59 protein-coding genes and 1 pseudogene (2 of these 60 cut by a window edge) are annotated in these 54,727 nt (G+C 73.6%); 31 read left to right on the top strand and 29 right to left on the bottom strand.

The window, feature by feature from the left end; all coding sequences use genetic code 11:
* A protein-coding gene (gene thrS / locus ACTWO6_RS04195; protein ID WP_446218312.1) for a threonine--tRNA ligase crosses the window boundary here: on the bottom strand, positions 1-822 show its 5' portion. 396 nt of this gene lie to the left of the window's left edge; only the first 822 of its 1,218 coding nucleotides appear in the window; its start codon is at positions 820-822; its stop codon lies off the left edge, out of view.
* Between the two features lie 532 nt (positions 823-1,354).
* Here thrS and ACTWO6_RS04190 point away from each other — a divergent pair.
* Positions 1,355-1,963, top strand: a complete 609-nt coding sequence (locus ACTWO6_RS04190) for a DedA family protein (RefSeq protein ID WP_446218311.1) — start codon at positions 1,355-1,357, stop codon at positions 1,961-1,963.
* Between the two features lie 105 nt (positions 1,964-2,068).
* Positions 2,069-2,566: pseudogene (locus ACTWO6_RS04185) on the top strand (DUF998 domain-containing protein); the annotation flags it as partial.
* Between the two features lie 108 nt (positions 2,567-2,674).
* Here ACTWO6_RS04185 and ACTWO6_RS04180 read toward each other — a convergent pair.
* On the bottom strand, positions 2,675-4,078 hold the full coding sequence (locus tag ACTWO6_RS04180; RefSeq protein ID WP_446218310.1) for an NAD(P)H-quinone dehydrogenase: 1,404 nt from the start codon (positions 4,076-4,078) through the stop codon (positions 2,675-2,677).
* A gap of 106 nt (positions 4,079-4,184) precedes the next feature.
* Here ACTWO6_RS04180 and ACTWO6_RS04175 point away from each other — a divergent pair, with 106 nt between their 5' ends.
* A complete protein-coding gene (locus ACTWO6_RS04175; protein ID WP_109942776.1) occupies positions 4,185-4,640 on the top strand; it encodes a gamma-glutamylcyclotransferase in 456 nt (151 codons plus the stop codon).
* Between the two features lie 106 nt (positions 4,641-4,746).
* On the opposite strand, the gene ACTWO6_RS04170 is transcribed toward ACTWO6_RS04175, so the two are convergent.
* From ACTWO6_RS04170 to ACTWO6_RS04155, 4 genes are all read right to left on the bottom strand, one after another.
* Complete coding sequence (locus tag ACTWO6_RS04170) at positions 4,747-5,706, bottom strand: N-acetyltransferase family protein (protein ID WP_446218309.1); 960 nt, start codon at positions 5,704-5,706, stop codon at positions 4,747-4,749.
* A gap of 102 nt (positions 5,707-5,808) precedes the next feature.
* Positions 5,809-6,561 carry an SCO6745 family protein gene (locus ACTWO6_RS04165; RefSeq protein WP_446218308.1) on the bottom strand — a complete coding sequence of 251 codons (753 nt, stop codon included), beginning with the start codon at positions 6,559-6,561 and terminating at the stop codon, positions 5,809-5,811.
* A 61-nt stretch (positions 6,562-6,622) separates the two neighbouring features.
* Positions 6,623-7,561, bottom strand: coding sequence for a hypothetical protein (locus tag ACTWO6_RS04160; protein WP_446218307.1), 939 nt, complete (start codon positions 7,559-7,561; stop codon positions 6,623-6,625).
* 4 nt (positions 7,562-7,565) lie between these two features.
* Positions 7,566-8,195: an MBL fold metallo-hydrolase gene (locus tag ACTWO6_RS04155; protein WP_446218306.1), complete on the bottom strand. Its 630-nt coding sequence runs from the start codon at positions 8,193-8,195 to the stop codon at positions 7,566-7,568.
* A 117-nt stretch (positions 8,196-8,312) separates the two neighbouring features.
* Here ACTWO6_RS04155 and ACTWO6_RS04150 point away from each other — a divergent pair, with 117 nt between their 5' ends.
* Positions 8,313-9,266: a DUF4349 domain-containing protein gene (locus ACTWO6_RS04150; protein WP_446218305.1), complete on the top strand. Its 954-nt coding sequence runs from the start codon at positions 8,313-8,315 to the stop codon at positions 9,264-9,266.
* On the opposite strand, the gene ACTWO6_RS04145 is transcribed toward ACTWO6_RS04150, so the two are convergent.
* Both ACTWO6_RS04145 and ACTWO6_RS04140 read right to left on the bottom strand, forming a co-directional pair.
* The gene (locus ACTWO6_RS04145; protein ID WP_446218304.1) at positions 9,223-10,482 is read right to left on the bottom strand and encodes an amidohydrolase; all 1,260 of its coding nucleotides are present in this window, start codon (positions 10,480-10,482) and stop codon (positions 9,223-9,225) included. The two genes, ACTWO6_RS04150 and ACTWO6_RS04145, sit on opposite strands and share 44 nt — an antisense overlap.
* 637 nt (positions 10,483-11,119) lie before the next feature.
* Positions 11,120-12,703, bottom strand: a complete 1,584-nt coding sequence (locus ACTWO6_RS04140; protein ID WP_130331572.1) for an acyl-CoA mutase large subunit family protein — start codon at positions 12,701-12,703, stop codon at positions 11,120-11,122.
* 205 nt (positions 12,704-12,908) lie between these two features.
* Between ACTWO6_RS04140 and ACTWO6_RS04135 the strand changes: the two genes are divergently transcribed.
* Together ACTWO6_RS04135 and ACTWO6_RS04130 are read left to right on the top strand one after the other, a co-directional pair.
* Positions 12,909-14,975, top strand: a complete 2,067-nt coding sequence (locus tag ACTWO6_RS04135) for a serine/threonine-protein kinase (protein ID WP_446218303.1) — start codon at positions 12,909-12,911, stop codon at positions 14,973-14,975.
* Positions 14,976-15,024: 49 nt separating this feature from the next.
* The gene (locus ACTWO6_RS04130) at positions 15,025-16,749 is read left to right on the top strand and encodes a phospho-sugar mutase (protein ID WP_446218302.1); all 1,725 of its coding nucleotides are present in this window, start codon (positions 15,025-15,027) and stop codon (positions 16,747-16,749) included.
* A gap of 76 nt (positions 16,750-16,825) precedes the next feature.
* Here the strand turns inward: ACTWO6_RS04130 and ACTWO6_RS04125 are convergent, their stop codons facing one another.
* Positions 16,826-17,503 carry a GOLPH3/VPS74 family protein gene (locus ACTWO6_RS04125; protein ID WP_446218301.1) on the bottom strand — a complete coding sequence of 226 codons (678 nt, stop codon included), beginning with the start codon at positions 17,501-17,503 and terminating at the stop codon, positions 16,826-16,828.
* Between the two features lie 99 nt (positions 17,504-17,602).
* Positions 17,603-18,235 carry a uracil phosphoribosyltransferase gene (gene upp / locus ACTWO6_RS04120; protein ID WP_446218300.1) on the bottom strand — a complete coding sequence of 211 codons (633 nt, stop codon included), beginning with the start codon at positions 18,233-18,235 and terminating at the stop codon, positions 17,603-17,605.
* Positions 18,236-18,371: 136 nt separating this feature from the next.
* Between upp and deoC the strand changes: the two genes are divergently transcribed.
* The 8 genes from deoC to ACTWO6_RS04080 all read left to right on the top strand — a co-directional run bounded on the left by deoC (position 18,372) and on the right by ACTWO6_RS04080 (position 23,736).
* The gene (deoC, locus tag ACTWO6_RS04115) at positions 18,372-19,331 is read left to right on the top strand and encodes a deoxyribose-phosphate aldolase (protein WP_446218299.1); all 960 of its coding nucleotides are present in this window, start codon (positions 18,372-18,374) and stop codon (positions 19,329-19,331) included.
* Between the two features lie 254 nt (positions 19,332-19,585).
* The gene (locus ACTWO6_RS04110; protein ID WP_446218298.1) at positions 19,586-20,032 is read left to right on the top strand and encodes a DUF6907 domain-containing protein; all 447 of its coding nucleotides are present in this window, start codon (positions 19,586-19,588) and stop codon (positions 20,030-20,032) included.
* The gene (locus tag ACTWO6_RS04105) at positions 20,029-20,205 is read left to right on the top strand and encodes a hypothetical protein (RefSeq protein WP_446218297.1); all 177 of its coding nucleotides are present in this window, start codon (positions 20,029-20,031) and stop codon (positions 20,203-20,205) included. The genes ACTWO6_RS04110 and ACTWO6_RS04105 overlap by 4 nt, the downstream gene beginning before the upstream one ends.
* Positions 20,202-20,420, top strand: a complete 219-nt coding sequence (locus ACTWO6_RS04100; protein WP_446218296.1) for a hypothetical protein — start codon at positions 20,202-20,204, stop codon at positions 20,418-20,420. The genes ACTWO6_RS04105 and ACTWO6_RS04100 overlap by 4 nt, the downstream gene beginning before the upstream one ends.
* On the top strand, positions 20,417-21,130 hold the full coding sequence (locus ACTWO6_RS04095) for a DUF2637 domain-containing protein (RefSeq protein ID WP_446218295.1): 714 nt from the start codon (positions 20,417-20,419) through the stop codon (positions 21,128-21,130). The genes ACTWO6_RS04100 and ACTWO6_RS04095 overlap by 4 nt, the downstream gene beginning before the upstream one ends.
* On the top strand, positions 21,123-21,317 hold the full coding sequence (locus ACTWO6_RS04090) for a hypothetical protein (RefSeq protein ID WP_446218294.1): 195 nt from the start codon (positions 21,123-21,125) through the stop codon (positions 21,315-21,317). Before ACTWO6_RS04095 ends, ACTWO6_RS04090 begins: the two co-directional genes overlap by 8 nt.
* Before the next feature lie 2 nt (positions 21,318-21,319).
* Positions 21,320-23,377 (top strand): cell division protein FtsK, encoded by a 2,058-nt coding sequence (locus ACTWO6_RS04085; protein WP_446218293.1) that lies wholly within the window; start codon positions 21,320-21,322, stop codon positions 23,375-23,377.
* Between the two features lie 119 nt (positions 23,378-23,496).
* Positions 23,497-23,736 (top strand): hypothetical protein, encoded by a 240-nt coding sequence (locus tag ACTWO6_RS04080; protein ID WP_446218292.1) that lies wholly within the window; start codon positions 23,497-23,499, stop codon positions 23,734-23,736.
* Positions 23,737-24,217: 481 nt separating this feature from the next.
* Here the strand turns inward: ACTWO6_RS04080 and ACTWO6_RS04075 are convergent, their stop codons facing one another.
* The 11 genes from ACTWO6_RS04075 to ACTWO6_RS04025 form a co-directional block, all read right to left on the bottom strand.
* Complete coding sequence (locus ACTWO6_RS04075) at positions 24,218-24,682, bottom strand: hypothetical protein (RefSeq protein ID WP_446218291.1); 465 nt, start codon at positions 24,680-24,682, stop codon at positions 24,218-24,220.
* On the bottom strand, positions 24,682-25,047 hold the full coding sequence (locus ACTWO6_RS04070) for a capsid cement protein (RefSeq protein WP_446218290.1): 366 nt from the start codon (positions 25,045-25,047) through the stop codon (positions 24,682-24,684). Before ACTWO6_RS04070 ends, ACTWO6_RS04075 begins: the two co-directional genes overlap by 1 nt.
* Positions 25,040-25,258: a hypothetical protein gene (locus ACTWO6_RS04065; protein ID WP_446218289.1), complete on the bottom strand. Its 219-nt coding sequence runs from the start codon at positions 25,256-25,258 to the stop codon at positions 25,040-25,042. Before ACTWO6_RS04065 ends, ACTWO6_RS04070 begins: the two co-directional genes overlap by 8 nt.
* A gap of 331 nt (positions 25,259-25,589) precedes the next feature.
* Positions 25,590-25,841, bottom strand: a complete 252-nt coding sequence (locus tag ACTWO6_RS04060; protein WP_446218288.1) for a hypothetical protein — start codon at positions 25,839-25,841, stop codon at positions 25,590-25,592.
* Positions 25,838-26,122: a hypothetical protein gene (locus ACTWO6_RS04055; RefSeq protein ID WP_446218287.1), complete on the bottom strand. Its 285-nt coding sequence runs from the start codon at positions 26,120-26,122 to the stop codon at positions 25,838-25,840. The genes ACTWO6_RS04060 and ACTWO6_RS04055 overlap by 4 nt, the downstream gene beginning before the upstream one ends.
* Positions 26,119-26,313 (bottom strand): hypothetical protein, encoded by a 195-nt coding sequence (locus tag ACTWO6_RS04050; RefSeq protein WP_446218286.1) that lies wholly within the window; start codon positions 26,311-26,313, stop codon positions 26,119-26,121. The genes ACTWO6_RS04055 and ACTWO6_RS04050 overlap by 4 nt, the downstream gene beginning before the upstream one ends.
* Positions 26,310-26,519 carry a hypothetical protein gene (locus tag ACTWO6_RS04045; protein WP_446218285.1) on the bottom strand — a complete coding sequence of 70 codons (210 nt, stop codon included), beginning with the start codon at positions 26,517-26,519 and terminating at the stop codon, positions 26,310-26,312. Before ACTWO6_RS04045 ends, ACTWO6_RS04050 begins: the two co-directional genes overlap by 4 nt.
* Complete coding sequence (locus ACTWO6_RS04040) at positions 26,516-26,848, bottom strand: hypothetical protein (protein WP_446218284.1); 333 nt, start codon at positions 26,846-26,848, stop codon at positions 26,516-26,518. The genes ACTWO6_RS04045 and ACTWO6_RS04040 overlap by 4 nt, the downstream gene beginning before the upstream one ends.
* A gap of 113 nt (positions 26,849-26,961) precedes the next feature.
* Positions 26,962-28,509, bottom strand: a complete 1,548-nt coding sequence (locus ACTWO6_RS04035; RefSeq protein ID WP_446218283.1) for an AAA family ATPase — start codon at positions 28,507-28,509, stop codon at positions 26,962-26,964.
* Complete coding sequence (locus tag ACTWO6_RS04030; RefSeq protein WP_446218282.1) at positions 28,506-28,790, bottom strand: hypothetical protein; 285 nt, start codon at positions 28,788-28,790, stop codon at positions 28,506-28,508. The genes ACTWO6_RS04035 and ACTWO6_RS04030 overlap by 4 nt, the downstream gene beginning before the upstream one ends.
* Positions 28,787-28,981 (bottom strand): helix-turn-helix transcriptional regulator, encoded by a 195-nt coding sequence (locus tag ACTWO6_RS04025; protein WP_446218281.1) that lies wholly within the window; start codon positions 28,979-28,981, stop codon positions 28,787-28,789. The genes ACTWO6_RS04030 and ACTWO6_RS04025 overlap by 4 nt, the downstream gene beginning before the upstream one ends.
* 89 nt (positions 28,982-29,070) lie before the next feature.
* On the opposite strand from ACTWO6_RS04025, the gene ACTWO6_RS04020 reads away from it, so the two are divergent.
* The 11 genes from ACTWO6_RS04020 (at position 29,071) to ACTWO6_RS03970 (ending at position 41,384) form a co-directional block, all read left to right on the top strand.
* A complete protein-coding gene (locus ACTWO6_RS04020) occupies positions 29,071-29,550 on the top strand; it encodes a helix-turn-helix domain-containing protein (RefSeq protein ID WP_446218280.1) in 480 nt (159 codons plus the stop codon).
* Positions 29,537-30,691, top strand: coding sequence for a tyrosine-type recombinase/integrase (locus ACTWO6_RS04015; protein ID WP_446218279.1), 1,155 nt, complete (start codon positions 29,537-29,539; stop codon positions 30,689-30,691). The genes ACTWO6_RS04020 and ACTWO6_RS04015 overlap by 14 nt, the downstream gene beginning before the upstream one ends.
* A 67-nt stretch (positions 30,692-30,758) precedes the next feature.
* Positions 30,759-32,189, top strand: coding sequence for an aldehyde dehydrogenase family protein (locus ACTWO6_RS04010; protein WP_446218278.1), 1,431 nt, complete (start codon positions 30,759-30,761; stop codon positions 32,187-32,189).
* A complete protein-coding gene (locus tag ACTWO6_RS04005; protein WP_446218277.1) occupies positions 32,182-33,021 on the top strand; it encodes an aldehyde dehydrogenase family protein in 840 nt (279 codons plus the stop codon). Before ACTWO6_RS04010 ends, ACTWO6_RS04005 begins: the two co-directional genes overlap by 8 nt.
* Positions 33,022-33,098: 77 nt before the next feature.
* The gene (locus ACTWO6_RS04000) at positions 33,099-33,560 is read left to right on the top strand and encodes a BlaI/MecI/CopY family transcriptional regulator (RefSeq protein WP_446218276.1); all 462 of its coding nucleotides are present in this window, start codon (positions 33,099-33,101) and stop codon (positions 33,558-33,560) included.
* Positions 33,561-33,570: 10 nt separating this feature from the next.
* Positions 33,571-34,476 (top strand): M56 family metallopeptidase, encoded by a 906-nt coding sequence (locus ACTWO6_RS03995; RefSeq protein WP_446218275.1) that lies wholly within the window; start codon positions 33,571-33,573, stop codon positions 34,474-34,476.
* 160 nt (positions 34,477-34,636) lie between these two features.
* A complete protein-coding gene (locus tag ACTWO6_RS03990; RefSeq protein ID WP_446218274.1) occupies positions 34,637-35,884 on the top strand; it encodes a cytochrome ubiquinol oxidase subunit I in 1,248 nt (415 codons plus the stop codon).
* Between the two features lie 11 nt (positions 35,885-35,895).
* Positions 35,896-36,903 (top strand): cytochrome d ubiquinol oxidase subunit II, encoded by a 1,008-nt coding sequence (locus ACTWO6_RS03985; RefSeq protein ID WP_446218273.1) that lies wholly within the window; start codon positions 35,896-35,898, stop codon positions 36,901-36,903.
* Positions 36,900-38,576, top strand: coding sequence for a thiol reductant ABC exporter subunit CydD (gene cydD, locus ACTWO6_RS03980; protein ID WP_446218272.1), 1,677 nt, complete (start codon positions 36,900-36,902; stop codon positions 38,574-38,576). The genes ACTWO6_RS03985 and cydD overlap by 4 nt, the downstream gene beginning before the upstream one ends.
* Positions 38,576-40,657 carry a thiol reductant ABC exporter subunit CydC gene (cydC, locus tag ACTWO6_RS03975; RefSeq protein WP_446218271.1) on the top strand — a complete coding sequence of 694 codons (2,082 nt, stop codon included), beginning with the start codon at positions 38,576-38,578 and terminating at the stop codon, positions 40,655-40,657. Before cydD ends, cydC begins: the two co-directional genes overlap by 1 nt.
* 58 nt (positions 40,658-40,715) lie before the next feature.
* On the top strand, positions 40,716-41,384 hold the full coding sequence (locus ACTWO6_RS03970; RefSeq protein WP_446218270.1) for a permease prefix domain 1-containing protein: 669 nt from the start codon (positions 40,716-40,718) through the stop codon (positions 41,382-41,384).
* Positions 41,385-41,501: 117 nt separating this feature from the next.
* On the opposite strand, the gene ACTWO6_RS03965 is transcribed toward ACTWO6_RS03970, so the two are convergent.
* Entirely contained in the window at positions 41,502-41,843 is a 342-nt protein-coding gene (locus ACTWO6_RS03965) for a PadR family transcriptional regulator (RefSeq protein WP_446218269.1), read from the bottom strand.
* Between the two features lie 148 nt (positions 41,844-41,991).
* Between ACTWO6_RS03965 and ACTWO6_RS03960 the strand changes: the two genes are divergently transcribed.
* The 3 genes from ACTWO6_RS03960 (at position 41,992) to ACTWO6_RS03950 (ending at position 46,349) form a co-directional block, all read left to right on the top strand.
* Positions 41,992-42,924: a DNA primase gene (locus ACTWO6_RS03960; protein WP_446218268.1), complete on the top strand. Its 933-nt coding sequence runs from the start codon at positions 41,992-41,994 to the stop codon at positions 42,922-42,924.
* A 42-nt stretch (positions 42,925-42,966) separates the two neighbouring features.
* Entirely contained in the window at positions 42,967-45,375 is a 2,409-nt protein-coding gene (locus tag ACTWO6_RS03955; protein WP_446218267.1) for a transposase, read from the top strand.
* Positions 45,376-45,506: 131 nt separating this feature from the next.
* The gene (locus ACTWO6_RS03950; RefSeq protein WP_446218266.1) at positions 45,507-46,349 is read left to right on the top strand and encodes an ABC transporter substrate-binding protein; all 843 of its coding nucleotides are present in this window, start codon (positions 45,507-45,509) and stop codon (positions 46,347-46,349) included.
* A 139-nt stretch (positions 46,350-46,488) separates the two neighbouring features.
* Here ACTWO6_RS03950 and ACTWO6_RS03945 read toward each other — a convergent pair whose 3' ends face one another.
* The 4 genes from ACTWO6_RS03945 to ACTWO6_RS03930 form a co-directional block, all read right to left on the bottom strand.
* A complete protein-coding gene (locus tag ACTWO6_RS03945) occupies positions 46,489-47,082 on the bottom strand; it encodes a GTP-binding protein (protein ID WP_089011241.1) in 594 nt (197 codons plus the stop codon).
* A gap of 1 nt (position 47,083) precedes the next feature.
* A complete protein-coding gene (locus tag ACTWO6_RS03940) occupies positions 47,084-47,461 on the bottom strand; it encodes a DUF742 domain-containing protein (RefSeq protein WP_130331534.1) in 378 nt (125 codons plus the stop codon).
* 102 nt (positions 47,462-47,563) lie between these two features.
* Positions 47,564-47,968, bottom strand: a complete 405-nt coding sequence (locus tag ACTWO6_RS03935) for a roadblock/LC7 domain-containing protein (protein WP_089011242.1) — start codon at positions 47,966-47,968, stop codon at positions 47,564-47,566.
* Positions 47,965-51,603, bottom strand: a complete 3,639-nt coding sequence (locus ACTWO6_RS03930; RefSeq protein WP_446218265.1) for a nitrate- and nitrite sensing domain-containing protein — start codon at positions 51,601-51,603, stop codon at positions 47,965-47,967. The genes ACTWO6_RS03935 and ACTWO6_RS03930 overlap by 4 nt, the downstream gene beginning before the upstream one ends.
* A gap of 342 nt (positions 51,604-51,945) precedes the next feature.
* On the opposite strand from ACTWO6_RS03930, the gene ACTWO6_RS03925 reads away from it, so the two are divergent.
* Entirely contained in the window at positions 51,946-52,401 is a 456-nt protein-coding gene (locus ACTWO6_RS03925) for an ATP-binding protein (protein ID WP_446218264.1), read from the top strand.
* On the opposite strand, the gene ACTWO6_RS03920 is transcribed toward ACTWO6_RS03925, so the two are convergent.
* The 3 genes from ACTWO6_RS03920 to ACTWO6_RS03910 are packed head-to-tail and all read right to left on the bottom strand — an operon-like array spanning position 52,402 to position 54,087.
* Complete coding sequence (locus ACTWO6_RS03920; protein ID WP_446218263.1) at positions 52,402-53,478, bottom strand: adenosine deaminase; 1,077 nt, start codon at positions 53,476-53,478, stop codon at positions 52,402-52,404.
* A 55-nt stretch (positions 53,479-53,533) separates the two neighbouring features.
* The gene (locus ACTWO6_RS03915; protein ID WP_446218262.1) at positions 53,534-53,947 is read right to left on the bottom strand and encodes a PPOX class F420-dependent oxidoreductase; all 414 of its coding nucleotides are present in this window, start codon (positions 53,945-53,947) and stop codon (positions 53,534-53,536) included.
* Positions 53,944-54,087 carry a hypothetical protein gene (locus ACTWO6_RS03910; RefSeq protein ID WP_446218261.1) on the bottom strand — a complete coding sequence of 48 codons (144 nt, stop codon included), beginning with the start codon at positions 54,085-54,087 and terminating at the stop codon, positions 53,944-53,946. Before ACTWO6_RS03910 ends, ACTWO6_RS03915 begins: the two co-directional genes overlap by 4 nt.
* 58 nt (positions 54,088-54,145) lie before the next feature.
* On the opposite strand from ACTWO6_RS03910, the gene ACTWO6_RS03905 reads away from it, so the two are divergent.
* Complete coding sequence (locus ACTWO6_RS03905; RefSeq protein ID WP_446218260.1) at positions 54,146-54,664, top strand: MarR family winged helix-turn-helix transcriptional regulator; 519 nt, start codon at positions 54,146-54,148, stop codon at positions 54,662-54,664.
* Between the two features lies 1 nt (position 54,665).
* Positions 54,666-54,727, top strand: the 5' portion of a protein-coding gene (locus ACTWO6_RS03900; RefSeq protein WP_446218259.1) for a putative RNA methyltransferase. It continues 796 nt past the right edge of the window; the window shows 62 of its 858 coding nt (coding positions 1-62); the start codon lies at positions 54,666-54,668; the stop codon falls past the right edge of the window.

Genomic DNA, 54,727 nt, shown 5'->3' with positions numbered 1-54,727 from the left:
GTGCACCAGCACCGGCCGCCGCCGCGACCCGTCCGCGTCGGTGTACGACAGGTCGAACTTCTCGGGCTTGTCGAAGTCGAGCTGGATGGTGGAGATGGTGGACTCCCGGCCGGCCGCGTCGACGATCTGGATGTCGATCTTCGGCCCGTAGAAGGCGGCCTCGCCGGGCGCCTCGGTGAACTCCACCCCGTCGAGCGCGGCGCGGAGCAGCTCCTCGGCCCGCGCCCACGCGGCGTCGTCCCCGACGTACTTCTCCCCCGGCCCGCGCAGCGACAGCCGGAACCCGGCCGCTCGTACGCCGAGCGCGGCGTGCGCCTCGCGGATCAGCCGCAGGATCTCGCGTACCTCGTCGCCGACCTGGTCGAGGGCGCAGAAGTTGTGCGCGTCGTTCAGCGAGATGGCGCGGACCCGGGACAGCCCGCCCAGCACGCCGGAGCGTTCCGCCCGGTACATCCCGCCCAGCTCGGCGATCCGCAGCGGCAGCTCCCGGTAGGAGCGGCCCCGGGCGCGGAACACCAGCGCGTGGTGCGGGCAGAGGGCCGGCCGGAGCACGAACTCGTCGTCGGCGCTCAGCCGCATCGGCGGGAACATGTCGTCGGCGAAGTAGCCCAGGTGGCCGGAGAGCTCGAAGAGCTCCCGTTTGCCCAGCGGCGGCGAGTAGACGTGCCGGTAGCCGGCCCCGCGCTCCAGGTCGCGGACGTACTCCTCGACGGCGTGCCGGGCGGCGGCGCCGGCCGGCAGCCAGATGGGCAGGCCGGCGCCCGCGAGCGGGTCGGAGACGAACAGCTCCAGCTCCCGGCCGAGCCTGCGGTGGTCGATCATGTCGCTCTCCTTGATCGGGTACGACCCGGAGGCGAGGCGGCCCGGAACGCCACGAGGCCCCGGGGCGGTTCGCCCCGGGGCCTCGTCGACGGTTACGTCAGTGCGGCGCGCCGGGGATTCCCGGCGTCGTGGTCACCACCGCGCTGCGCATGCGGCGACGGTACGTGGGCGTCGACGTGCCACGCATCCGGATTTCGCGGTGTCATCGAGGGCGCGGGCGCCCCGGGAAAGGGGGCGGGTCGCCGGCACGGGACCTGCCGGCGACCCGCGGCGGCCCGGTCGTCAGGAACGGGGGACCCGACGTCCGTGTGGCCGCGCGCCGACAACGGTACGCCGACGAGCGCCGATCCGCCGCCCGTCGCCGTGCCACGCGCCACGCCGACGTCCCGTCACATTCGGCGTCGCCGTGTCGTTGTAGTTCGGTGGCCCTGCCGTGTCAGCGGTCACCACCGGCCAGGGCCTCGACCGGTGACGCCGGACACGCCGTCAGGCTCGGTGCAGGCAATCGGGGGAAATCGGCGAGGTGGCAGTCGTGCCCGAACTCATCACTGACGTCGCGTCGCCGACGTGGGCGTACCTCGCGCTGCTCGCGCTGCTGGCCGTCGACGCCTTCGTACCGGTCATCCCGACCCAGGTCGTCATGATCACCAGCGGCGCGCTGACCGTGTACGGCGGGCTGAGCCTGCCCCTCACCATCGCCGTCGGCGCGCTCGGCGTCTTCGCCGGCGACCTGGCCTGCTACCTGATCGGGCGGCGCGCCCCGGACCGCCGGGAGGCGCGGCACGCCATGCCGGGCCGGGCCCGCCGGGTGGCCGGCCGGGTCACCCGGGGGTTACGCGAACCGGGGCCGCTGGTGATCCTGCTCTGCCGATTCGTGCCGGGTGGCCGGATGGCGGCCTGCTTCTCCGCCGGGCGCAGCCGCTACCCGTACCGGCTCTTCCTGCTCTACGAGACCGCCGCGGCGGCCGGCTGGGCGACGTACGGGACGCTGGTCGGGCACCTGGGCGGCACCGCGCTGACCCAGTCGGCCTGGCGGCTGGCGCTGATCGGCGGCGCGGCGGCGGCCGGGTTCGCGGGCGCGGGCTGGGCGATGACCGTGATCAGCGCCCGCAACGCCCGCCGCGAGGTCCCCGTCGACTGACCGGTCCCACCGCTCGCACCGGTGCGCCTCTAGGGGTGGTCCCGGGGATCGATGTCGGTGGCCGTCCCGGATCCGCTTCGGGTGCCCCCGGCGACAGGCTGAGGCATGCCTGGAACCCGGAGACACGGGCTGCTCGCCCTCGGCGGGATCGCCCTGGCGGCGGTGCTCGCCCTGATCGGTCACCTCGAAGTGAACGACGACCTGAATCCCTGGTCGCTGACCGTCAGCGACTTCGCCGTCTCGGACCGGGGCGGCGTCATCGACGTGGCGATGGCGGTTCTCGCCGCGGCCACCGCCGTGCTGATCCCGGCCCTCCGCGCCCCCGGCCGGCTGGTGGCGGTGCTGCTCTGGGCGTGGACCGCCGGGCTGGTGGTCGCCGCGCTGGTACCGACCAACGAACCCGGCCTGCCCATGGACCCCGCCGCCTACCTGCACCGGTACGCCTCGGTGGTCGCCTTCCTCGCGTTGCCGCCGGCCGGCTGGCTGCTCGCCGGGCGGCTGGGCGGACGCGACGCCTCCTGGCTGCGCGCGCTCGCCCTGACCAGCCTGGCCCTGGCCCTGGCCATGGTCTGGACCGCCTACCCGGGGGACCGGGTGCTGATCGGCCTCGCCGAACGGCTGCTGATCCTCGCCGAGGTCGGCGTGCTCGCCGTGGTCGCGGTGAGCCTGGTCCGCCGGCCCGCCCCCACGGCACCGACCGCGGAGACGGGGTTACTCCAGTTCGTGGAGCATGAGCTGGCGGGCGGCCTCGGTGATGGAGCCGGAGAGGCTGGGGTAGATGGTGATCGTCTGGGCCAGCTCGTTCACCGTGAGGTTGTTCTCCACCGCCATGGTGATCGGGAGGATCAGCTCGCTGGCCTTCGGGGCCACCACCACGCCGCCGATCACCTGACCGCTGGCCGGGCGGCAGAAGAGCTTGACGAAGCCGTCGGCCAGGTCGTCCATCTTCGCCCGCGCGTTGCCGGAGAGCGGCAGCATCACCTGGCGGGCCGGGACCTTGCCGGCGTCCACCTCGTCCTGCGAGACGCCGACCGTGGCCAGCTCCGGGTCGGTGAAGACGTTCGCCGCGACGGTACGCAGCCGCAGCGGCCGGACCGCCTCGCCGAGCGCGTGCCACATCGCGATCCGGCCCTGCATCGCGGCGACGCTGGCCAGCGGCAGCACGCCGGTGCAGTCGCCGGCGGCGTAGACGCCGGGGACGTTGGTCCGGGAGACCCGGTCGACCGTGACGTAGCCGCCCCGGGCCAGCTCCACGCCGTACTCGGCGAGGCCGAGGTTGGCGGTGTTGGGGATCGAGCCGACGGCGATCAGCGCGTGCGAGCCGTACACCTTGCGGCCGTCGGAGAGCTCGACCTCGACGCCGTCGGCGGTGCGGCGGACCGCGTCCGCCCGGGAGTTGTTGAGGATGCTCATGCCCCGGTTGCGGAACACCCGCTCGATGGCCATCGCGGCGTCGGCGTCCTCGTGCGGCATCACCCGGTCCCGGCTGGAGACCAGGGTGACCTCGACGCCCATGGCCAGGTACGCGCTGGCGAACTCGGCGCCGGTCACGCCGGAGCCGACCACGATCAGGTGCTCGGGCAGGTCGGGCAGGTCGTACACCTGGCGCCAGGTCAGGATGCGCTCGCCGTCCGGCACGGCGGTGGGGAGCTGGCGCGGGGTCGCGCCGGTGGCGACCAGCACGGTCGAGGCGGCGATGGAGTACTCCTCGGCGCCGTCGGCCGGGGTCACGATCACCCGGTGGGTGTGACCGAGCGTGTCCTCGCCGAGCCGGGCGGTCCCGGCGACGAACGCCACCCCGGCCTTGATCAGCTTGGCGTGAATGTCGGCGGACTGGGCCAGCGCGAGCCGCTTCACCCGCCCGTGCACCGCCGGGGCGTCGACGGTGACCGCCTCCAGCCCGTCGGAGTGCACCCCGAACTCCTCGGTGTCCCGGTAGCCGGTCACCACCTCCGAGCTGGCGATGAAGGTCTTCGACGGAACGCAGTCGGAGAGCACGCAGGCGCCGCCGGCCCCCTCCGCCTCGACCACGGTGACATCGGCGTCGAGCTGGGCGGCGACCAGCGCCGCCTCGTACCCGGCCGGCCCCCCGCCGATGATCACGATCTGGCTCACAGCGCTCGCCCCTCGTCAATGCTCACAGTGACTTTCTTCTCCCCAACGTGCTCGACACGCACCGTCGTATTCTCCCCCACCCGCCGGCCGGGCTATCGTCATCGCCGTGCGTCATTACGCCGCTTACGGCTCAAACCTGGACCCCGCCCGGATGCGCGCCTACTGCCCGCATTCGCCGATGGTGGGCACCGGCTGGCTGGAGGGGTGGCGGCTCACCTTCGCGGGCGAGGGCGTCATCGGCTGGGAGGGCTCGGTCAGCACCGTGGTCGAGTCCCCGGGTGACCGGGTCTTCGTGGCGCTCTACGACATCCACCCGTACGACGCCGCGCAGCTCGACGAGATCGAGGGCGTGACCGCCGGGACGTACCGCAAGCTCACCGTCCGCGTCTCCACCCTCGACGGGGACGTGACCGCGTGGGTCTACGTCTTCGACGGATACGAGGGCGGCCTGCCGACGTCGTGGTACCTGTCGGAGATCGCGAACGCGGCCGAGAAGGCGGGCGCGCCGGACGACTACGTCACCGAGCTGCGGTCCCGCCCCACCGGCACCGCGTCGGCGTAGCGCGTATCGCACGCCTCCAGTCTGCTCCGGCCGTCGCCCCGACCGGCCGCCGACCCCGGCCCGGGTCGTCAATCACACACCCGTGGTACTCACCGGGGCGGACGGGTCAGGCGGTGGCCGGAACGGTGAGCTGGTACATGTCGACGATCCGCGTGTCGCGCAGCCCCACCGACCGGTAGAGCGAGACCGGCGCGGTCGGGTTGCTCAGGTCGACCCCGAGGCCCGCGGAGGCGCGGCCCTTGGCCGCGTACCGGGCGAAGGCGTGCTGGAGCAGGGCGGCGCCCACCCCCCGGCGCCGCTGCCCGGGCAGCACCGCGAGGTTCTTCACGAAGCCCTCGTTCTGGTCGAGCCCCTGGTCGGAGGACTGAAGTACGCCGGCCGGCTCGCCGTCGACCTCGGCGACGAACCACTCGTCCCAGGCGGTGCCGGCACCGATCCGGGCCCGCCAACGGTCGTAGTCCTGCGGCTCGTAGTCCAGCGTGTCGCGGAAGGCGGCGTCGTAGATCCGGTGGAAGGTGCGCAGCTCGGCGTCGTCGTCGGGGCGGACCGGGCGGACCGTGACGCCGTGCGGCGGGGCGGGCGGTGCGGTGGGCAGGCCGGCCAGCGGGCGGCTCATCCGGACATACCGCTTGGCCAGGATGAACCCGGCGTCGAGAAGCGTCTGCTCCCACTCCTTCTCCGGCTCGTACACCGCGCAGCGGACGGTGAGCGCCGGCAGGTCACGCGCGGCGGCCCGCTCGGCGACCCGGATCAGTTGCCGGGCCAGCAGCGGGGCGCGCAGCGGCCGGCCCCGGTCCGGGTCGACGTACACCTCGACGAACTCGCGCCCCACCCCGGTCGGGTTGTCCACGATCGCCCAGGCGACGACCTCGCCCGCCGGGTCCAGACCCAGCCACGAGTCCGCCGCCGGGTCGACGTACGGCGCGGTCAGGCACTCCGCCACGTCCTCGGCGGAGAAGTCCGGGTATCCGATGGCGAACGTGTCGGCGGCGTGCACCACCTTCAGGATCGCCGGTACGTCGTCCAGGGTGGGTCGGCGGGCGGTCCAGCCGGCGGGAAGCGTCACGCCGCCGATCCTGGCAGCCCACCCGCCGCCCGCGCCGCCCATTTTCCGCCGGCCGACCCCGGAGCCGCCGCTCAGCGGACGGGCCGGCGCAAGAGCCGCCCGTCAGCCGGCCGGGACCGGTCGGCGGAGGTGCAGCCGGACGGCGGTGAGCAGGTCGAGCAGCTCCGCCCCCTCCCCGGGGCCGAGCGCCCGGAACGCGGTCGAGGCCAACCGGTCGGTCACCGCCTCGGCCCAGAGCCGCCGCCGGACCAGCGGCCCCACCGGCGGGTACGGCGGCGGCCAGCCGCAGGCGGCGGCGCCCGCCTCGCCCTCCGGCCCGGCCAGGACCGCCTCCAGCGGGGTCATCCCGGCCGCCCGGACGGCGAGCAGGTACGCCCCGGCGAAGTGCTCGCGGAGCAGGAGCAGCCCGACGGCCGTCCGGGCCCCGGGCGACCGGTCCGGCACCGGCATGGCCCGCCAGGCGGCGAAGAGCGGCATCCCGCTGGCCTCCGCCGCGTCGACGATCCGCTCCAGCAGCCCGACCAGCCGGGCCACCCGCGGCACGTCGCCGAGGTGCTGGGCGCCCCAGCGGCAGCACTCGGCCAGGTTCGCCGCGGCCACCTCCACCGGTGGGACCGTGCGGGCCGCCGCGTCCCAGCCGTCGGCGACCGCGTCGGGGGCGATGAAGCCGAGGGCGGCGGCGACCGTCTCGGCGCGTACGTCGCCGAGGGCGCCGGCCCGGCCGGTGATGTAGAACGCCCAGCCGGAGATGCCGAGCAGGCGGGCCCGGCGCAGTGTCCCCGGGCAGCGGCTGAACGCCTCCCCGAGCTCCAGCACCAGCGGCTTGCTGGCGGCGGCGACCTGCTCGGGGGTCATGCGCCGGACACCGCTGCGAGGGACGTGGACACCGTCCGTCCACCGTGGTCATCCATCCCGGTCAGTCTGCCTGCTGACCGCCGCCGGCGGCATCCCCCGCTTCGGCGTCCAGCGCCTCCACCGCGGCCTCGACCTCACCGGTGCGCCGGCGGGCGGCGGTGACCGCCCGCTCGGCGGCGCGGCGGGCCAGCTTGGCGCGGCTCAGCTCCTGCTCGGCGACGGCCCGCCGGCGCTCCAGCTCGGCGAGTTCGGCCTCGATCCGGTCCAGCTCCGTCGCGCCGTCCTGGGCGGACCGCACCGCGCCGGCCAGCTCCGCCTCGGCGCGTTCCTGGTCGGTCCGGGCGCGGGCCAGCTCACGGTCCAGCGCCCGGCGGCGTTTCGCCCGCTCGGCCCGGGCGGCCCGTTCCGCCGCCCGTTCGTCGCGCGCCCGCCGGGTCTCGGCCCGCTCGGCCGCCCGATCCGGTACGGCGGGCTCCTCCGCGCCGCCGGTGACCAGCCGCAGCTGGGGGCGGGGCACCTCGCCGAAGCCGGCGTAGCTGGTGGCCCGGAGCAGCCGGCCGGAGCGGATCTGTTCGGCCACCTCGGCGTCGGAGAGCGCCGCGTTGAGGGTCGCCTCGACCTCGGCCAGCGGCAGCTTCCCGGCCGGCGGGGCGTCGCCGGTCTCGGCGGCGAGCCGACGTACCTCGGCGACCAGGGCGCCGACCACGGCCCGGCGCTGCGCGGAGAGCTCGCGGAGCTTGGCGCCGCGCAGGTCGCGCTGGGCGGCGCGGAGCGCGTCGGCGAGCTGCGCCAGGTCGGCCACCAGCTCGGGCCGCTGGATGGCCAGCAGGTTGACCAGCCAGGCGGCCACGGTGGGCCGGCGCAGCCGGGCGAGCTCCCGGGCGGCGGTCTGGTCGCCGGCCCGGCGCGCCTCGGCGACGACGGCGTCCCGGGCGGCGACGAACCGGTCCGGTGGCGTCGCGTAGAGCCGCTGGACCAGCTCGCGGGAGGGGCCGGGCACCGGCTCAGGCGTCGAACCGGGTGCCCGGCTCGAGCCGCTGGTACTCGGTGTTCGACAGCGCGGTGTACTGCCGGTTGAGCACCGCGAACCCGTTGTCGTTGAGCAGTCCGTCGTGCAGGGCGTACGCGCGGCGCGGGGCGACCGCCCGGATGAAGTCGACGACCTCGGAGAACTTCGACCAGGGCGCGTGGATCGGCGCGAAGAGGGTGTCCACCTGGACCTCCTCCGGCACGACCAGGGCGTCCCCTGGGTGGTAGACGACGTCGTTGAGCAGGTAGCCCAGGTTCTCCACGACCGGGATGTCCGGGTGGATGACGGCGTGCCGGCCGCCGTACGCGCGGACCGCCACCCCGGCGGCGGTGAACGACTCGCCCGGCGCGACCACGGTCAGCGCCTCTTCCGCGTCACCGAGGACGCCGGCGAGCGAGGCCGGACCGTTGATGGTGAACGGGCGACGCTCCAGCGCCCGGGCGAGCGTCTCCGGGTTCACGTGGTCCGGGTGCTCGTGGGTGATCAGCACCGCGTCCGCCCCGTCCAACGCCTCGGGCTCGCTGAGCACCCCGGGGTCGACGACGAGCACTCCCCCGTCGTGCTCCACCCGGACACAGGAGTGGGCGTACTTGGTGACCTGCATCGTGACTCCTCGATTATCGAATCGTGACGTCCTCAGCGCAGTCTGCCGGAACCGGCGCGGTGTCGCGCCGCGTCCGACGTATCGCCCCGGGACGGGGCCACGAGGATCGGAGCGGGGATGAGCGTAAGAACAGGACGGCGTCGGGGCGTACCCCTGGCGGCGGTGGGATTGGTGGCGGTGCTGTTTGCCGGCGGTTGCGGCGCGGGAGAGCCGACGAGGTCCAGCGGCCCGGCGGCGGAGGCGCCGGCTGGCGGCGCGGCCGACCGGGGCCAGGCGGCGCCGGGCGAGGCCGGCGCGGACGCGCCGGACCTGCGGGTCGACCAGCGGTCGATCATCTACACCGGAACGATGCAGGTGCAGGTCGACGACGTGGAGCGGGCCGCCCGGGAGGCGATCGCCGCGGTGACCGCGGCGGGCGGGTTCGTCGGCGGCGACCAGCGGCGCAGCGAGTCGGCGGACGCGCGGGCGGAGTTGGAGCTGCGGGTGCCGGCGGCGAAGTTCACCGCGGTCGTGGACGAGCTGGCGAAGCTGGGCCGGCAGCAGCGGCGCGAGGTGCACACCCAGGACGTCACCGAGGAGACGGTCGACCTGGACGCCCGGATCACCAGTCAGCGGGCCCGGGTGGAGAGCGCCCGCAAGCTGCTGAGTCGGGCCACCTCGACGAGTGAGCTGGTGAGCCTGGAGAACGAGTTGGGCCGGCGGGAGGCCGACCTCGCCTCGTTGGAGGCGAAGAAGCGCCGGCTGGCCGACCTGACCGCGCTCTCCACCATCACGGTGACGTTCGTCGGGAGGGACGCCTCCACCGAGGAGGAGCAGACCGACGTCGGGTTCCTGGTCGGGCTGCGGGGTGGCTGGCAGGTCTTCGTCGCCTCGGTGACCGTCCTGCTCACGGTGCTCGGCGCGCTGCTGCCGTGGCTGGTGGCGGTCGGCGTACCGGTCGCGCTGCTGGTCCGGGTGCTGCGCCGTAGCCGGCGTCGGCGGACGCCGCCGGCCGGGCCGACGCCGCCGCTCGGGCCGCCGGCCGGACCTACCGCGCCGCCGCCAGTGCCCGCAACGCGGTCTGCACCATGAGGCGTACGCCGACCGGGATGGCGCGCTCGTCCGGATCGAAGGAGGCCCGGTGCAGGTCCACGTTGGGACCGGACCGGCCGACGCCGAGGCGGGCGAGCGCGCCCGGCACGTGCTCCAGGTACCAGGAGAAGTCCTCGCCGCCCATGCTCTGCGGGGTCTCCGCGATCCCCTCGGGGCCGAGCGCGGCGGCGGTCGCGGCGGTCAGCACCCCGATGGCCCGGGCGTCGTTGCTGACCGGCGGGCGACCGCGCAGGTATTCCAGGTCGACCGTCGCGCCGGTGGGGGCGATGACGTCCCGGACCACCTGAGCGACGATCTTCGGGGCCTGCTCCCAGGTGTCGCGGTCCATCACCCGCAGGGTGCCGGCGGCGCAGGCCTCGGACGGGATGACGTTGTAGCGGGTGCCGGCCGAGGCGTGGCCGAAGACCAGCAGCAGCCCGCTGTTGGCCGGCACCCGGCGGCTGACCAGGGCAGGCACCTCGGTGACCAGCCGGCCGAGCGCGTCGACCAGGTCGACGGTCAGGTGCGGGCGGGCGGTGTGCCCGCCCGGCCCGGTGAGCCGGACGGTGACGTTGTCGGCCGCGGCGGTGATCGGGCCGACCCGCAGGCCGACCTTGCCCACCGGCAGGTTCGGGTCGCAGTGCACGGCGAAGATCTGCACCACGTCGTCGAGGCCGCCGGCCTCGATGACCTCCAGGGAGCCGCAGGGCAGGATCTCCTCGGCCGGTTGGAAGATGAGCCGGACCCGGCCGTCGAGCTGGCCCAGGTCGGCGAGCTGGGCCAGCAGCATGCCGACGCCGAGCATCACGGAGGTGTGCACGTCGTGCCCGCAGGCGTGGCAGACGCCGTCCACCGTGGACCGGTACGGCACGTCCTTCGGGTCGGTCAGCGGCAGCGCGTCGATGTCGGCGCGGAGCGCGATCACCGGGCCGTCCGGCCGCCCGTCGATGTCGCAGATGACGCCGTTGCCCTTGGGCAGCAGGCGCGGGTTCAGCCCGGCCAGGGAGAGCTCGCGGGCGATCAGCGCCGCCGTCTCGAACTCCTCGCCGGAGAGCTCCGGGTGGGAGTGGATGTGACGGCGGGTGGCGATGAGGCCGGGTACCCGGAGGGCGAGCAGATGGTCCAGCTCGAAGGGCAGGGGCTGGGACCCGGACGGCGCCTCCGGCCAGGACGACGCCAGCTGGCCGCCGGTGGGCAGCGTCAACGCACTCGTCACGTCGAATTCTCGATCACTAGAGATGGATGGATCATCGGGGAGAACAGCAGACAGCCTAGACCTCCGGCGGTGACGCTGGGCAACATCTTTCCCGTAGCGATCGGACCGCACAGCGTCACGAATGCCCTGGTGAGAGGGCTCGAATATCTGCGGGACAGCAGGTAGATCGCGGTCGAACGCCGTCATCTGCCCCCCACCTCCTACAACGCGTAACCGTTTCGGCGGTCACGAAAACCCAGGACGTCGTTCCGAATTGTCGCATTAGTCGCGAAGATTAACTGCCGCTCCGACAATTAACCGACGACGCTCGGCGGCCGGGCGGCTCCCGACGGTGACATGACCGACCCGAACGCGACCGCACAGGCTGTCCGTCCCGATCACCCGATCGGGTTTACCCGCATTCCCGATCCGCACACTCGGGCGGGCGGCGGGGCCCCGCTGCCCCGGACCGGCCGGCCGGGCCGGGCGACGTCGCCCGGGAGGTCCGCGCCGCGCCTCCGCTCCGCCGACGTACGGGGAGAAGACCGACTGTAGCGCCGCCCGACGATCCCCGGCGACGCCCGTTTTCGCAGCTCGGAAGCGCGGACGGCGGCCCGCGCCGGCGCCGGGGCGCCGGCGGGACCGCCGTCGACGAAGGTCAGAACCGGTCGCTCGGCCGGTACGTCCCCCACACCGCGCGCAGCGTGCCGCAGACCTCGCCCACCGTGGCCCGGGCCCGCAGCGCCTCCTTCATCGGGTAGAGCACGTTCGCGGAGCCCTCGGCGGCGTCGCGCAACTCCGCGAGCGCCCGCTCGACCGCCCCGTTGTCCCGCTCGGCGCGGAGCTTCGCGAGCCGCTCCGCCTGGGCCGCCTCGATGGTCGGGTCCACCCGCAGCGGCTCGTACGGCTCCTCCTCGTCGAGAGTGAAGCGGTTGAGGCCCACCACCACCCGCTCGCCGGAGTCGATCTCCTGCGCGATCCGGTACGCCGACTGCTCGATCTCCCGCTTCTGGAAGCCGGCCTCGATCGCGTCCACCGCCGAGCCGTGGTCGGCCACCCGCTCCATCAGCTCGGTCGCCGCCGCCTCGATCTCGGCGGTCATCGCCTCCACCACGTACGACCCGGCGAACGGGTCCACGGTGGCGGTCAGGTCCGTCTCGTACGCCAGCACCTGCTGGGTCCGCAGCGCCAGCCGGGCCGCCTTCTCGGTGGGCAGCGCGATCGCCTCGTCGAAGCTGTTGGTGTGCAACGACTGGGTGCCGCCGAGCACCGCGCCGAGCCCCTGGACCGCCACCCGGACCAGGTTGACCTCCGGCTGCTGGGCGGTGAGCTGCACGCCCGCGGTCTGGGTGTGGAACCGCAGCATCATCGACTTCGGGTCCTTCGCGCCGAACTCGTCGCGCATCAGCCGGGCCCAGATCCGCCGGGCGGCGCGGAACTTGGCGACCTCCTCCAGCAGGGTGGTCCGGGCGACGAAGAAGAACGACAGCCGGGGCGCGAAGTCGTCCACGGCCAGCCCGGCCGCCAGCGCGGCGCGGACGTACTCCACGCCGTTGGCCAGCGTGAACGCGATCTCCTGCGCGGGCGTCGCGCCGGCCTCCGCCATGTGGTAGCCGGAGATGGAGATGGTGTTCCACTTCGGCACCTCCTTGCGGCAGTACGCGAAGGTGTCGGCGACCAGCCGCAGCGAGGGCTTCGGCGGGAAGATGTACGTCCCCCGGGCGATGTACTCCTTGAGGATGTCGTTCTGGATGGTGCCGTTCAATGCGCCCCCGGCGACCCCGTTCTCCTCGGCGACGAGCTGGTAGAGCAGCAGCAGCACCGAGCCGGGCGCGTTGATGGTCATCGAGGTGGAGACCTTGTCCAGCGGGATGCCGTCGAAGAGCAGCCGCATGTCCTCGATGGAGTCGATGGCCACGCCGACCTTGCCCACCTCGCCGTGCGCGATCGGGTCGTCGGAGTCGTACCCCATCTGGGTGGGCAGGTCGAAGGCGACCGAGAGGCCCATCGTGCCGGCCCGCAACAACTGGTGGTACCGCGCGTTGGACTCGGTGGCGGTGCCGAAGCCGGCGTACTGCCGCATCGTCCACGGGCGGGAGGTGTACATGGTGGGGTAGACCCCGCGGGTGTACGGGAACTCGCCCGGCGCGCCCAGCCGGTCCGCCAGCTCCCCGGGGAGGTCGGCCGCCGTGTAGACGCCCTTGATGGGGAAACCGGACTCGCTTGACCGCCGTTCGCTCATTACCGGATGGTAGGACGCCAGCGGACGTCGGTGGGTGAGGGATACCGCACACCACGTCGACGGAGATTGACGAGAGGTGAACACCTGGCCACATACCGTCGAGTAAGTAAACGTCCGCCGCGTCGGGTTTCGCATCGGCCGTCGGAACCCGCAAGATAGGGGGGTTGTGTCCCAGCCCCCCTCGATATCCCCCGGTGGCTTTTCTGTGACTCAGATCCCGACGTGGAGCGGTGGACCAGTCAGTCCCCCGAACGGACGCGCGGCACCCGGCACCACCATCGGTGGTCGCTACTCGCTGCGGTCCCCGGTGGGCAACGGCGGCATGGGCACGGTCTGGCGCGCCACAGACACGCTGCTGCGCCGTGACGTGGCGGTCAAGGAGGTTGTCCTCCCGCCCGGGCTGGCCCCGAGCGACCGCGACGCGATGTACGAGCGCACCCTGCGCGAGGCCCGCGCGGCCGCCGCGATCCAGCACCCCGCGGTGGTCCAGGTGTACGACGTGGTCACCGAGGGTGGCCGGCCGTGGATCGTGATGGAGCTGCTGGACGCCCGCAGCCTCGCCGACATGGTCATCGAGGACGGGCCGGTGGCGCCCCGCGCGGTCGCCAAGATCGGCATCGCTCTGCTCGGCGCCCTGGAGGTCGCGCACGCGATCGGCGTGCTGCACCGGGACGTGAAGCCGGCCAACGTGCTGATCTGCAACGACGGTCGCTGCGTGCTGACCGACTTCGGGGTGGCCCGGATGCCCACCGACGTGCAGCTCACCACGCCCGGCATGGTGCTCGGGTCGCCGCACTTCATCTCGCCGGAACGGGCGATGGGCCAGGAGTTCGGGCCGCCGAGCGACCTCTTCTCGCTGGGCGTCACGCTCTACACGGCGGTGGAGGGGCGGCCGCCCTTCGACAAGGGCGACCCGATCGAGACGATGCACGCCGTGGTCGAGGACCCGCCGGCCACCCCGCAGCGCAGCGGTCCGCTGACCCGGGTGCTGATGGGGTTGCTGGAGAAGGACCCGGCCCGCCGGCTGGACGTGCACACCGCCCGGGCCATGCTGCGCGAGCTGCTCGCCGGCCCGCTGACCAGCACCGCGACCGCGGTCAACTCGGTCACCGACCCGTACGCCGTGGTGCCGGTGCAGCGGCCGGCCGCGCCGCCGCCCCCGGCCGCGCCGGAGCCGAAGCCGACCGGCCAGATCGGCGGCCGGGCGATGATCGGGCCCGGTGAGTCGCTCACCGACCGGCTCGCCGCGCTGCGCCGGGGCGAGCGCCCCGAGGCGGCGGCCGCGGGCGGCGCCGCGCTCGACGAGACCAGCGCGGACGCGCTGGCCGGTCCGCTGCACACCCCGACCGGGGCGATGCCCACGCCGGGACGCGCGGGCACCGCGTACGGCACGCCCGAGGCAACCCAGCGGATCTCCCCGGACGCCACCCAGCGCCTCGGCCATCAGGGGGCGCCGGAGGCCACCCAGCGGATCTCCACCGGCCACCCGGACGCCACCCAGGCGGTGTACGGCCGGGCACCCGAGGCCAGCCGGCCCGGGTACGGCGGCGGCCAGTGGTCGGTGCCGGGCACCGGGCAGCCGTGGGCCTCGCCGGGCACCGCCCCCGGCGGGTCCGGCTCCGGTGGCGCGCTGGGCACGCTGAAGGGCACCGGCGGCACGGTGGTCGGCACCGTCAAGGGCTGGCCGCGCAAGGCGCAGCTCGCCGCGGCCGGCGGGCTGGCGGTGCTGCTGCTGATCGGCGCGGTCGTGCTGTTCAGCGGCGACCCCGAGCCGAACCGGCAGATCGTCACGTCGCTGCCGACCGCGACGGCGCCCGCCGGGCCGGGCGTGGAGATGCAGGAGCACTCGGCCAAGGGCATCAGCCTCCAGGTGCCGAAGGGTTGGGACCGGAAGAGCGCCGGGGTCTTCGTCGACTACGTCGACCCGCAGGACAACGGGCGCAAGGTGCGGATCCTCGCCGAGCAGTGGAGCGGCACCTCGGTCAGTTGGGCGGAGTTCGCCTCCCGGAACCTGCGGAACAAGAGCAAGTCCTGCGCCAAGCCCTACCAGGAGCTCGCGATGTCGCAGCCGAAGCTCGCCGGCGAGCCGGCGGCCGAGTTCGAGTACACCTGCGGCGACGGCGAAACCAAGCGGCACGGGGTGTGGCGCGGGGTGGTGAAGGACGGCAAGGTCTACTCGTTCTACCTGACCGCCAACGACGCCGAGTTCGACGCGAGCCGGCCGATCTTCGAGGCGATGGCGAGGTCCTTCCAGCTCACCGGGGCCAACTGAGTCGAGGCCGCGGGCCATTGGTGATCCGCCGCCGTGCTATCAAGGGGCAATGGCGGCGGAAACCACTGAACTTGACGAACTTCGCGAGCAGGCCCGGCGGTGGCTCGACGACGACCCCGACCCGACCAGCCGGGACGAGCTGCGGGCGGTGCTCGACGGGCTGCCGGCCAGCGCGCCGGAGCTGGCCGACCGGTTCGCCGGGCCACTGACCTTCGGCACCGCCGGCCTGCGCGGCCCGCTGCGCGCCGGCCCGAACGGGATGAACCTCGCGGTGGTCACCCAGGCCGCCGCCGGGCTGGTCGGCTGGCTCGCCGCCCAAGGCGGGACCGGCCCGCTGGTGATCGGGTACGACGCCCGGCACGGTTCCCGGGCCTTCGCCGAGCGCACCGCCCAGGTCGCCACCGGGGCGGGGCGCCCCGCGCTGCTGCTGCCCCGGCCGCTGCCCACGCCGGTGCTCGCGTACGCGGTGCTGCACCTCGGCGCGGTGGCCGGGGTGATGGTCACCGCCAGCCACAACCCGCCGCAGGACAACGGCTACAAGGTCTACCTGGGCGCGCAGCTCGGTGGGGAGCTCGGTGGGGGCGCGCAGATCGTGCCGCCGGCCGACGCCGGCATCGAGTCCGCGATCCGGGCGGTGGGCCCGCTGGCGCAGGTGCCGCTCGGCCCGGCCGGCGAGGTGCTCGGCGACGACCTGGTCGCCTCCTACGTGGCCCGGGCCGCCACGCTGATCGACCCGGACGGCCCCCGGGATCTGAAGGTGGCGTACACCCCGCTGCACGGGGTGGGCGGCGCGGTGCTGACCGCCGCCTTCGCCGCGGCCGGCTTCGCGGTGCCGGGCGTGGTGCCCGACCAGGCCGAGCCGGACCCGGCCTTCCCGACGGTGAGCTTCCCCAACCCGGAGGAGCCGGGCGCGGTCGACCGGCTGGTGGCGCTGGCCGACTCGATCGGCGCCGACATCGCCATCGCCAACGACCCGGACGCGGACCGCTGCGCGGTGGTCATCTGCGGCGGGGTGGGTTCGGAGAGCGCGAAGAGTGAGCTTGCGAGACTCGCAGTCGGGGGCGAAGGCCGGCGCAGCTGGCGGATGCTGCGGGGGGACGAGGTGGGGGTGCTGCTCGCCGACCACCTGATGCGCCGGGGCGTGACCGGCCTGTACGCCACCACCATCGTCTCCTCGTCCCTGCTGCGGGCGATGTGCGCGGCCCGTGGCCTGCCGTACGACGAGACGCTGACCGGGTTCAAGTGGATCGTCCGGGCCGGTGGCGGGGCCGAGCCGCTGGTGTTCGGGTACGAGGAGGCACTCGGCTACTGCGTGGCGCCGGGGCACGTTCGGGACAAGGACGGCATCACCGCCGCGCTGACCGTCGCCGAGCTGGCCGCCGGGCTGAAGGCGCAGGGCCTTACCCTCGGCGACCGGCTCGACGAGCTGGCCGCCGAGTTCGGCGTCCACCACACCGACCAACTCTCGATGCGGGTCGAGGACCTGCGGGTGATCGACCGGATGATGGCACGGATCCGGGCGGACACCCCGACGACCCTGCTCGGCCACCAGGTCACCGAGTCGACGGACCTGCTTCCGGAGGCCGACGTGGTGATCCTGCGGACCGACGCGGCCCGGGTGGTGATCCGGCCCTCCGGCACCGAACCGAAGCTCAAGGCGTACCTGGAGGTGGTGGCGCCGGTCGCGGACGGCAACGTCACCGCGGCCCGGCTGCGCGCGGTCGCCGCGGTCTCGGCGCTCCGCGCGGAGATCGCCGCCGCCCTCGGGCTCTGACGACGGTCCCGGGCGTCGTCACGGCGCCCGGGACCCCGCTCACTCCAGGGACGGGTCGAGGGCCACGCCCCTGGGCTCAGGCTCGTTTGCCGAGGGCGGCGTCGACGGCCTGGCCCAGGGCGGCGACCACCAGGCCGACCGAGGGGCGGACCACCGAGTCGTCCAGGCTGACGTTGCCGGAGAAGCCGGCGCCGCCGGCGATCTCCTCCAACCGGCGGCGGGCGTCCCGGGCGTCGTCGCCGGTCAGCCCCAGCGCCGGCTCCATCCGCAGCACCGCGACCAGGGTGGCCAGCGCGGCGGTCCGCTCGTCGGGGAGTTCGCCGCTGGTGAGCGCCGCGGCCAGCCGGCGGCGGATGTCCGCCTCCACCGAGGTGTCGGCGACCGGGTAGCGGTGCACGTGGATGAAGCCCAGCTCGGTCTCGTCGACGTCCCGGACCACCCCCTGGCCGCACAGGTCGCCGAGGATCCGGTCGCGCAGGCCGTGCCGCAGCCGCTGCACCCAGGAGGACGGCGTGTGCGGGGTGTCGGCGGCGATCCGGGCGAGCACCTCGTCGGCGACCGGCTCGCCGGTGGGCGCCGGATCGGTCACCGCCAGGCTTCCCTCGGAGTACGCGATCCGGCCGGCCAGGGCCAGCTCGATCAGCACCGCGGCGGCCATCCCGAGGTCCAGGCTGATCCGCGGCATGGTCGCCTTGCCGGTTTCGTCGTCATAGGCGAGAAGCAGCAGCTCTTCGGCGAGCGCAACACCAGTCATGGCCCGAGACGGTAGCCGTTGTCCGCATCCCCCCGCGCGACAACTCGCCCGGTCGACCCGTCCGGCCCGCCGGGGTCACCGACAGGCCGAGCGGTCGCGTCAGAAGCGGGGCATGCCGCCGAACTGGCGGTCGCCGGCGTCGCCGAGGCCCGGGACGATGAACATCCGGTCGTTCAGGCCCTGGTCGATCGAGGCGGTGACCAGGCGCAGCGGCAGGCGCGACTGCTCCAGCCGCTCGATGGCCACCGGCGCGACGAGGACGCAGAGCACGGTGATGTCGGTGCAGCCGCGGTCGGCGAGCAGCCGGCAGCTGTGCTCCAGCGACCCGCCGGTGGCCACCATCGGTTCGAGGACCAGCACCGGCAGGCCGGTCAGGTCGCGGGGCAGCGACTCCATGTACGCGCGCGGCTCGAACGTCACCTCGTCCCGGGCCAGGCCGACGAAGCCCATCGACGACTCGGGCAGCAGGCCGAGCGCGGCGTCGGCCATGCCGAGACCGGCCCGCAGCACCGGCACCAGCAGCGGCGGGTTGGCCAGCCGGGTGCCCTCGGTGGCGGTGACGGGGGTCTGGATCGGGTACTTCTCGATGGGGAAGGAGCGCGCGGCCTCGTACACCAGCATGGTGGTGAGTTCGTGCAGCGCGGCCCGGAACGACGACGAGTCGGTCCGGGCGTCCCGCATGGCGGTCAGCCGCGACTGGGCGAGCGGGTGGTCAATGACGTGTACGTCCACGATCGCTCAACCTACCGGTCCGCCGGGGCCCGCACTGCGGGTGCGGGGTGACCAGCGACGCCGCTCACGTGTGGCGCTCCCGACCAGGCGACCGTGACCAAGATCACCCGACGCGCGGATGCGTAGTATTCAAGGCATGACGGCGACAGCGACGTCGGCCCGGTCGGACCTCTCCGAGCTGGGACGATCCGAGACCGCTCTGCGGACCTTCCTGCACGGCCTGCCCGGCGTGGACCAGGTCGGCGCGGAGCAGCGGGCGGCACAGCTCGGCACCCGCTCCATCAAGACCACGGCCAAGGCCCAGGCCATCGACCTGGCGATCCGGATGGTCGACCTGACCACCCTCGAAGGGGCCGACACCCCCGGCAAGGTGCGGGCGCTCGCCGCGAAGGCGCTGCGCCCCGACCCGGCCGACCCGACCTGTCCGCACGTCGGCGCGGTCTGCGTCTACCCGGCGATGGTCCCGTACGTGGCCGAGGTGCTGCGCGGCAGCGGGGTCCACCTGGCCAGCGTGGCGACCGCCTTCCCGTCCGGACAGGCCCCGCTGGAGATCAAGCTGGCGGACGTCCGGGCGGCCGTCGAGGCCGGCGCCGACGAGATCGACATGGTGATCAACCGGGGCGCGTTCCTGGCCGGGCGCTACAAGGAGGTCTACGACGAGATCGTGGCCACCAAGTCCGCCTGCGGGGACGCCCACCTCAAGGTGATCCTGGAGACCGGCGAGCTGGCCACGTACGACAACGTGCGGCGGGCCTCCTGGCTGGCCATGCTGGCCGGCGGCGACTTCATCAAGACCTCCACCGGCAAGGTTCCGGTCGCCGCGACGCTGCCGGTGACCCTGGTGATGCTGGAGGCGGTCCGCGACTTCCGCGCCGCCACCGGGCGGCAGGTCGGCGTGAAGCCGGCCGGCGGCATCAAGACCACCAAGGACGCGATCAAGTACCTGGTCATGGTCAACGAGACCGTCGGCGCGGACTGGCTCGACCCGGACTGGTTCCGGTTCGGCGCGTCCAGCCTGCTGAACGACCTGCTCATGCAGCGCACCAAGCTGACGACCGGCGTCTACTCCGGTCCCGACTACTTCACCCTGGACTGAGGTACGGGGCGGGCCGACCTGCGAGGGAGGCTCGGATACCGCCCCTGACCTGCTAGAACACCCCTCATTGGCACACGTCAGCACGCATCACTACGCGCTGGCGTGTGCCTTTTTTGTGCCCCAAATCGCGCTCGGTAGTTGTGCTGGTGAGCCAACGCAGTTATTGTGTGATGAACGCACAACAGAAGACGGGCCCGGCAGGTGCGCTAACACCTGTGCTCCGGGCCCTTGATCGCCTAAGTAGGAGGCGACCCGTGACTATTTCAGCACACGCACCCGTCCCCGCCGGTAGCCGGCTGATCGACGCCGACACCATCCCGCTTCCCCGCCCCCGACCGGCCGTCGAGCTGGTCACCGCCCCGTGCCCGCCCTGGTGCCGCCGTGACCACTCCGGCGAGCAGATCGAGGTCGACGGCTTCCTCCTCGGCACCGTCCACGACCAGGTGCTCGCCGAGCTGACTGCCGGCGACCCGGCCACCTACCGCGACCCGGCCACCGCCACCGTGCTGGTCGAGCGCAGCGACGAGGACGGCGCGGTCATCAGCCCGGCCCGCGTGGTCCTGACGGTCGCCGAGGGGCCAGAGGGCGCCTACGTCGGCGGTGAGGGCGTCCAGGGCTGGACGGGCAGCGTCGAGCAGGCACGCGCCCTGGCCGCCGCGCTGCTGGCCGCCGCCGAGCTGGTCGAGGGCGGTGCGCGATGAGTCCTCTCGCCAACCTGCTGCTGGCCGTGCTCGGCCTGCCCGTCGTGGTCGGCGGTGTCGCCCTGGTCGCCCGGCACCTGGTCTACCGGCACGCCAACGAGTACGCCGGCACCGTTCGCCGCGAGCAGGTCGCCCGCCGGCTCGCCGACCGTCCGAAGGAGTTGACCTGGTGAGCACGTACGGAGAGCGTCCGGCCGAGCCGGGCGAGGTGTGCACCTGCGGGCGGCCCGCCGTGAAGGTGTTCACCGGCGGCCGGCACGGCGACACCGGCTACTGCGGGCTGCCGGACGGCGGCCAGAAGGGCCCGTGCGCGTTCTGCGACGGCCCGCGCCACGAGAGCCAGCGATGCCCCAGCTACCAGCTGCGCCCGACCGGAGGTACCCGGTGAACCTGACCACCATCACCAGCCGTGCCGCTGCCGCCCTCGTGGCGGCGGTGGCCGGCAGCGCGTCCTACGTCCACATCCGCGACGTCGCCACGAACGCCGGCGAGCACCCCGGCGTCGCCGCCGTCCTGCCCCTGGCCATCGACGGTCTGATCCTGGTCGCCACCCTGGCGATGCTCGACGACAAGCGGCACCAGCGGCGCCCGCGGCTGTCCGCCCGGGTCGCGCTGGTGTTCGGCATCCTCGCCACCCTCGCCGCCAACGTGGCCTCCGCCGAGCCGACCATCACGGCCCGACTGGTCGCCGCCGTGCCGGCGGTGTCCTTCCTTCTGGCCGTCGAGGTGCTCGCCCGCTCCGGCAAGCCGCTGCCGGTCGTGTCTCCAATTGGAGACGCCGAGCTGGTCGAGGTGACGCCAGAGCCGGCCCCGGTCGACCCGTGGAACTACGCCGAGCCGATCGGCCCGGTGACGCCACCGCCGCCGCCGGTTGACGCCAAGCCGGCCGCCAAGCGGACACGTCCCCGTTCCCTCACCAGCGCGGAGAAGGTGGCCCGTGCTGCCGCCAAGCTGCCCGCCGGAACGGTGGCGCAGGTCGCCGCCAAAGCCGGCGTGAGTGAGTCCACCGCCCGCCGCTATCTGCCGTCACCAACCGCGCCGGTAGCTGCGGAAACCCGCATCAACGGCACGCCAGTCCTGGAGGCCACCGGTGTGTGACAAGCCCTGCACCCGCTGCCCCGAACTGGACGCGCGGCTCGCCGGTATCGCCGGCGGGCTGCACGCCCTGGCCGCCCTCATCAACAAGGAACTGACCGAAGAACAAACCATGTCCCGCCGCGAGCTGCTCGACGTCACCGCCGTGCGGATCGAGAACCTGGCCGCCAACGCCATGGGGAGGTACTGACCATGACCACCATCCCGTTCGACGAGTTCGACGACGCCGAGTCGTACGACCTCGACGCGCTGCCCGCCGGCGGCCCGGTCGACCCGCCGGACCGCAAGGTCACGTTCGGCGACCTGGTGTCGCGCACCGACCAGCGGCGCCCGATCGTCCCGGCGTCGCTGCGCTCGACCGACCAGCGGCGCGCACTGTCCCGCTGGGCCGCCGCCTACGGGCTGCACACCGCCGCCTACCACCTGACCCGATCCCCGAAGTACGCCGCCAAGGTCGCCGCCTACGCGCCGCGTGGGGCGTGGCGGGCCGGCTCGTCGACGTTCTGGTGGGCCGCCGGCGGCAAGCACAACTGGCAGGGCCGGCAGTCCGCCGCCAACACCGAGGACTGGCACCTGTGGCAGTCGATGAACCGGGTACGCGCGAAGGAGTCCGGCGCCCGCTGGTGGGTGGTCGGCGCCGGCCTGGTGCTGCTGCTCGCGCTGGTCGTCGCCGCGGTGGTGGCCGACATGCCGCCGGTCGGTTGGTACGCCGTCCTCGTCGCCCTGGTGCTGCTCGCCGCCCGCCACGGGCGGCCCGGTGACAAGCCGATCCTTGACCGGGTGACGCCCGGCCGGGCGTACCGCAAGCTGACCGCCGAGGTCGTGCGGGCGGCGCTGCTGGCCACCGGGTACGGCAAGGAGCCGGGAGACTTCCAGTTCCCGCGTGAGATCCACCGCGACGGGCCCGGCTACTCGGCGCTGGTCGACCTCCCGGCGGGTGTCACCGCGGCGATGGTGATGGACAAGCGCGCCCAGCTCGCCGGCTCGCCGGCGCTGCGGCTGCCCGTCGACCAGGTGTGGCTCAAGCCCGGCAAGCACGCCGGGCAGGTCGAAATCTGGGTGTCCGACGTGCCCGTCTCGCACACCGCTCAGCCGAAGTGGCCGCTGCTGAAGGCCGGGAAGGCTGACCTGTTCAAGCCGCTGCCGTTCGGCACCAACGAGCGCGGCGCCCCGCTGGCGCTGCTGCTCATGTTTACCAACCTGGTCATCGGCGCGATCCCGCGCATGGGTAAGACGTTCGTGTTGCGCCTGGCGCTGCTCGCCGCCGCCCTCGACCCGCGGGCCGAAATCTGGGCAGTGGACCTCAAGGGCACCGGCGACCTGGGGATGCTGCAGCCGGTCGCCACTGAGTACATCGTCGGCGACGACGAGGAGGAGATGACCGCGCTGCTCGGCGCGCTGCGGGACCTGTCCCGGGAGCTGCGCCGGCGGGCGAAGGTGATCCGCGGCCTGCCCCGCGACGTGTGCCCGGAGTCGAAGGTGACGCCGGAGCTGGCCGCGAACCGGTCGCTGGGCCTGCACCCGATCGTGGTGGGCATCGACGAGTGCCAGGTGATGTTCACGCACCCGAAGTACGGCGACGAGTTCGAGGCGCTGTGCACTGACCTGATCAAGCGCGGGCCGGCGCTCGGCATCATGCTGCTCCTGGCCACGCAGCGGCCCGACGCGAAGAGCCTGCCGACCGGGATCTCCGGCAACGCTGGCGCCCGGTTCTGCCTGCGGGTGATGGGGCAGAGCGAGAACGACATGGTGTTGGGCACGTCGATGTACAAGAACGGCTACCGGGCCACCCAGTTCACCGCCGCCGACAAGGGCATGGGCCTGCTGGTCGGCGCGTACGACGACCCGACGATGGTCCGCACGTACTACGTGGACGCCCCGACCGCTGAGCGGGTGGTGGAGCGCGCCCTCGAGCTGCGCCAGCGGGCGGGCACGCTGCCGACCGCCGACCAGCAGCGCGAGCGGGTCCCGGCGTACAACCTCCTCGCCGACGTGCGGGCGGTGTGGGTCGACGGTGAGACGGCGCTGTGGTCGGAGCTGATCGTGCCCCGCCTCGCCCAGCTGCGGCCCGACATCTACGGCCAGTGGGACGTCAAGACGTTCGGCGCCGCGATGAAGGCCGCCGGCGTCGCCACCGTGTCGATCCACCGCAAGCTCGACGGCGGGAAGGGCTCGACGAAGTACGGCGTCAAGCTCGACGCCCTGGCCGCCGTCCTGCCCGCCGACCAGCGGCCCGCGATCGGCGACTGATAGCGGGGGGTGCGCTATCCGATAGCGCACGGGCTAGCGCACCCCACCGCCTGTGACCTGCGGATAGCCCGATAGCCCGGTGGCTGGCCAGCCACCCGAAGATCGCCCAGGAGGGCACCGTGAGAGGGACCCTGTTCGCAATCGCTATCACCGGCGTGGTCGTCCTGCGCTACGTCGTCAGCTCGTGCATCATCCGACCGTTCCGCGACTGCTGGCTGTGCAAGGGCCGCGGCTACTTCCACAGCAAGCGCAAGCGCAAGCTGTCCCGGGGCTGCCGGCGCTGCGGGTACACCGGGAAGCGGCTGCGGATCGGCCGGCGACTGTGGAACCGCGCCCGGCGCGTCCAGCGCGAGGCGTAACCCGATCAAAGCGTGACAACGGCCCCCGGCATCACGCTGGGGGCCGTTGTCACGCTCAGTATCGGTTACAGACGGTCAATCTTGGGCGAGTCACCACCAGATTTCACCCTGAGTGACCCACTCCACGGCGCTTCCCACTACGTAGCGTGACGCCAAACGTGCGGGGAGAGAAAGCCTGACGGCTGGCGGGGGTCCGGGCCGCCCCCCGGTCTGGATTTTTTCCGGCCCACCACGACCCTGAGTGACTGCCCGCCACGTACCCTGAGTGACCGCCCGCCGGGGGCGCTACTGAGCGTCACCCTCGATGGGGCTACCCAGGGTAATGAGGGCTATCGGCCCGGTGCGTCTGCGCAGCGTGGATCAGGGCGGCAGAAAGGTTGGCCGCTCCCCGCGCTTCGTCCCCGGCTTGCTGCACGGCGGTGGATCCGTACACCGGGCCTCGGGTGACGTTGACGCTGCTCGCACCGGGCCGACGCCCTGGTCAGTTGCCGAAGATCGCGCGGTGCTCGTCCTCGGTCAGCGTGGACTCGGCGGCCCGCCGCTGCTGCTCTTCCTCCTGGGCGATCAGCGACGCCTCGGCCGTGGCGTCCTGCTGGGCGTACCGCTCGGCCTGGCTCGGTCCGTACACCTCGCGCATCAGGGCATCGAGGCGTGGGGTGGCCGACGTGGCGTTGGAGGGTTGGAGGGTGCTGGCGAGCACGGTGCGGCCGGTGTCGTCCTTGGCCCACACCTGGCCCGGGTTGTGCTGCTCGGGGAAGACCGGCGCCAGGCTCCGGATGATGCTCTCAACCTGTGAGGGCGTGTCCGGCTTGGCGCTCGCCTTGATCTGCCGGCGCTCGATGTCGAGGCGCTGCTGCCAGTAGGCGGCGCGGGCGGCGGTGTAGCGGCCGGTCCTGACGCCCCAGGCGACGACGGTCTCATCGGGTCGCTGCTGCTCGTCGGCCATCACGCACCTCCCAGGACGCGCAGCTTGGCGCCGCCGGCGGCGGCGGTGGTGAGGGCGACGCCCACGCGGGTGCCGGTGGTGCGGAGCTTGACCTGTCCGGCGGTGGTCGACGGCTCGACGACCTGGCCGGCGGTGACCGCGGCTGACGCGACGAGCTCGTGCACGTTGCCCTGCAGGTGCCACACGGTGACCCGGGTGCCGCTGGCGGCGTCGTGGGCGGCAACGCCGGCGAGCTCGTCGGTGATGGCGGTTGACGGCTCGACCGTGCTGACGCCCGACACCTTGAGCACCTGGCCGCCGGTGATCGCGGCGCTGGCGGTCATGGTGAAGTTCTCGCCGACGTAGACGGGGGTGTGGTCAGCCATTGAGCTGCACCTCCTCCACCATGTTCTTGTCGAGCAGCTGGGTGACGTCGCCCTGGTCGACGTCCGCGGGCAGCAGGGCGTCACGGTAGAACGTCATGACGGTGCTCGCCGACGGGCGGCCCCTCACGCTCATGCCCAGCGACACCGGCACCTTGGCCATGACGCAGGGCGAGATCACCCGGTACCGGGTGATGGTTGTGGTTGATGCCACTGGACCTCCTCTGTCCACACGATCTGCCAGATTCGGGCGCCGTGTCGGCGGGCCGGTAGGTCACCGTCCGCGCAACGCTTCTGCACCGCCCGGATCGAGAGGCCGAGCCGGAGTGCGGCGGTGGCCGTGTCGATCAGCTCTGATCGTGGGGCAGGGATGGACCGCGTACCTACTTCCGTTCGCGTAGGCGCATCGTGGGCGGCTTGCAGCTCGGCGAACGCCTGCCGGATGTCGTCGGGCAGCTCGGTGCCGTTCCGGCGGGCACCTGCTCGCCGGAGCACCGCGGCGAGCGCGACCAACGCCAGCTCGGCGGTACGCGGGGACACGTCGCTCACGGCTCGACCCCTAGCCGTGCGGCGAGCACCCACCACTCTGGTGCGGTCAGCAGGATCTCACCGGGCCGGGCGGCGGTGACGGCCAGGACGGCGGCGACGTCTAGCAGCTGGTCGACGGTGAGCTGGCCGAGGGCGGCCCGGGCGGCGGCGTATCCGCCGGCGCTGGTGGACTCGGCGAGCGCGGCTAGGGCGACGTCGCGGGCGGCGGTGAGCGTCTCGGCCGCGACCGGGCCGGCCTGGGCGGTCATGCGGCTTCCCGGCGGTGCATGGCGGCCAGGGCTTGCAGGGCGCGGGCACGGCGGCGGGTGAGGTAGTCCAGGGCGGTCTTGTCGCGGCGTTCTTCGGCGACGAGGATCGCGCGGTCGAGTCGGCGGAGTTCCCGGTTGGCGCTGCTGACGCCTCGGATCTTGTGCGGGAAGTCGTAGACGGCGGTGGGCACGTTCTCTCCTGTCTGGTGGGTGGTGCCCGTACCCCTCGGGCGGTCCTGTTCGGCCGTCAGCGGCCGGCTCAGCGGGTTGTAGCTGGTCACGGCTGCGGGTCAACGGGCCGGAGCTTCGCCGCTATGGCTTCGATCAGCTCGTCGGCGTGGGCGTTGAGCCATTTGGTGATGGCCCGTTCTGCGGCGTCCTCGATGGCCTGGGGCACGGTCACGTCGTGCTGGCTGAGCCAGAAGTCGAACGCGTCGGCCACGCCGGCTCGGGTCTGGTCGGGGCTGCTCATCGGGCGGTCACCTTCATCGCTTTGTAGGTGGGGCACCAGTCGTCGTGGTGCACGGTGATGCAGTGCAGGTTGGGTCCGTGGTGGTCGGCCTGCAGGACTTGGTAGGCGTTGCAGGTGTCGCACCCGCCGGGGATGCGTGCGCCGTCGTGGGAGCGGAACAGCATCGAGACGGGGTTGGTGCGACGGAGCTTCTTCCGGTTGCTCATGCTCGCCGCCGGATTCCCTCGGTGGTCAGCACCCGGGCCAGCCACTCGGCGAAGTAGCGCACCATCTCGTCCCGCTCCGCGGGCGTCTGCGCGTAGTACGTGCCGTCAACGATGATCCCCACGTCGAACGATCCCGGCCCCCGGTCGATTGCCTCCACCCGGAGCCAGTCGGCGCGGTCGGCGAGGAAGCCGGCGGCGGTGTCGTCGCCTGGCACTGGCTGCGCGACGGCGGTACGTCCGCACCGGCCGCACCGCCAGCTGGTGCCTGCGTCCGTGGCCGGGTCGATGGTGACGGCGGTGCCGCAGTCGACGCATGGCGTCTTGGTCATGGCTTCCTCTTTTCTTGATCTTGCCGGTGACGTGCTGTGCTCCGCCGCTCTCTTAGGCGGAGCGCACCACGTGGTGCTCTGTGCTCTGGGGTGCTCTGGAGCACCTGGAGCACCTACGGATGCGGCGAGTAGTGAAGGTGTGACTTGCCCGGCCCTGGCTCGACACGCAGCCTGGCCGACTTGACCGCCTTGCCCGCGCGCCCTGGCCCCCAGCCGAACTCACTGCAGATGGCGTTCTGCGTGCACCCCGGGTTGGCGGCCACAAACTCCAGCACCGATTCGGAGTCCCTGTTCGCCGCGACGGTGCGTCGGTCCCAGCCGCCCAGGGACAGCCCGCGGGTAGCGGTGTCGAAGGTCAGTTGCTCCTCCGCCACGTCCACGTCCCGGCCCTCAGCGCGCAGGAAGCGCACACCCACCTCGTCCTTGGTCAGGTACCAGAGCGCGTCCGGCCAACCTTCGAGCCGCTGGGATCCGCTGGCGGACTCCTCGCCGGACTCAGCCTTGGCCTTCGGTGTGTGCGCCGGCATGATCAGTTCATCCACGCCGGCCTCCGCTTTGATGACGTCCAGGTGGTCCAGGAAGGCACCCACCTTCATCTCCGCGTTGCCGTCGTCCACCGAGCCGATGGCGGCGCGCGAGAACGGGTCCACCACCCACACCTTGATGTCCCGCTGGCGCAGCCAGGAGACGATCCACGCCCGGACGCGTGGGTCAGCGATGGGCAGCCGCTTGCCGCGCAGGTGGAGCATGTGGACCTTGTCGGCGTTCACCACACCGACGTCGCGCATCCAGTCCCGGTACTGGTCAGCCCCGACCTCGTAGTTGAAGACCGCGATACCGCCATCTACCGGGGTGGTGTCGAACCGGTCGAGGAACGGTTCGCCGTCGGCGAGGCAGCGCACGGCGTGGTTGACCATCGTGGTCTTGCCCGACTTGCGGGTGGCGACCAGCAGCGCGTTGTGTCCGGCGCCGAGCATGCCCTTGAATCGCCAGGAGACCTCCGGGCGGGGCAGCGCCAGTTCGTCGGCCAGCGTGCCGTACAGGTCCGGCGGGGCCCATGTGCGTGCGTGCCGCTCCTGGTCCACCAGTTCCCGTGCGGCTTCCCGCACCTTCAGCCGATGGGCGGCTTCGGCTACTTCGATGGCGAACGGGACGACCTGGGGCGTTGCCTCGGCCATCGTCTGCGCCCATTCCGCTTCCCTGTCGACTTCCGGTTCCCTGTCGACTCCAGCGAGCCAGCCGGCCGGGTCGCAGAACTCGCAGCCGTCGCGGTGACACGGGTTCGAGGGGGTGCACGCCATCTCCCGGGGAGCCCGCGGCGTGGCCTTTCCCTTCTCCAGCCCGGAGGCGATGGTGGCGGCGATCTCGCGCTCGTCGAGTCCCGCCGTGCGTGCCGCATCGGCGAGCGCCTGGGTCACCTCGTACTCGTCCAGTTCCCCACCGCCGACGAGCTGGCCGAGGGAGAAGGCGGCCCGGTTGAGGGTGTCGTTGCGGGTTCCGGCGACAGCGGTGCGCACCCGCGCGGTTTCGCCGGCTAGGGCGGCTTGGCCGTATCCGCGCCCGTTGGTGGGCTGCGCCGGCAGGATGAACGGCTTGGCCAGAACCTGCTGGCGCTCGGCGCGCAGGGCTCGGGCTCGCTGCAGGAAGGAGTCGGTGGTCACGGCGTCGCCCCCTTCCGGGCGACACCGACACCGGCGATGAGCCAGCGGATGACCTTGTGCCGGTCCATCGGCTCGACGCCGAGCGCCGTGGTGATCTCGTTGGCGATGGCCTGCTCGGCGGCGGCGTATCCGTCGGCGTAGCCCTCGGCGTACTGGTGCCGGCCTTCCCACTCGGTCTGTTCGTGCCAGGCGGGAGGGAGACGCGTAGGATGGCTACCGGTCTCGCCGACCTGCTCTGCCGCCGCCCCGTTGCCCGCGGGGCGGCTGTGTGTCTGGGTCATGCGACCTTCGCTCCCGCCTGCTCGTCGAGCCACTTCTCGACGTCGGACCAGCGGTAACGAACGCCCCGGCCCACCGTGGAGAACCGCGGCCCGGTCCCCTGGTAGCGCCACCGCTCAAGCGTCCGGAGCGGCTTCTGGAGGTACTCCGCGACTTCCTGCGGCGTCGCGAGTGCGCGACCTTGACTCTGCATTGCTGCTCCTATCGCACAGATTTTGCGTAGTGACGGCAGCATGACGCGGAATCTTGCGTGTGTCAAGGTCGCACCGGTACTGTGCGACCATGACGCAACCGCTGACGCCGCACCGTGTGATCGCCGAGAGAATGAAGGCGCTTCGGAAGAAGAGGGGCTGGTCAGCCGCTCACCTCGCGCTGGAGATGAAGAAGGCGGGCATCCCCTGGGATCGCTCGATCGTCGCCAGTCTTGAGCTGGGACGGCGGGCCACGGTCACCGTGGAGGAGCTGCTCGCCCTGTCGTACGTCCTCAGCGTCGCGCCGGTACACCTGCTGGTCCCGCCGGTCGGCGTCGAAGACAGGACGCCGTACCAGGTGGTGCCGAACGGACCGGGCGGCCCTGACTCAGTGCTCGCCGGATCGCCGCCCTACCCCGCCGTGGTCCGGGCGTGGATCCGCGGGCAGCTGCCCATGGGCGATCCTCGGTCGTTCTTCGAAGAGGTGCCGCCCTCGGAGCTGGCGCCGCCCGACGAGTTCGGCGGCGCGTGGCGCGTGGTGACGAACGAAGACGCCGATGGCGAGCGTTGAGCGGCGTGACGATGGCCGCCCGAAGCCCTGGCTAGTCCGCTGGCGAGACGAGGCCGGCAAGCAGCGCAAGATGTCCTTCGCCCGAAAGCTTGACGCTGACAAGTTCCGGGCGAAGGTCGAGCACTCCCTGCACGTCGGCACGTACATGGATCCCAGCGCTGGGAAGATCACATTCCAGACGTACGCCGAGCGTTGGCGGTCCGGGCAGCCGCACCGTCCGAACACGGCGGCCCGCAAGAAGTCGGTGCTGACCAAGCACGTCTATCCGGCGATCGGCGCCCGGCCGTTGGCCTCGATCCGGCCCAGCGATGTGCAGGCGTTCGTCACGGGCCTGTCACCAGACCTGGCACCGGGCTCGATCCGTACCGTCTTCACCACGGTCCGGGCGGTGTTCGGGGCCGCCGTGCGAGACCGACTGTTGACGTATGACCCGTGCGTCCGGATCAAGCTGCCGGAGTTGCCCCGCGGCCAGGTCGTGCCGCTCACCCTCGCCCAGGTCGACGCGCTCGCCGAGACTGTCCCTCGCAGGTACCGCGCGCTGGTCGAGTTCGACGCCGGTACGGGGCTGCGCCAGGGCGAGGTGTTCGGCCTAGAGCTGGGAGACGTCGACCTCGACCGGAAGTTGGTCACGGTCGAGCGGCAGGTTCAGCCGGTGGCCGGTGGCGGCACCGTGGTCTGCCCGCTCAAGAACAGGGCCAGCTACCGAACCGTGCCGCTGGCACAGTCGATGGTTGACGTGGTGCGCGCGCACCTGACCGAGTTCCCGCCGGTCGAGGTCGAGGTGATCGACACGACCGGGGCGAAGCCGGTCACGCGGCGGGCCCGGTTCGTCTTCGCGGACGACGCCGGCAGGGCGCTGGACCGGAACACCTTCAACGAACAGGTCTGGCGCCGGGCACGGGAGGTAGTCGGCCTACCGGACGCGACGCAGCACGATCTCAGGCACTTCTACGCCAGCCTGTTGATCCGCGCCGGGCTGAATCCGAAGGTGGTAGCGGAGCGGCTGGGGCATGCCAACGCCGCCCTGACTCTCAACACGTACAGTCATCTGTGGCCCGACGACGAAGACCGGTCAAGGCAGGCAATCGACGACGTGTTCCGGCGCGATGTGCCCCACATGCGCCCCAAGCCAGAGGGTTGATCTACTGGGGGGCAGGTAGCCCCACTGTTGATCTACCCCGACCCTACTTCACCCTGGACTGAGAGTGATGTTCGAATACGCACCCGCCCCCGAGTCCCGCTCGGTGGTGGATCTGAAAGCCTCCTACGGGCTCTTCATCGACGGCCAGTTCGTCGATCCGACCGACGGCGGCAGCTTCAAGTCGATCAACCCGGCCTCCGAGGAGGTCCTCGCCGAGGTCGCCGAGGGCGGCAGCCAGGACGTGGACCGCGCGGTCCGCGCCGCCCGGCAGGCGTACGAGAAGGTCTGGGGTCCGATGCCGGGCCGGGACCGGGCGAAGTACCTGTACCGGATCGCCCGGATCGTCCAGGAGCGCTCCCGCGAGCTGGCCGTGCTGGAGTCGCTGGACAACGGCAAGCCGATCAAGGAGTCCCGCGACGTCGACGTGCCGCTGGTCGCCGCGCACTTCTTCTACTACGCCGGCTGGGCCGACAAGCTGGAGCACGCGGGCTTCGGGCCGGACCCGAAGCCGCTCGGCGTGGCCGCGCAGGTCATCCCGTGGAACTTCCCGCTGCTGATGCTGGCCTGGAAGATCGCCCCGGCGCTCGCCGCCGGCAACACGGTGGTGCTGAAGCCGGCCGAGACCACCCCGCTGACCGCGCTGCTCTTCGCCGAGATCTGCCAGCAGGCCGACCTGCCGGCCGGCGTGGTCAACATCGTCACCGGCGCCGGTGACACCGGGCGGGCCCTGGTCGAGCACCCGGGCGTCGAGAAGGTGGCCTTCACCGGCTCCACCGAGGTCGGCCGGGCCATCGCCCGCGCGGTCGCCGGCACCCGCAAGAAGCTCACCCTGGAGCTGGGCGGCAAGGCCGCCAACATCGTCTTCGACGACGCCCCGGTCGACCAGGCGGTCGAGGGGATCGTCAACGGCATCTTCTTCAACCAGGGGCACGTCTGCTGTGCCGGCTCCCGGCTGCTGGTCCAGGAGTCGGTCGCGGACCGGGTGCTGGAGTCGCTGAAGCGGCGGATGGCCCAGCTCCGGGTCGGTGACCCGCTGGACAAGAACACCGACATCGGTGCGATCAACTCGGCCGCCCAGCTGGCCCGGATCCGCGAGCTCTCCGACGCCGGCTCCGCCGAGGGCGCCGAGCGCTGGTCGCCGCCGTGCGAGCTGCCGGACCGTGGCTTCTGGTTCGCGCCGACGATCTTCACCGGGGTCACCCAGGCGCACCGGATCGCCCGCGAGGAGATCTTCGGCCCGGTGCTCTCCGTGCTGACCTTCCGCACCCCGGCCGAGGCCGTGGAGAAGGCCAACAACACGCCGTACGGGCTGTCGGCCGGAATCTGGACCGACAAGGGCTCCCGGATCCTCTGGATGGCCGACCGGCTCCGCGCCGGCGTCGTCTGGGCCAACACGTTCAACAAGTTCGACCCCACCTCGCCGTTCGGCGGTTACAAGGAGTCGGGCTACGGTCGCGAGGGCGGCCGGCACGGGCTGGAGGGCTACCTCAATGTCTGAGCGGGTCGCGGTACGCAAGACGTACAAGCTCTTCATCGGCGGGAAGTTCCCACGCAGCGAGTCGGGACGGTCGTATCTCGTGCAATCCGGCAGGGATGAAACAGCCAACGTCGCGCTGGCTTCGCGGAAGGACGCGCGGGACGCGGTGGTCGCCGCCCGCGCCGCCGTGAAGGGCTGGGCCGGGGCGACCGCGTACAACCGGGGCCAGATCCTCTACCGGGTCGCCGAGATGCTGGAGGGCCGCCGCGAGCAGTTCGTCGCCCTCGGCGTGCCGGGCGACGAGGTCGACGCGGCGATCGACCGCTGGGTCTGGTACGCCGGCTGGTCCGACAAGCTCGCCCAGGTGTACGGCGGCGCGAACCCGGTCGCCGGGCCGTACTTCAACCTGTCGGCACCCGAGCCGACCGGCGTGGTGGCCGTGGTGGCCCCGGAGGCGCCGGCGCTGCTCGGCCTGGTCAGCGTGATCGCCCCGGCGATCGTCACGGGCAACACCGTCGTGGTGGCGGCCTCGCCGGCGCAGCCCCTGGCCGCGGTGACCCTGGCCGAGGTGCTGGCCACCTCCGACCTGCCGGGTGGCGTGGTCAACATCCTGACCGGTCGGCTGACCGAGACGGTGCCGACGCTCGCCGCGCACATGGACGTCAACGCGATCGACCTGACCGGGGTGGCGGACGCCGAGCTGGCGGCCGACCTGGAGGTGAAGGCGGCGCAGAACCTCAAGCGGGTGCTCCGGCCGGCCCCGGTCGACCACGACTGGTCCGCCGACCCGGGCGTCACGCGGATGACCACGCTGCTGGAGACGAAGACGGTCTGGCACCCGAAGGGGGTCTGATCTCGGGTCCGCGTGAGGGTCGCCAGCTCACGTGTCCCGCCCTGGGAGGGTTCTACTACGCGAGGTAGGATTGCGGCGTGACGCGCCTAGGGGATCTTGAACGTGCGGTGATGGACGTGCTGTGGGACGTGGTCCCGGGCACGTCGGACGGGGTCACCGTGCGCGAGGTCGCCGACGCCCTGGACGGGCGTGAGCTGGCGTACACGACGGTGATGACGGTGCTCGACCGGCTCGCCGGCAAGGGCATGGTGCAGCGCGAGCGGGAGGGGCGGGCCTGGCGTTACCGGGCCGCCGCCAGCCGCGAGGCGCACATCGCCCAGCTCATGCTCGACGCGCTGGACCTCGGCGGCAGCCGGGACGCCGCGCTGGTGCGCTTCGCCCGCTCGGTCACCGGCACCGAGGCCGAGGTGCTGCGCGCGGCGCTGGGCGCCGAGGCCGGGCTCTCCGGGCCGGGCGACGGCGGGGCGCGGCTGGCCGACCGGGTCGAGGACCCGCGGGCCGGCCGGCCGAGGGTCACCGACGAGGCGACGGACCGGTAGGGCGAGCGCCGTGGCGTACGCCGTGCACTTCGCCGCGACCATCCTGGCCTGCTGGCTGACCGCGCAGGTCCTCGCCGCGGCGACCTGGACCTGGCGCGCCCCCCGGGTGGCGATCGTCTGCTGGCAGGCGGTCGGGCTGGCGCTCGGCCTCTCCGCGATGGGCCTGCCGATGGCGGTCGGCCTCGCCGCGTACGACCGGCCGACCGGCAGCGCGCTGCTCGCCCTCGGCACCGACCTCTTCCACGGCACCCTCCCGGCCGGGCTGGGCGCGGTCCACCTGGGCCTGGTCGGAGTCGGCTTCGGCATCGGCGCGGTGCTGCTCACCACGACCGTCCGCAGCGTCCACGGCGCGGTCCGCGCACAGCGGCGGCACCGGGACCTGCTCACCCTGGTCGCCCGGCGGGACCCGACGGTGCCGGGCGCGCTGGTGCTCGACCACCCGAGCGCGGCGGCGTACTGCCTCCCGGGGGTGAAGCCGCGGGTGGTGGTCAGCGCCGGCACGCTGAGCCTGCTGGACCGGGCCGAGCTCGAGGCGGTGCTGACCCACGAGCGGGCGCACGCGCAGGAGCGGCACGACCTGGTGCTGCTGCCGTTCACCGCGCTCGGCCGGGCGCTGCCCTGGTTCCGCTGGGTGTGCGACGCGCACGAGCGGGTGGCCCTGCTGGTCGAGATGCGGGCCGACGACAAGGCCCGCGAGCTGCACGCCGAGGCGCCGCTCGCCGGGGCGTTGCGCCGGTTCGCCGCCGCCGGTCACCGGGTCACCCCGGCCGGCGCGCTCGGCATGGGCGACCGCGACCTCGACGTACGGGTGCAGCGGCTGCTGGTCGCGGACCGCCCGCCCCGGCTGCTCGGCGCGACCGCGCTGGCCGTGGCCACCACCCTGGTCGCCCTGCCGATCTCCCTCTTCCTGAGCTGACCTCGGCTCGCGGCGACGCCGCCGGCCTTTTCGGCACCCCCGCGGCGCGTACTACTACGGCTCGTCGTACATTCTCTTACTACATGGCGTAGTAGAGATACGTAGGGAATCTACGTGTAGGCTCGCTACGACAAGCGAGTCAACCCGTGGGAGACCGGCCATGGACACCCTGCTCCTCGCCCGCCTGCAGTTCGCCACCACCACCTCGATCCACTTCCTCTTCGTGGTGGTCACGCTGGGCCTGGTCACCCTGCTGGTCGGGCTCCAGACGGCCGGCTACCTCACCGGCAAGCCGGTCTACGAGCGGCTGACCCGCTTCTGGGGCCAGCTCTACGTGATCAACTATGTGCTCGGCATCGCCACCGGCATCGTGATGGAGTTCCAGTTCGGGCTGAACTGGAGCGGGCTGTCCCGCTACGTCGGCAACGTCTTCGGCGCGCCGCTGGCCATCGAGACGCTGGTGGCGTTCTTCCTGGAGTCCACGTTCCTCGGCATGTGGATCTTCGGCTGGCACCGGCTGCGTCGGGGCGTACACCTCGCGCTGCTCTGGGGGGTGGCGCTGACCGCGTACGCCTCGGCCTTCTGGATCATGGTGGCGAACTCCTGGCTCCAGCACCCGGTCGGCTACGAGCTGCGCGACGGCGTCGCCCACCTGACCGACTTCGGCGCCCTGCTCACCAACCCCACCCTCGGTTTCGCCTTCGCGCACGTGGTCTCGGCGAGCCTGGTCACCGGCGGCATGCTGATGGCGGCGGTGAGCGCCTGGCACCTGATCCGGCGCACCCCGGACTTCGCGCTCTTCCGCAAGTCGCTCCGGCTCGGGCTGCTCACCGCCGCGCCCGCGGTGGTCCTCCTGATCGGCTTCGGATTCGCCCAGTTCGGCCCGGTCGGCCGCGTGCAGCCGACCAAGTTCGGCGGCGGTCCCGAGCGGGACGCCCTGATCGCCGAGTGGACCGCGAAGTTCGGCCCCGGCGACTACACCCCGCCGGCGCTCTCCAGCGCCGGCCTCGGCTTCATGATCCTCATCGGGTTCACGCTCTTTCTCGGCGCCCTGCTGCTGCCGCTGCTCTGGCGGGACTGGGTCATCCGGCTGCGGTTCCCGCTCTGGCTGGTCCTGCTCGCCCTGCCGCTCCCCTTCGTCGCGGTGATCCTCGGCTGGATCGCCCGGGAGGTGGGCCGCCAGCCCTGGGTCGCGTACGGGCTGCTGCCGACCGACCAGGCGGTCTCCCCGGTCGGCGGCGGCGTGATGCTCACCTCGCTGATCGGCTTCAGCCTGCTGCTCGGCACCCTCGCCGTGACGAACTGGGTGCTGCTCGCCCGGCAGGCAGCCCGCGGCGCGGCCGATCCCGCCCTCGGCCGCCCACCCACGTCCGACCCCGACATCCGCCCCGAACCCGCGTTCGCCTGAGGGAGCCCGCCGTGGAACTCGCCTGGTACGCCCTGCTCGGCCTCTTCTTCGCCACCTACCTCGTCCTCGGCGGCTACGACTACGGCGTCGGGCTACTGCTGGCCCGGCGGGCCACCCCGGCCGCCCGGCGGGCGACGCTCACCGCCGTCGGGCCGTTCTTCCTCGGCAACGAGGTCTGGCTGGTCGCCGCCGTCGGCATTCTCTTCGGCGCCTTCCCCACCCTGGAGGGCGAGCTGCTCTCCGGCCTCTACCCGGCCGTCGTCGGCGCGCTGGCCGGCGTGGTCCTGGTGATCGCCGGGGTGCAGCTGCGCAGCAGGCCGGCCGGCGCCCGGGCCCGGGCCGGCTGGGACCGGGTGGTCGTCGTCGGCAGCGCGCTCGCCGCGCTGGGCTGGGGCGCGTTGCTCGCCGGGCTGCTGCAGGGCGTACCGCTGCGGGCCGACGGGCATGTCGCCGGGGTGACGCACGTCTTCACCCCGTTCGTGGCCGCCGCCGCGCTGGCCATGCTGTCACTGGTCGCGGCGCAGGGTGCGACGTTCCTCACGCTCCGGCTGCCGGCCACCGAGGTCGCGCCGGTCGCCCGGCTGGCCCGCCGGCTGGTCCCGGTGGCGCTCGCCGCGGTCGGCGCGGCCACCGTCCTCGGCCTGCTCTCCGACCGGGTACGCGCCGCGGTGGCGCGGCCGGCGGCGGCCGTACTGCTGCCGTTGGTGCTGGTGGCGGCGCTGCTGGCGGCCCGGACGGCGCTCGTCCGGCGGCGGCCCGGGCTGGCCTTCGCCGCCACCAGCGCGGCGCTGGCGCTGCCGGTGCTGCTGGTCGGGGCGGCGCTCTGGCCCTGGGCGCTGGTCTCCACGGTCGAGCCGGGGGCCGGGTTGACCGTGGCCGACGCCGCGGCGAGCGGGCCCACCCTGCGGCTGCTGGGTTGGCTCGCGCTGCCGCTCCTGCCGGCCCTACTAGGCTTTCAGGCAATGTGCTGGTGGGTGTTCCGGGGACGGACCGACGGCAGGGCACCGGTGTACTGGTGAACCGCCGCCCGTTCGACCCGCGTCTGCTGCGCCGGGTCCCCGCGGCCCGGCGCGACCTCGCCGTGCTCGCGGTCCTCGGCGGGCTCACCGCGCTGCTGGTGGTCGCGCAGGCCACCGCGCTGGCCACGCTGCTGGCGACCGCGGTCGACGGGCGGCTGCACCGGCCGGCGCTGGCCGGCTTTGTGGCGGCGGTCGCCGCCCGGGCGCTGGTCAGCTGGGCCCAGGGCACGGTGGCGGCCCGGGCTGCGGCGACGGTGAAGGCGACGCTTCGCGCGGACCTGCTCCGCGCCGTCGGCCGGCACGGGCCGGGCTGGGTCGCCGGGCAGCGGGCCGGGCAGCTGGCCACCCTCGCCGGGCGCGGCCTCGACGCGCTGGACGCCTACTTCACCGGCTACCTCCCCCAGCTCGTGCTCAGCGTCACCGTGCCGCTCGCCGTGCTGGCCCGGATCGTCCTCGCCGACTGGAGCTCGGCGCTGATCATCGCGCTGACCATCCCGCTCATCCCGGTCTTCGGGGCGCTGCTCGGCTGGCAGGCGCAGGCCGCCACCGAGCGGCAGTGGCGGCGGCTCTCCCGCCTGGGCGGGCACTTCCTGGACATGGTCGCCGGGCTGCCGACGCTGCGCGCGTTCGGCCGGGCGCGGGCGCAGGTCGACGTGGTCCGCAGGATGGCCGACGGGCACCGCCAGGCGACCATGCGGACGCTGCGGATCGCCTTCCTCTCGGCGCTGGTGCTGGAGCTCGTCGCCACCCTCTCGGTGGCGCTGGTCGCCGTGCCGGTCGGCATCCGGCTGCTCGGCGGCGGGATCACCCTCTCCACCGCGCTGCTGGTGCTGCTGCTCACCCCGGAGGCGTACCTGCCGCTGCGGGCGGCGGGCAGCCGGTTCCACGCCAGCATGGAGGGGCTCACCGCGCTGGACGAGGCGCTCACCGTCTCGGCCGCCCCGGCCGCCGCCGCGCCGACCGCCGCGCCGGCCCCGACGCCGCCCGGTGACGGCGAGATCCGCTTCGAGGGCGTGACCGTCGAGTACGAGCGGACCACCGCCCTGCGGGACGTGACGCTGACCATCCGCCCCGGCGAGCGGATCGCGGTCATCGGCCCGAGCGGCGCCGGCAAGAGCACCCTGCTCGGCCTGCTGCTCGGCTTCGTCACCCCGACCGCCGGCCGGGTCACCGTGGCCGGAGTCGACCTCGCCGGCGTCGACCCCGACGCCTGGCGCCGCCAGGTGGCCTGGGTGCCGCAGCGGGCGCACCTCTTCGCCGCCTCGCTGGCCGACAACATCCGCCTCGGCGCGCCGGAGACCACCGGCGCCGCGCTCGGCAGGGCGGTCGCCGACGCCGCGCTGGACGAAGTGGTCGCCGCCCTGCCCGACGGGCTGGCGACCGAGCTCGGCGAGCGCGGGCACGGTCTCTCCAGCGGCCAGCGGCAGCGGGTCGCGCTGGCCCGGGCGTTCCTCCGCGACGCCCCGGTGGTGCTCCTCGACGAGCCGACCGCGCGGCTGGACTCCACCAGCGAGGCGGTGGTGCTGGCCGCCACCCGCCGGCTGGTCGCCGGGCGGACGGCGTTGCTGGTCGCGCACCGGCCCGCGCTGCTGGAGGACGCCGACCGGATCCTCCGCGTCGAGGACGGCCGGGTCACCGAGCTGACCCCGACACCGGTCGGGAAGGCGAGCTGATGAGCCCCGGACCGAACGTCCCCGACCGCCCCGACCAGCCCGGGCGGGCCGTGCCGGGTGGTGTCTCGGCGGACGGGAGCACGCCGGCCGCGCGTGACCCGGGAGCGCCCACCCCGGCCGAGGTGATCCCGCCGGAGCTGGCCTCCGGCGCCCTGCCCACCGAGCCGACCCCGGCCGAGGCCGAACCCACCGGGCCGGCACCGGACCAGGCCGCAACCGCGGGGCCGGTGCTTGACGCGGCCGGTGCCGTCGGGGCAGCCCCCGCCGGAACGCCGCCGGCCGCTACGGCCGGCGCGCGGGCCGTGCCGGCCGGGGCCGGGGGCGTCCGCGCCGAGCGGACGGTGCTGCGGCTGGCCCGGCCGTACCTGGGCCGGCTCGTCGGAGCCGGGCTGCTCGCCGCCGCCACCGAGTTCGCCGGGCTGGCCCTGATGGCCACCGCCACCTGGCTGCTGATGAGCGCCGCCGGCCGCCCCCCGCTGGACCGGCTGACCGTGGCCATCGTCGCGGTCCGGGCACTCGCCATCAGCCGGGGCGTGTTCCGCTACACCGAACGGCTCGCCGGGCACGACGCCGTGCTCCGCATGATCACCGACGTCCGGGCCCGGGTCTTCGCCACCCTCGCCGCCCGCCGGGACAGCGCGTCGCAGCGCTCCGGTGACGCGCTGAGCCGGCTCGTGTCCGACGTGGAGGCCGTGCAGGACCTGCTGCTGCGGGTGCTGGTGCCGGGATCGGCGGCCGCGCTGGTGAGCGTGCTCGCGGTCGGCGGGGCCGCGCTGATCTCGCTCCCCGCGGCCGGTGTGCTGGGCGCCGGGCTGCTGGTCGCCGGGGTGGCGCTGCCCGCGCTGGCCACCGTGCTCACCCGGCGCGCCGCCGACGAGGTGGCCCCGCTGCGCGGCGCGCTCGCCGTGGACGCGGTCGACCTGACCCACGGCGCCGCCGACCTGGCCGCCTTCGGCGCCACCGGCGCCGCGCTCGCGGCGGCCGACCGGCGCGCCCGGCGCCTCGCCCGGCTGGAGCGCCGGCTCGCCGCCACCGGCTTCGCGGTCGACGCGGCCGGGGTGCTGGTCGGTGGGCTCACCGCCGCCGCCGTGGTGGTCGTCGCGCTCCGCGCCGACGTCGGCGGAGTGCTGGTCGGGGTGCTGGCCGTCGGCGCCCTGGCCGCCGTGGAGATCGCGCTGGCGCTGGTCGGCGCGGCCCGGCAGCACACCCAGCTCCGGGCCGCCCTGGGCCGGGTCGCCGCGCTGCTCACCGGGCCCGTCCCGGCGACCGGCGCGGCCCCGACGCCGGAGCCGGGCACCGGGACCGCCGCGGCTCCGGCCGGCCACGACGTGCGGTTCGACGAGGTGACCGTCCGGTACCGGGCGGAGGCGGCGCCCGCCCTGGACCGGGTCAGCCTCGACCTGCCGGCCGGCCGCCGGGTCGCCGTGGTCGGGTCCAGCGGCGCCGGCAAGAGCACCCTCGCCGCGGTGCTCACCGGCGCGGTCCGCCCCGACGCCGGCCGGGTCACCCTGGACGGCGTCGACATCTCCGCGTACCCGGCCGAGGAGCTGCCCCGGGCGGTCGGCGGGCTGCTCGCCGAGGCGTACGTCTTCCACGCGTCCGTACGGGAGAACCTGCTGCTCGGTCGGCCCCGGGCGGGCGAGGCGGAGCTGACCGCCGCGACCCGGGCGGCCGGCCTGCTCGACTGGGTACGCGCCCAGCCGGCGGGCTGGGACACCGTGGTCGGTGAGGAGGGCGGTCAGCTCTCCGGCGGGCAGCGGCAGCGGCTCGCGCTGGCCCGGGCGCTGCTGGCCGCACCGGCCGTGCTGGTGCTGGACGAGCCCACCGAGGGGCTCGACCCGGCCGCGGCCGACGCGGTGCTCGCCTCGGCGCTGGCCGCCACCCCGGCCGGGCGCTCCGTGCTGGTGATCAGCCACCGGCTCAGCGGCCTGGCGGAGCTGGACGAGATCGTGGTGCTCGACGCCGGCCGGGTGGTCCAGCGTGGCCGGCACGCCGAGCTGGTGGCCCGGCCCGGCTGGTACCGGGAGCAGTGGCTGCTCCAGGAGGCGGCGGAGCGCGGCTACCTGGCCCTGACCCCCTGAGCGGTCTCCGGGAATTCCCCGGACGCGCCGGGCCGTGCCGGGGTGGCAGGGTGAGGCCATGCGGGGGTACGACGGCGTGCTCGTGGAGGAGCACCTGCGGGAGCTGGCCGGGCACCTGCACGGGCCGGGCCGGTTGAAGAGCGACCTGATCACCGAGGCGCGGCACGCGCTGCTGGACGCCGCCGAGGCGTACCGGGAGGACGGCCTGCCGGCGGCGGAGGCCGAGCGGCGCGCGGTCGCCGAGTTCGGCAACCCGACCCAGCTCGTCCCGGGCTACCAGGCCGAGCTGACGGCCGGCGCGCTGCGCCGGTTGGCGGTGCGGGCGCTGGCGGTGGCGGTGGCGCTGATGGCCGGCGGTGATCTGACCTGGCGGGGCGCGCACTGGGACGGGGGTCCGCCGCCCGTGGGCTACCACGTACTCTCCGCCTCGCTGAACGGGATCTGGGGCCTGGTCGCCGGGCTGGCGCTGGCCGGGCTGCTGCTGGGCTTCCTCGCCGCGCGGTACCGGTCGGCCCGGCTGCCCCGCCTGGGGCGCGCGGTGGGCTTCGGCCTGACCGGCGCGCTGGGCCTGGGCGCGCTCGCCGGCAGCGCCCTGCTCGCCTGGTCGATCGGGCTCTGGCAGGCGGCCCTGACCTGGCCGCCGATGATCCTCGGGGCGGTGCTGACGGGCGTGGCCTGGTTCGCGTTGGCCCGGGCCGCCCGCTGCTGGCTGCTGGCCACCCGGTGACGCCGGCGGCGGCTGCGCGGCGCCGCTGACTCGGCCCCGCCCGCGGGCGGCGCACGGCCGTGAAACGGAGCCGGGCCGACGCGCCGGGCCAGGCCGATCCGGCGAGCCGTCCGGGGATCAGGCGGGTGCGGTCGGCGGTTGATCGGCCCCGAGGAACCGGCCCACGGTCGCGCTGAACTCGCGCCAGCCGGCGCGCTCGCCGGCCAGCGCCCGCCCGCCGGCCTCGGTGAGCTGGTAGGTCCGTCGTTCCCGGCCGTTGACCGTGCTCCACGAGCTGGCGACGTAGCCCGCCCGTTCCAGTCGGCGCAGCGCCGGGTAGATGGTGCCGGTGGGCAGGTCCAGCGTGCCGCCGCTGCGCGTCCGGAGCGCCTCGATGATCGCGTACCCGTGGAGTTCGCCCTGCTCCAGGACCGCCAGCAGCAGCGCGTCCAGATGTCCGTGCAGCGCCTGGGCCTTCATGCGTAGCAACGCTACTTGTCCGTCCGCCGGGACGCCACCGGGGTGCGGTCCCGGCCTCGCCGGGTCGCCCACTAGGGTATGTGCGCAGAGTCACTCGGCGACCGAAGGTGTCGCCGGGTGCGCAAACCCGAAGCACACGGAGGTCAGCGTGGCCCGCCAGTCGCCCCAACGGCCCGACGCCGACGAGCCCGAGCTCGACGAGAGCACCGCGTCGGCCGCAGCAGACGAGGTCGACGTCGACCGCCCGGCGGCCGACCGCGCACTCTGGGACGAGCTGCGGATCGACCCGGTGGAGATCGCCCTGCCCGCCGGCACCGGCTTCACCCTGCGCGCGTACCGGGCGGCGCGGGAGCTGACCCCGACCGACGTCGCCGAGCGCGACGAGGACGACCCCTTCCTGGCCCGCCGCCAGGTCGTCGAGGCCGAGGACGTGGACGAGGAGGTGGTGATCCTCGACGAGGAGTTCGCCGCCCTGTCCGCGGAAGAGGAAGAGGACGACGAGCGGCCCGAAGGTCGCCGGCGCCCCGCCGCCAAGGCGGCCGAGGAGAAGAAGGCCGAGGACGAGGCCGACGAGGACGAGGACGCCGCGGGCGACGAGGAGGTGCCGGTCTTCCTCAGCCACCGCGGCCGGCTGCTGCTGTTCAAGACGCCGGAGTCGCTGGTCAGCTTCGTCCGATCCGGCGCGCCCAACGACCTGTCCCAACTGGACAGCTGGAATGAACTGTCCGAACGGGTGGAACCGGCCGACATCGCCCCGCTGGACGAGGACACCTACGAGCTCGACCTGGTGGTGGAGAACCTCCGCGGCGGGCACGACACGTGGGACCCCACGCTCCTGATCGAGGCCGGCGAGGTCGCCCGTGACCTTGCGTACGCGCTGCGGCTACCGGCGGTGCTGGACATGCTCTCCGCAGGCTCCAGCCTGGACGACCTGGACGAGGCGCTGCGGGCTTCTGTCAACGGCGGAATCGGTGCTTTCCTGGGCCGACGGCGCCTGAAGAAAATCGGGGCACAAACCGCAAGTTTGGGTTGGCGCACCATTGTCGGCAAGATCTCTGCTGTCGTGGACTGGCGCGACTGACCCGTAGCGGGGAGCATCAGTCTCTGGCAGAAGTAACGACCTGTGTCCCGGGAGGAGGACGACGCCGTGGCGCTCGTGCGCGTGTACTGCGGTCTGGCCTCGGCGGATCCGGCCGACCGACCGGCTTCGGCCGGTTCGGCGCTGACGTCCGCTGTGGTCGACGACGCAGGCCGTCTGCTGCATGTCTGCGAGATCAGCGACGACCCGGCGGGCTACGCCCAGCTGGTCGCGCTGCTCGTGGAGCGGTCGGGCGGGCCGAGCGGTGCGGCCATCGCCGCCGACAGCGACGACCACACGGTCACCTCGCTGCTCAGCGCCGCGGGTCGCCCACTGGCGATCGCCGACGACGACTCGGTGGACGACTTCGCCGAGCGCTTCGCCGACGACGACTCCCTGGAGGAGATGCAGTCCCCGGCGGCCGAGCGTCGCGCCGTCGGGCTGGCCCGGGCGCTGCAGGCCGGCGCGCTCTCCGCGGTCACCCTGCCCGCACCCCGTGACCTGGCCAACTACAAGCAGGTCCTGGCCGCGCACGCCGCCCTGGCCAACGGGCGGCACTCCGCCGCGGTGGCGCTGCGCGAGGTGCTGCGGGAGCTCTACCCGGCCGCCCTGCGGGCCTACCCGGACCCGGCCGAGCCGGTCTCGCTGGCGGTCCTCGACGCACTGCCGGAGCCGGGCATGCTCGGCGGCACGGTCACCCGGGGCCGGGAGGTCTCGGTCGCCGCGGACGCCGTCGCCGCGCACCTCGCCGCCGAGGGCGTCGCGGGTGCCGACCAGATCAACGACGCGATCACCGCCCTGCGGGTCGCCATCACCGAGACGCCCCGCCGGGCCACGGTCAACCGGGTGCTCACCTCGGCCGTCGCGGAGACCGTGCGGCAGGCGGTCGCCTCCGTCCGGGCCTGCGACGCCGGCTGCGAGGCCCTGGTCGGCGCCCTCAGTGCCCGGGTCACCATGCCCGCTCCGGTTCCCGGCCGGCGGGCCGCCGCCCGTCGGGGCGAGCAGGTCGGCGAGCTTGCCGGTCTGACCGGCACCACCGCGACCGGCCTGCGGACGATCCGGCCCGCGGAGCCCGAGCCGGTGGGCCGCCGCAGCCGTCCCGAGCCGCTCACCGGCGGCACCGCGCCGCTGCCGCCCCGGCCACTCGGCCCGCCGCCGGTCGCTCCAGCCCCGGTCGCGCCGCCGCCGCTGGCACCGGCCCCGGTCACCCCGGCCGCCGCCAGCGGTACGCCGATCTACGCGCCGCCGGCACGCCCCGAACCGGTCCCGCCGATGCCGCGCCGGGTGGACGCGCCGGCGAACCGCCCGGTCTCCGCGCCGCCCCCGCCGCCCCCCGGCATCACCCCGATCGCCCCGGCGCAGCGCGGCAACATTCCCCCGGCCGAGGCCGGCGAGCCGTTCCGGCCCACGCTGACCACCGCCGCGATCAACAGTGCGCGCGCCGAACGCCAGCGCACGATCATCCCGCCGCGCCCCAAGACCACTCCGGAGCCGGCGCCGCCCACCGGCGGCTTCAGCGCGACCGACCTGAGCGTTCCGGTGCCGACGCCCCGGCCCGGCCAGGAGTCCGCTCCCCCGGGAAGCCGGGCCAACTGGCCACTGGTCAACAACGGCGACGACCTCGCCGACGGCCCCGCCGACGCCCCGGCCGCCTACTCGCACGGCGACCGGGAGGTGCGGAAGGTCGACGCGCCGACCGACCCGGGCAAGGGTCGGGTCACCCCGCCCTGGCTCGCCGACGACCTGCCCCAGGAGCCCCCGATGCTGCGGCTGGTCGAGCCGCCGCCGCTGGCCGACCGGGCGCTGCGGGACGGCCTGAACCCGCCGACCGACCCCGGGCTGGACGCCGCGCCGTTGCGGCTGGTCGAGCGGGCCGAGGCGGAGCGCGCCGGCCGGTCCGGTCCCCGCGCCGATCTGCCGGCGCCGCTGGAGCGGCGGCCCGCGCCACTGGAGCGGCGGCCCGCACCGATGGAGCGGCGGCCCGCACCGATGGAGCACCGGCCCCCGCCGGTCTCGGACGAGGGCGACGGCGACCTGCTCATCTTCGCCCAGGCGAAGTCCGCCTGGTTCGTCGGCCACACCGAAGAAGAGTCCGAGTTGGACTGGTCGACCACCGCGGACACCGGCTGGCAGGCCGCCGAGCAGGCGGCCCGCCCGGCGGTGGGCGACGAGACGACGGCGGGCCTGCCGAAGCGGGTCCCCAAGGCCAACCTGGTCCCCGGTTCGCCGCTGCGCGAGGAGCGTCCACTGCGGATCGTCCGGAACGCGGCGAGCCTCGCCGAGAACACCACCGGTTACTTCCGCGGCTGGCGTCGCGGCCAGGAGATCGGCGGGTTCGCGGTCGGCGGTCGCCCCGGCCGGGAGTCGGCCGGCGGCTGGGACTTCAGCCGCGACACCGGCGACCGGGACGACGACCGGGAGTACGAGTACCGCTCCGCCGGCTACCGGTCCTGACCGGACGCCGACCGCCCGCCACCTGCAGGTTCCTGCCCACACCCGGATAATTTGACGCCGGGTCCGGGCGGCGGGAGCATACCGGCGGAACTGCCGGCGGCGGGTGTCGTCGGGGTGGGAAGGCAACTCCAATGGCGACACCGGCAATCGACTCCTCTGTGCTCACCCGTCGCGGTCTCCTCGCCGCGGCGGCGGGCACCCTGCTGCTCAGCGCCTGCGGGCCGGGCGGGCCCCACGACCAGGCCAGCGCCGGCAGCAGCGCGGCGCCGGGCGACCAGGAACTGGTGATCGGCGCCAGCCTGGAGCTGAGCGGCCCGGGCGCCGCCCTGGGCGTCCTCCAGCAGCGGGCGATGGAGATCACCCTCGAGTCGCTGAACGCCACCGGGATCCGGACCGCCGACGTGGAGCTGACGGCGAGCGAGCGGCTGCCGGCCGGCGGGAAGAGCTTCCTCTCCGCGGCCCGGCGCGTGGTGGCCCACGAGCCGGACGGTGTGGTGGTCTGGGGCACCGCCCCGGACTCCGGCGCCGCCGCCCGGGCCCTGCGCCGCGCCGGCTACCAGGGCCCGCTCTTCTTCGACGCGGGCGCGGTCGCCGAGGACACCCTCGCGGGCGACAACGCCGCCGCCGTGGAGGGCGCGTTCGCCGTCCACCCCGCCTGCCTGGGCGGCTCGACGCTGACGAACACCACCACCGCGGCGCTCGCCCGCCGGGACTTCACCTTCCGTTACCTCCAGCGGCACGGCAGCTTCAGCGGCTTCGCCCCGTACGGCTCGGACGCGCTGCAGCTGATCGCCACGGCGGCCCGGTTGGCCAGCAGCGTCGACCGGGGACGGCTGCGCGCGTACCTGCAGACCGAGGTGACCGAGGGCATCGCCGGCGGGTACGCCTTCGCGCCGATCCGGCACGGGGGCATGGAGCGGGACTCCCTCGGCATCTACGTGGTCACCCAGGGCACCTGGACGCCGTACGCCTGAGCACCGGCCCGTCCCCGGCGGACGGCGGGTCGCCCCCGGCCGCCGGCGGGTGGCCGGCTGCCCGGTGGACTACCGAACCAGGACAGCGAGAAGCGCCCGGTGACGGCCGAGGCTGTCACCGGGCGCGACCTGACGCCGGTCAGGCGGGCGCGACCGCCCGGGAGCGCCGCATGGTGAGCACGTACTCGACCAGCGAGATCAGCACGTGCTTGGTCGACTCCCGGTTACGGGCGTCGCAGGCCACCACGGGCACGTCGCTGGAGATGGCCAGCGCGTCCCGGACGTCCTGCGGGTCGTGGTACTGCATGCCGTCGAAGCAGTTGATGGCCACCAGGTACGGCAGCCGCCGGTGCTCGAAGAAGTCGATCGCGGCGAAGCAGTCGGCCAGCCTGCGGGTGTCCACCAGCACCACGGCGCCGATGGCGCCGCGGACCAGCTCGTCCCACATGAACCAGAACCGCGTCTGACCCGGCGTACCGAACAGGTACAGGATCAGATCCCGGTCGATCGAGATACGACCGAAGTCCATCGCCACCGTGGTCGTCGTCTTGCCCGGCACCTGCCGGGTGTCGTCGACGCCCACGCCGGCGGAAGTCATGATCGCCTCGGTGGTCAGCGGCGTGATCTCCGAGACCGAGCCGACCAGCGTCGTCTTACCGACGCCGAATCCACCGGCGATAACGATCTTCGCCGACGTCACGCGCCCGCTCGGGGTCGGCGGCCGGTGCGACATGTCAGAGCCTGCGAAGTCCACTCAGCACCCTCTCCAGCAGTTCAGTGCCCACCGCGTCGTCAGAGTCGTCCAAAATGGTCGGCTCGTGGACCGCGACCAGGCCGTCCGTCGCCATGTCGGCGATGAGCACCCGGGCCACGCCGAGCGGAAGCTGCAACCGCGCCGCGATCTCGGCGAGCGACTGCACGCGTCCGTCACACAGCGCGGCGATGTACTGGTGCTCACGACCCTGGCCGCCATTACCACTGGCAGCGGCCCGGCCGCGCACCGTCGTCTCAACGAGCGCCTCCAGGGCGATGTCGAGCCGGGGACGGGTACGACCGCGGGTCACGGCGTATGGACGGACCAACGCGCCGGTCGGCTCGTCACGATCGACCATGTCGCCGCTCACCTCCTTCGCACCCGGCACCGGCTCTCGCCCGGTGGTTCCCGTCGTTGTTCTCGTGTCGTTCCTGCCGTGCCGACCCGCCGGTCAGCTCGGTCAGCCCATCATTCCAACAGCCGTACGCGGCTGCGGGGTCAGCGCGTCGCCCACCCGGTCGACGAGCAGGGCCATCTCGTAGCCGACCTGCCCGACGTCACAGCTGCGCGCGGCCAGGACCGCGAACGACGAGCCGTCCGAGATGGACATCAGGAACAGGAAGCCGTTGTCCATCTCCACGACGGTCTGCAGGACTGCCCCGCCCTCGAAGCAGCGGGCCGCGCCCTGGGTCAGGCTGACCAGTCCGGACGAGATCGCGGCCAGCTGGTCCGCCCGGTCCCGCGGAAGGTCACGAGACGACGCGAGGAGCAGGCCGTCGGCGGAGACGGCGACCGCGTGCGCGACACCCGGCACCCGGTCGGCGAAGTTGGCCAGCAGCCATCCGAGATCCTGCGTAGTTGTCATCCTTGTTGCTCCTTCTGCCCGCTCCCGGCCACCGGGCCAGAGCCAGACTGCGAGGACTGCTGCCCGCCCGGGGTCGCCTCCGGGCCGGTCGAGTTGCTGTCGGTCGGGTGGTTACGCCCCCGCTGCACGCCCCGATGGTAGGCCGAGAGCAGGCCCCGTACGCCCTCCGGCGTCCGGCGCTGCACCGAGGCCGACGGCTTCTCCACGCCACCCGGGACCAGCTGCGCCATCGGCGTCCGCTTGGGCAGTCCCTTCTGGGTGGTCTCCTCCACCGGCACCTCGGTGGCCGCCGAGGCGGCCCGCCAGCCGTCGTCGGCCGCGGTCTGCCAGCCACCGGCTGGCGGCTGCGGCCGCCGGGTCGGCAGCGCCTCGGCGGGAGCGGGGCGGACGCCGCCGTTCGTGGTCGTCCCGGTGTCGCGCGGCGCTCCACCGGCCGTCGGAGTGTGTGCCATCGGTGCGTTACCTGTCGTCCCGGGTGGTGTCTGCTGGACGGCCCGACCGGTGGCGTCGACCCGGGCGAACTGCTGGGTCGCGGCGCCGTTCGCCGGCGCGGCCGGGGCGGCCGGGGCGGCGCCCGCCTCCTCCGGCCCGGGCCGCCGGCCGGTGCGGAACCACGCCGACTCCAGCTCCCGGAAGATCGGCAGCTCCATCGTCTCGTCCGCGTACCGCTGGCGGTTCGCGGCCTGCTGCGGCGTCGTCGGCCGGTTCGCGACCGGCGGCCGGTTGGCGGCCGGCGGCATGGCGGCCGGCGGAGCGGTCGCCGGGCGGTGCACCCGGGGCAGCTCAGTGGTCATGTCCAGGGCGGCGGCGAGCCGCTCCGGCACCGCCGGGGTGGCCGCGTCCCGGTCGGGCGCGGCGACCGGCGGCCAGACCGGCGGCGCGGCGGCGCTCGGCGCAGCCTGCGGCGGCACCTGACCCGCCGACGGCGCGGAGTACGGCTGGACCGCGGGCGGCGCCGAGTACGGCTGGACCGCGGGCGGCGCCGAGTACGGCTGACCCGCAGGCGGCGCCGAGTACGGCTGACCCGCAGGCGGCGCCGAGTACGGCTGGCCGTGGGCCGGCGCGGCCGACACGGGCTGGCCCGAGACCGGCTGGCTGGACACGGGCTGGGCGGAGACCGGGTGACCGGAGACCGGGTGACCGGAGACCGGGACGCCGGAGATCGGCGGCAGCGGCGGGGCGGAGACCGGCGGCGGGTTGTACGGATGCGCCTCGGGGCTGCTGGGCAGCTGCCGCGGGATCGCCGGCTGCTGGCCGGTGCCGGACGGGTCACCGTCGCCGCCGTTGCGGCGCTGCGGCAGCGGGTCGATCGGCTGGCCGTTGGAGTTCCGCGGCGTGAACGAGTCGCTGCCGTTGGTCCCGCTGGCACCGGTGAGGTCCGACCAGGCGGGCATCGAGCGCATCCCGCCGGTCGTGGCCGGGGTGCCGGAGCCGTTGCGCGAGGCCGGGTCGAACGGGCGACCGCCGAGGGTCACCTGGTTGCCCGTCTCGCCCAGACGCGGGGCCGGCGGGGTGGCCGGGCTGTTGCCCAGGGCCGCCAGGGCGCCGAAGGCGGGCGCCGGGCCGACCGCCTGGGGGCCACCGAAGCCCGGCGCCGGCCCGCTCGCCGCGGGGAGCGCCGGGGGCTGCTGGCCCCGCCCGGAGAGGGCGCGTGGCACCAGCACGGAGGTGGGCAGCGTGACGTCGGCGACGGTGCCCCGGTCGGCGCCGGGCCGCAGCTCGGCCCTGACGCCGTGCCGGGAGGCCAGCCGGGCGACCACGACCAGACCCATCATCCGGGAGACGGCCACGTCCACCTGCGGCGGCGTGGCGAGCCGCTCGTTGAGGTCACGCAACTGGTCGGCGCTGATGCCGATGCCCCGGTCCTCCACGTACAGGGAGGCGCGGTCGCCCACCCGCCGGGCCTCCACCATGACCTGCGAGTCCGGCGGGGAGAAGGCGGTGGCGTTGTCGAACAGCTCGGCGACCAGGTGCACCAGGTCGTTGACCGCGTGCGCGGCGACCTCAATGTCCCGGTCGATCACGCCGAACTCGATCCGGGTGTAGTGCTCGACCTCGGACTGCGCGGCACGGAGCACGTCGATCAGGGCGGCCGGCTCGCGCTGCACGCGGGTCGAGTCGGCGCCGGCGAGGACCAGCAGGTTCTCGTCGTTGCGGCGCATCCGGGTGGCGAGGTGGTCGAGCTGGAACAGCTCGGCGAGCCGGTCCGGGTCCTCCTCGCCGCGCTCCAGCCGGTCCAGGTGACCGATCAGCCGGTCGACCAGGATCTGCGACCGGCGGGCCAGGTTGACGAACATCGTCGCGACGGAGGCGCGCAGCGCGGCCTGCTCGGCGGCGGTCCGGACGGCCTCCAGGTGGACGGCGTTGAACGCCTCGGTCACCTGGCCGAACTCGTCCTTGCTCCGGACGGGCAGCGGCTCGGCGATCTGGTTGGCCAGCTGGACCGGGGAGAGCTGCCCGGTGACCTGCGGGTCACGCAGCCGGGCCACCGCCTGCGGCAGGCCGTACTGGGCCACGGAGAGGGCGCCCTGCCGCAGGTCGCGCAGCGACCGGGCCATCGAGCGGGCGACCAGGTACGCGAAGAGGATCGCCAGCAGCAGCGTGCTCAGCAGCAGGCCGGTCTCCAGGAAGACCTGGCGCTGCACGTCCGAGCGGAGGTTGTCGGCCTGCCGGACGACGTTGCCGTCGAGCCTCTTTTCGACCGTACGGATCAACTTGGCGTTGGCCACCATGGCCGCGTCCCACTGGTCCGGCCCGAACTGGGCGCCGGCCAAGCTGTCGGTGGTGTTGCTGCTGATGAACCGCTGGTAGGTAATCGACTCGCGCAGATCCGAGCCGGAGACCGTCTGGGCGTAGAACTCGGAGTCGGCCGGGTTGGCGACCGCCTTGAAGCTCTCCAGCGCCTGCGAGTCGCCTACGGTGGTGGCGATGAACTGCTCACGCAGGTTCGGGGTGTACTTCTTCTGCTCGTCCAGCAGGACCTGGTGCACCACGACACGGCGCTGCGACAGGTACTCCTTCTGCCGGGCGACCGCGGTGGCGGCCCGCATCCGGTCGCTCAGGTCGTTGTCACCGGCGAGCTGGGTGGCCGAGTCCCGAATCGAGAGCAGCTCGGCGATCAGGCCCGAGTACGAGCGCAACCCTTCGGTGAGCTTGAGCTTGCCGTTGAAGACCTGGCTGCGGGTGCCGGGCAGGCCGGTCAGGTCGGCGTCGATGGCGCCGAGCAGCTTGTTGAAGTTCGCCGGCAGGCCGTCGATCGCCAGCCGCTGCTGCAGGTACGGCGCCTTGGCCTGGTCGACCCGGGAGTTGGCGCGGTTGTAGGCCTCCTGGTACTGGGCCTTGGTCTGCACCTGGTTCGAGCCGAGGAAGAGCACCGCGGCGGTCCGCTCGTCCTGCAGGTTGTCGACCAGGTCACTCGAGTAGCGGACCAGGTTGGCGAGGTCGCCGGCCCGGTTGGCATTGTTGAGCGTCTGCAGGTGGTCGACCAGACCGCTGGTGCCGACCACGACCGTGGCGATGGTCGGCACGATCATGATCAGACCGAGCTTGGACCAGATCGGCATGTCGCGGAGCCGGCTGGCCGGCCGGCGCAGACGCGACAGGAAGGAGCCCGCCGTCTTTGGCCGTTTGCTCACGTCACCGCCCTCGCATCACAGCGTCCGAGCGTTGCCATGGGCAACGCCGAGCGACCGACCCGGCGGGTCGGACCTCCGAGATTCCATCACGCCGCCCCGCAAAGAGAAAGCCCAGGTTGTCACTCGCCGGAGGTGTGATGAGATGTTGATGCAATTTGATAGCAATCCGTCTGCCCGGAGTCACTCAAAGTAATGGAACATCGTCACCGTGTCGTCCTGCTCGCCGGCCCTTCCGGCTCCGGAAAATCGTATATAGCGCACCGAACCGGGCTTCCCGTCCTTTGCCTAGACGACTTCTACAAGGACGGCGATGACCCTACGTTGCCGCGTCGAAACGGACAGGTGGACTGGGAATCCCCCGCATCCTGGGACGCCGAGACGGCGGTGGAAACAATTACCCGACTGGCCCGGTCCGGCAAGGCCGAAGTGCCGGTTTATGCGATCGGCGCGGACCGGCGGGTGGCCACCCGGCCATTCGATGTCGCCGGATCGCCACTTTTCGTCGCCGAAGGGATCTTCGCCGCCGAGATCGTCGAGGAGTGCCGCCGCCGCGGTCTCCTCGCCGGGGCGTACGCGCTGCGCCGGCCGCGCGGGGCGACCTTCCTCCGCCGGCTCGCCCGCGACCTCGCCGAGCAGCGCAAGGCGCCCCGGGTCCTGCTGAGCCGCGGGGTGGCCCTGCTCCGCGCCGAGCCGGCGGTGCTGCGCCGACAGACCGGGTTGGGCGCCGAGGCGGCCCGGGCCCGGGAGGTGCTGCGCCGGGTGGCCGCCCTGCTCGCCGGCCACCCGCACCACCCGTGATCAGCCGATCAGCTTCCCGTACGCCGGCTTGATCACCTCGTCGATGATCTTCAGTCGCTCGTCGAACGGGATGAAGGCGCTCTTCATCGCGTTGATGGTGAACCACTGGAGCTCCTTCCAGCCGTAGCCGAAGGCCTCCACCAGCAGCGCCATCTCCCGCGACATCGAGGTGCCGCTCATCAGCCGGTTGTCGGTGTTGACCGTCGCCCGGAAGCGCAGGTCGCGGAGCAGCCCGATCGGGTGCTCCACGATCGACGGGGCCGCGCCGGTCTGCACGTTCGACGACGGGCACAGCTCCAGCGGGATCCGCTTGTCCCGCACGTACGCGGCCAGCCGGCCGAGCACCGGCTCCGGACCCGGGGTGATGTCGTCGACGATCCGTACCCCGTGGCCGAGCCGGTCGGCGCCGCACCACTGGATCGCCTGCCAGATCGACGGCAGCCCGAACGCCTCGCCGGCGTGGATGGTGAAGTGGAAGTTCTCCCGCTGGAGGTACTCGAAGGCGTCCAGGTGCCGGGTGGGCGGGAAACCCGCCTCCGCGCCGGCGATGTCGAAGCCGACCACCCCGGCGTCCCGGTGCCGGACGGCCAGCTCGGCGATTTCCTGCGAGCGGGCGGCGTGCCGCATCGCGGTGAGCAGGGTGCCGACCCGGATCGGGGTGCCCGCCTCGGCGGCCTGCGCGCTCCCCTCCACGAAGCCGGCGACGACCGCCTCGACCACCTCGTCCAGGCTCAGGTTCTGTTCCAGGTGCTGCTCCGGCGCGAACCGGACCTCGGCGTAGACCACCCCGTCGGCGGCCAGGTCGAGCGCGCACTCCCGGGCGACCCGGCGCAGCGCGGGCGCGGTCTGCATCACCGCCACGGTGTGCGCGAACGTCTCCAGGTAGCGCTCCAGCGAGCCCGAGTTGGCCGCCTCGACGAACCAGCGGCCCAGCGCCTCCGGGTCGGTGGTGGGCAGCTCGTGGCCGACCTCGGCGGCCAGCTCGACGATCGTCGCCGGCCGCAGACCGCCGTCCAGGTGATCGTGCAGCAGCGCCTTCGGGGCCTTGACGATGTCCTCGTACCGGATTGCGACCATGCCCAGACATTAGTCACCGGCGACCCCGGGACGGGACGGGACCGGGCCGGGCGGGTCAGGGGCGCCAGCCGTACATCCGCTCGACCGCGAGGCGCACCACCAGGCGACCGTCGGCCACCATCGCCGCCCGGTACTCCGCCCAGTCGGGGTGCTCGCCGCGGATCCGCCGGTAGACCTCCACCAGCTCCTCGACGGTGGCGTCGTCGGCCGCCGCGGCCGGTGGGGTGAGCGTCACGGTCCCCTCGGCCACCGCGTACGCCCCGCCGTCGGCGGTGGTCACGTGGAAGCTGGCCCGGGGGTCGCGGCGCAGGTTGCGGACCTTGGCCCGGTCGCCGGTGGTGGAGCAGCGGATCAGCCCGGGCTCGGCGAGATAGTCGACGTTCGACAGCTGCGGCCGGCCGTCCCGGCGCAGGGTGACCACCACCCCGCGCCCCCGCTCGCCGAAGAGCTCCCACAGCCGGTCGCTCACGCCGCGACCCGCAGCGGCGCGAGCGCGGCGGCCAGCCGGGCCAGCTGGTCGAGCATCAGGTCGGCGGCCTCGTCGCGCCCGGGGTCGGGCCGCAGCCCGAGCAGGAGCCGACCCAGCCGTACGGGCAATCCGGTTGACATATCATCGACCGTAGGGTGGTTTCGGTGACATGTCAACAAGTGCTTTAGGATCGTCGGCATGGACGCCCCCCGGTGGCTGGACGAGCGGGAGGAGCGGGCCTGGCGCGGCTACCGCCGGATGCGCCGCCTGCTCGACCTGGAGCTGGCCCGCGAGCTGACGCAGGACGCCGGCCTCTCCGAGCCGGACTACGACGTCCTCTCCGACCTCTCCGAGACGCCCGACCAGCGGCTGCGCCTCAGCGAGCTGGCAGACCGGATGCTCTGGTCCCGCAGCCGGCTCTCCCACCACCTGACCCGGATGCAGCAGCGCGGCCTGGTCACCCGCGAGGAGTGCGCGTCCGACGGCCGCGGCTCGGTGGTCGCGCTGACCCCCGCCGGCCGGCGGGCCATCGAGGCGGCCGCACCCGGGCACGTGGCCGCCGTCCGCCGGCACCTGATCGACCTGCTCACCCCCGACGAGGTCGAGGCGCTCGGCGCGCTGACCCACCGGGTGGTCGACCACCTCACCGCGCCGGCCCGGCCCGATGACGACCGGCCCCGCCGGGCCGCTCCGACGCCCGCCGGCCCGGAGCTCTGACGTGGACGCCCGCATCCTCGACCGGCTGCGCTGCCCGGTCTGCGGGGATCCGCTGGCCGAGGT

It is taken from the genome of Micromonospora sp. IBHARD004 (assembly GCF_052814115.1).
Note: the sequence above shows the minus strand (reverse complement) of the source record. Positions and strands in the feature narration are given on the sequence as shown.

What these genes read in the sequence shown, in the direction of transcription:
- deoC (WP_446218299.1), top strand. Translation starts at nt 18,372, where the DNA reads ATGACGGCGACAGCGACGTCGGCCCGGTCGGACCTCTCCGAGCTGGGA.
- ACTWO6_RS04085 (WP_446218293.1), top strand. Translation starts at nt 21,320, where the DNA reads ATGACCACCATCCCGTTCGACGAGTTCGACGACGCCGAGTCGTACGAC.
- ACTWO6_RS04165 (WP_446218308.1), bottom strand. Translation starts at nt 6,561, where the DNA reads ATGACCCCCGAGCAGGTCGCCGCCGCCAGCAAGCCGCTGGTGCTGGAG.
- ACTWO6_RS04010 (WP_446218278.1), top strand. Translation starts at nt 30,759, where the DNA reads ATGTTCGAATACGCACCCGCCCCCGAGTCCCGCTCGGTGGTGGATCTG.
- ACTWO6_RS04045 (WP_446218285.1), bottom strand. Translation starts at nt 26,519, where the DNA reads ATGAGCAACCGGAAGAAGCTCCGTCGCACCAACCCCGTCTCGATGCTG.
- ACTWO6_RS03910 (WP_446218261.1), bottom strand. Translation starts at nt 54,087, where the DNA reads ATGTCAACCGGATTGCCCGTACGGCTGGGTCGGCTCCTGCTCGGGCTG.
- ACTWO6_RS04005 (WP_446218277.1), top strand. Translation starts at nt 32,182, where the DNA reads ATGTCTGAGCGGGTCGCGGTACGCAAGACGTACAAGCTCTTCATCGGC.
- ACTWO6_RS04140 (WP_130331572.1), bottom strand. Translation starts at nt 12,703, where the DNA reads ATGAGCGAACGGCGGTCAAGCGAGTCCGGTTTCCCCATCAAGGGCGTC.
- ACTWO6_RS03920 (WP_446218263.1), bottom strand. Translation starts at nt 53,478, where the DNA reads ATGGTCGCAATCCGGTACGAGGACATCGTCAAGGCCCCGAAGGCGCTG.
- ACTWO6_RS03965 (WP_446218269.1), bottom strand. Translation starts at nt 41,843, where the DNA reads ATGAAGGCCCAGGCGCTGCACGGACATCTGGACGCGCTGCTGCTGGCG.
- ACTWO6_RS03970 (WP_446218270.1), top strand. Translation starts at nt 40,716, where the DNA reads ATGCGGGGGTACGACGGCGTGCTCGTGGAGGAGCACCTGCGGGAGCTG.
- ACTWO6_RS04015 (WP_446218279.1), top strand. Translation starts at nt 29,537, where the DNA reads ATGGCGAGCGTTGAGCGGCGTGACGATGGCCGCCCGAAGCCCTGGCTA.
- ACTWO6_RS04060 (WP_446218288.1), bottom strand. Translation starts at nt 25,841, where the DNA reads ATGACCGCCCAGGCCGGCCCGGTCGCGGCCGAGACGCTCACCGCCGCC.
- ACTWO6_RS04025 (WP_446218281.1), bottom strand. Translation starts at nt 28,981, where the DNA reads ATGCAGAGTCAAGGTCGCGCACTCGCGACGCCGCAGGAAGTCGCGGAG.
- ACTWO6_RS04040 (WP_446218284.1), bottom strand. Translation starts at nt 26,848, where the DNA reads ATGACCAAGACGCCATGCGTCGACTGCGGCACCGCCGTCACCATCGAC.
- ACTWO6_RS03950 (WP_446218266.1), top strand. Translation starts at nt 45,507, where the DNA reads ATGGCGACACCGGCAATCGACTCCTCTGTGCTCACCCGTCGCGGTCTC.
- ACTWO6_RS04075 (WP_446218291.1), bottom strand. Translation starts at nt 24,682, where the DNA reads ATGGCCGACGAGCAGCAGCGACCCGATGAGACCGTCGTCGCCTGGGGC.
- ACTWO6_RS04030 (WP_446218282.1), bottom strand. Translation starts at nt 28,790, where the DNA reads ATGACCCAGACACACAGCCGCCCCGCGGGCAACGGGGCGGCGGCAGAG.
- cydC (WP_446218271.1), top strand. Translation starts at nt 38,576, where the DNA reads ATGAGCCCCGGACCGAACGTCCCCGACCGCCCCGACCAGCCCGGGCGG.
- ACTWO6_RS04105 (WP_446218297.1), top strand. Translation starts at nt 20,029, where the DNA reads ATGAGTCCTCTCGCCAACCTGCTGCTGGCCGTGCTCGGCCTGCCCGTC.
- ACTWO6_RS03990 (WP_446218274.1), top strand. Translation starts at nt 34,637, where the DNA reads ATGGACACCCTGCTCCTCGCCCGCCTGCAGTTCGCCACCACCACCTCG.
- ACTWO6_RS04050 (WP_446218286.1), bottom strand. Translation starts at nt 26,313, where the DNA reads ATGAGCAGCCCCGACCAGACCCGAGCCGGCGTGGCCGACGCGTTCGAC.
- ACTWO6_RS03945 (WP_089011241.1), bottom strand. Translation starts at nt 47,082, where the DNA reads ATGTCGCACCGGCCGCCGACCCCGAGCGGGCGCGTGACGTCGGCGAAG.
- ACTWO6_RS03940 (WP_130331534.1), bottom strand. Translation starts at nt 47,461, where the DNA reads ATGGTCGATCGTGACGAGCCGACCGGCGCGTTGGTCCGTCCATACGCC.
- ACTWO6_RS04155 (WP_446218306.1), bottom strand. Translation starts at nt 8,195, where the DNA reads ATGCAGGTCACCAAGTACGCCCACTCCTGTGTCCGGGTGGAGCACGAC.
- ACTWO6_RS04020 (WP_446218280.1), top strand. Translation starts at nt 29,071, where the DNA reads ATGACGCAACCGCTGACGCCGCACCGTGTGATCGCCGAGAGAATGAAG.
- ACTWO6_RS04125 (WP_446218301.1), bottom strand. Translation starts at nt 17,503, where the DNA reads ATGACTGGTGTTGCGCTCGCCGAAGAGCTGCTGCTTCTCGCCTATGAC.
- ACTWO6_RS04130 (WP_446218302.1), top strand. Translation starts at nt 15,025, where the DNA reads ATGGCGGCGGAAACCACTGAACTTGACGAACTTCGCGAGCAGGCCCGG.
- ACTWO6_RS04150 (WP_446218305.1), top strand. Translation starts at nt 8,313, where the DNA reads ATGAGCGTAAGAACAGGACGGCGTCGGGGCGTACCCCTGGCGGCGGTG.
- ACTWO6_RS04070 (WP_446218290.1), bottom strand. Translation starts at nt 25,047, where the DNA reads ATGGCTGACCACACCCCCGTCTACGTCGGCGAGAACTTCACCATGACC.
- ACTWO6_RS03905 (WP_446218260.1), top strand. Translation starts at nt 54,146, where the DNA reads ATGGACGCCCCCCGGTGGCTGGACGAGCGGGAGGAGCGGGCCTGGCGC.
- ACTWO6_RS03935 (WP_089011242.1), bottom strand. Translation starts at nt 47,968, where the DNA reads ATGACAACTACGCAGGATCTCGGATGGCTGCTGGCCAACTTCGCCGAC.